The following is a 56,008-nucleotide window of genomic DNA, read 5'->3' on the forward strand; positions in this document are numbered from 1 at the left end:
CCCGGGCCGGGCCGGCCCGAGCTGCCGCTGCTGGCCCGCCAGGACGAGCGCGAGCGCCTGGTGCGGCTGCTCGCCCGCGGCCGCTCCGTGCGCCTGACCGGCCCGGCCGGCTCCGGCCGCACCACCCTCCTCGACGTCGTCGCCGAGGACTGCGCCGACCTCGCCCCCGACGGGGTCATCCGGCTCAGCGGCTTCCACCGCACCGCGAGCGACCTGCTGTACGACCTCTTCCACGCCGTCCACGACGCGCCCCTGCACCGCCCGGACCGGGACCAGCTGCTCGGCCACGTCCGGGAGATCGGCGCGGTCGTCGTCCTCGACGACGTCGAGTTCGGCGGGGCCGCGCTCGACGAACTGCTGGACGCCACGCCCGAGTGCGCCCTCTTGATCGCGGCCACCCCCGATGTGCCCGCCCCGTCCGCCGACTCCGCCGTCGAAGAGGTCTTCCTCGGCGGCCTGGAGCGCGCCGACGGCCTGAAACTCCTGGAACACGCCGTCGGCCGCGTCCTGACCGAGGAGGAGTCCAACTGGGCGGGCGACCTCTGGTTCGAGTCCGAGGGTCTGCCGCTGCGCTTCGTCCAGGCCGGGGCCCTGCTGCGGCAGCGCGACCGGCTGCGGGCCGGAGCGAGCGCCGTCGACGAGATCGGCGTGTTCGCGGACATGGTCCCGGCCGACGCGGCGGTCGACCCGGACGCGTCCGAGCACATCCCGCTGCCCTCGCTCGGCGAGGCCGCCGCGCCCGCCCCGCTGCTCGCCGCCAAGCTCAGCGACTCGGCGCGCGCCACCCTGCGGTTCGCCGTCGCGCTCGGCGGCGAGGTGCCCCACCAGGCCCACCTGCCCGCACTCGTCGGCGACACCCACGCGGACGCCGCGCTGGGCGAGCTGGCCGGCTGCGGACTGGTCTCCCCGGTCGGCTCCCGCTACCGGCTCGCCGCCGGCGTCCAGGCCCAGCTGGAGGCCGCCGGATACGGCGACGACACCCGGGCTCGCGCGCTCGACGCCGCCCGGCACTACGCCTGGTGGGCCGGGCACCCCTCGGTCACCCCCGAACGGGTGTGCGCCGAGGCGGACGCCCTGCTCGCCGCGCTCGCCGTCCTCGCGCCCGCCACCACGGTGCTCGCCGAGGACGACGAGAGCCCCGCCGTGCAGCTGGCCCGTACGGCGGCGCCCGCGTTCGCCGCGGGCGGCCACTGGAGCGCCTGGGAGCGGATGCTGCGCTCCGGCGCCGAGGCCGCCCGGCTCGCCGGGGAGGTCGCCGAACAGGCCTACTTCCACCACGAACTCGGCGTCCTCGCCCTCTGCGGCGGACAGCTCGACCGGGCCCGCGCCGAACTGGAGTCCTCCATCGGCCTGCGCGGCGCCCTCGCCGACAAGCGCGGCACCGTCGCGGGCCGTCGCGCCCTCGCCCTGGTCGCCGACCGCTCCGGCACCGTGCCCGGCCTCCCCGCCACGGCGGGGGAGGAGGTGCCCGACGCGCGGTACGAGGAGTCGCAGTCACCCCCGGGCGGCGTACCGGCCGCCTTCCCGCAGCTCCAGCCGCCCGCCGACAGCGGCACGCTGGTCACCCACCGGACGTCCTCCCCGGCGCCCCGGCCGTCGGTGTCGTCGTCCCGGTCCGCCGGGGTGTCGCCGTCGTCGCGGTCGTCCCACAAGGCGCGGGGCGGCCTGCGGGGCCTCGCCCGGCGCAACCTCGTGGCAGGGGGCGCGGGCGCGCTGCTGGTGGCCGTGCTCGGCACGGTGGTGACGCTGGGCGCCACCTCCGACAGCGACGCCGACCCCCCGTCCAGCCAGGTGGGCGTCAACCCGTCCGCCAGCCAGGGCGCGGACGACGGCAGCCTGGGCGCCGACGTGCCGAAGAACGACGACGGCTCCGGCGACACCGGCGCGGCGACCAGCCGTCCCACCGACCCGGGCCCCGACGGCACTTTCGGCACCTCCGACGACCCGACGCCGACAAATCCCGCCACGCCGTCCGACGAGCCGAGCGGGACCCAGGGTCCGAGCAGCGGTCCGTCGACCTCGCCGAAGCCGTCGACGACGAAGCCGCCGACCTCGCCGAAGCCGTCCCAGACGTCGCCGTCGAAGCCGCCGTCGACGTCCCAGACCCCCACCCCGACGCCCACGCCGACCGACACCGGGACGCCCACGCCGACGGCGGACCCGTCGACCACGCCGTCCACCTCCGACTCCGCCAGCGGCCCGGCGCCCTCGCCGGTGGAGACCAGCGCCTCCGCCGGCGCTCCCGGGACGAGCGGGACGGGTTCACCCGCCGGCAGTCCGGAGCCGGTGATCTGACGCCCGGTACCGCCCCGTACGGCGCGTGAGGGCCCGGTCCGACGAACGGACCGGGCCCTCACGCAGCGGTGGGGAAGCGACCGTCAGAACAGCCGCAGCTTGTCGTCCTCGATGCCGCGCAGGGCGTTGTAGTCGAGGACCTGGCAGCCGATGCCGCGGTCCGTGGCCAGGACGCGGGCCTGCGGCTTGATCTCCTGCGCGGCGAAGATGCCGCGCACCGGGGCGAGATGGGGATCGCGGTTCAGCAGGTCCAGGTAGCGCGTGAGCTGCTCCACGCCGTCGATCTCGCCGCGCCGCTTGATCTCCACCGCGACGGTCTGCCCGTCCGCGTCCCGGCACAGGATGTCGACCGGTCCGATGGCCGTCATGTACTCCCGGCGGATGAGGGTGTACCCCTCGCCGAGGGTCTCGATGCGGTCCGCGAGGAGCTCCTGGAGGTGTGCTTCCACGCCGTCCTTGATCAGGCCCGGGTCCACGCCCAGTTCGTGCGAGGAGTCGTGGAGGACTTCCTCCATCGTGATGATGAGCTTCTCGCCCGCCTTGTTGATGACGGTCCAGACGCCTTCCTCGGCGCCGGAACCCTCCTTCAGCGTGCAGGGCGGCGACATCCAGTTCAGGGGCTTGTAGGCCCGGTCGTCCGCGTGGATCGAGACGCTGCCGTCCGCCTTCACCAGGATCAGACGGGGAGCCGAGGGCAGGTGGGCGGTGAGCCGGCCCGCGTAGTCGACGGAGCATCGGGCAATGACGAGACGCATGGTCGGCAACGCTACTCGACGGGCGCAGGTCCACGCGATTCGCCCTCCCGCCGCCCGCCGCCGCCCCCGGCCGGGGGACTGTGGTCCGTCCCTCTTGTTCGGGTTGACCCCTGTTCGGTTGTGGCCGATTGTGTGCCCAACGCGCCCTGGCTATGTACGCGTTCTCCTGGTGCGGTCACCGCGCGGTGCTTACCGTAGTAAACGGGAGGTCGCGATTCGTGTACGCAGCGTGTCTGGTATCGCGAACTCCCTTTATCTGTCCGGCAACCCCTGTCGACCGGGGGTGCGAGAGGAGAACCCATGTCGCTCGACGTCTCACCGGCCCTACTCGAACAGGCCGAGCGAGGCGAGGTCGACGAAGCTGCCTTCGTCGACTGCGTCCGGACCTCCCTGCCCTACGCATGGGAGATGATCAGCTCCCTGGTGGCCCAGCTGAAGGTGGACGGCGGCCAGTTCGCCGACAACCAGACGCCTCCGCCGGACGAGCAGGCACGCGGTCAACTGCTGCGTGCGCTTGCGAGTGACGCGATACGCGGCGCGCTGCAACGGCACTTCGGTGTCCGGCTGGCTTTCCAGAACTGCCACCGGGTGGCCGTGTTCCCGTTGGACTCCTCCGTCGACGAGACACTGGCCCGCTTCACCTCGGCGCGCAACCAGCTCTTGAACCAGTCCCCGGAGTTCAGGGACTGCTGACGCAGTGAGCTGTCGGCTTGCCGCTCCGTACGCGGGAGGTGCATGAGTACGGAGCGGCAAGCTCTCCGCCGGACCGGGCCGTTCGGCCGGGGCGGTTCAGCCGAGCTGCGGGATGACGTCGCCACCCAGCCGTCGTACGTTCTCCTCGGTGGCCGCCAGGTCTCCCGAGCCCTCCACGAGGAGGGCGAAGCGGGTGACGCCGGTCCGTTCGCTGGTCGCCGCGAGACGGTCGGCGCACAGCCGGGGAGTACCCACCGGGTGCAGCCCGCAGAGCAGTTCGGTGTACGCCAGCGGGTCGCGCATCCGGCGCTCGCGGCCGTCCACCGTGACATGGGCGCCGAGTCCGTGCCGCAGCCAGCCCGGCATCGCCTTCGTCAGCGTCTCCACCGCGTCCTGGCGCCGGTCCGCGATCTGGCAGACGCCGGCCGAGACATGGGCCGCCCCCAGGATCTGCTCCGGCGGACGGCCGCAGGCGCGCGCGTGCCTGCGCCACAACGCGACCATCTCGGCCTTCTCCTCGTCTCCCACGTGCATCCCGAGCAGCATCGGCAGCCCGCGCTCGGCGGCCAGCCGCACACTCGCCGGGGAGGTGCACGCGACGATCACCTCCGGGCCCGGAGTGTCGGTCAGCGCCTCCGACGGCCGGGGCACGACGGGCACCTCACGGAAGGCGAAACGCCCTCCGGAGGATCCGACCGAGGGTTCGCGCAGCCAGCGAACCAGCAGATCGAGTGATTCCGGGAAGCCCGACTCGTACGCCTCCAGACCCGCGCCGAACACCTCCAGGTCGACCCACGGTCCGCCGCGCCCCACCCCCAGCGAGAACCGCCCGCCGCTCGTCAGGTGCAGCAGCGCGGCCTGTTCGCCGAGAGCGACGGGATGGACGGTGGGCAGCACGCTGACGGCCGTGCCGACCCGGATACGGCGGGTGCGGCCGAGCAGCAACGCGGCCAGGGTGACCGCCGACGGGCAGGTGCCGTACGGCACGAAGTGGTGCTCGGCCAGCCAGACCGCGTCCAGCCCGGCCTCCTCGGCCACCTCGGCCGAGCGGACCGCGCGGTGCAGCGCCTCCCCTTCGCCCTGCCCCGGGAACTGGGCCGCCAACACGAAACTACCTACGTGCATCGCATTTCCTGCTTCCTTGGCTCCGACGCGGAGCTCCCCCACCGGGCATAACCGTCTGACACGTGCCGAGGACACGGCCTGGCGGAGGGATTTGCGGATTGTCTGCAGAATGGGCCGCCCGGGAGGGGTACTTGTGGGGGTTGGTCCCCTACGCCTACCCTCGCCCGTGCCGCGTAGGCTGGACACAAGCCCTGCCTCCTGTATAGCCCCGTGAGGTGTCCTGTGTCCCCGCGTCGCAACCGACCCAAGGGATCCGGTACGTCCGGCCACCCCGCCGACGACGACCGGCCCGGCCGCTACGGCGGCTGGCACATCGCGGAGGACTGGCAGGGCGAGCAGTGGAGCGTACGGCATGTGGCCGGGGCAAGCGCTCAGGGCAAGGCGTACCGCTGCCCGGGGTGTGAGCAGTTGATTCCGGACGGCGTTCCGCACGTGGTGGCCTGGCCGCAGCACTCGGGTGTCGACGAGCGCCGCCACTGGCACAAGGCGTGCTGGAACGCGAAGGACCGCCGCACCACGCGGGTGCAGCGGTCCAGAAACGCGCCGAGGTTCTGACTTCCGGACTCCCGGACCTCCGGACTCCCGGACTCCCGGGGCGGGTTACACGTCCCGCTTCTCCAGCAGCGCGTAGGCGCCGGCGAACGCGGCGGCCGTCACACCGAGGGCGATCCACAGCGGGTCCCAGCCCGACGGGCCGGACTCGGTGAGGGAGTTGGAGTAGAAGACGCTGAGCTGGTTCGGGATGGAGTACTCGAACAGGGCCTCGCGCAGGCTCTCCAGCGACGCCGAGAACATGAACAGCGCGATGACCAGCGGAGCCAGCACGAGTCCGATCATGATGGTGATCGCGCCCGCCGAGTGCCGGATGATCGAGCCGACGACGAGCGAGAGCAGGCCGAGCAGCGCGATGTAGAGCGAGATGCCGACCGTGCCCTTGAGCCATTCCTGGCCGGTCGGTTCCCTGGCGCCGTCCAGCATGGCCACGTCCGCGAGGGCGACGACGAGGGCCGATGCCAGCGTGACCACGAACGCGACCACGAAGAACACGATCGCCTTGGCCGCGAGGACCCGGCCGCGGGACGGGCACGCGACCATCGTGGTGCGGATCATGCCGGTGCCGTACTCGGAGGCCGTGGTCAGCACGCCGAGCGTGATCACGCACATGCTGCCGAGCAGCAGCCCGAAGAAGCCGAACGACAGCGGGTTCTCGCCCTCCAGGCCCCCCGGGTCGGTGTTGGCGGCGACCAGCGCTCCGGCCCCCAGTCCGATACCGATGACGAGCAGCACGAACACGCCGATCGTCCACATCGTGGAGCGCACCGACTTGATCTTCGTCCACTCGGAGGCGATGGCGTGCCCGAGGTGCGTGCGCACCACCGGGATCGGCGAGGTGTAGCTGGGGTACGACGGTCCGGGCGCCGCCTGCCAGGCGGGCGCGGCCTGCGGCGTCGGGGGCTGCGGGGTGCTCATCGGGCGTCCTCGGGCTTGGTCAGGTCGGAGGCGGGGGCGGAGGCCGGGGAGGAGGGAGCGGCCGGCGCGGGGGCGGGCGGCGCGGCCGGCAGGCCGGGAGCGGCAGCCGGGGCCTGCGCGTACGGGTTGGCCGGGCCGGCCGCGCCGGGAGCGGCACCGGGCGCCACCGGGACCCCGTACGGGCCCGCGGCCGGCTGTCCCTGCGGCATCGGCTGTCCGGGCTGTCCCTGCGGCATCGGCTGCCCCTGCGCCCCCGCGAACGGCTGCCCGCCCTGCTGGGGCGGTGGCGGGGCGTACCAGCCCGGCTGGCCCTGCCCCGGCACCGGCATCGGTGGCTGCGCACCCGGCGGCAGCTGCTGCTGGAGCCCGGCCCGCTGGTCGGTCGTCGAGCGGTAGTCGACCGCGCCCTGGGTCATCCGCATGTACGCCTCCTCCAGCGAGGCCTGGTGCGGCGACAGCTCCCACAGACGGACGTCGGTGTCGTGCGCGATGTCGCTGATGCGCGGCAGGGGCAGCCCGGTGATCCGCAGCGCGCCGTCCTGCTCGTGCATCACGTGCCCGCCCGCCTCGGTGAGCGCGGAGAACAGCTTCTCGCGCAGCTGCGGCTCGCTGTCGGGCGTCCGCACCCGCGCGAAGTCGGCCGAGTTCGCCGAGATGAACTCCCGGATGCTCATGTCGGCGAGCAGCTGCCCGCGCCCGATGACGATCAGGTGGTCGGCGGTCACCGCCATCTCGCTCATGAGGTGCGAGGAGACGAAGACGGTACGGCCCTCCGCCGCGAGCGCCTTCATCAGGTTGCGCACCCAGAGGATGCCCTCGGGGTCGAGCCCGTTGACCGGCTCGTCGAACAGCAGCACCTGCGGGTCGCCGAGCAGCGCGGCGGCGATGCCGAGCCGCTGCCCCATGCCGAGCGAGAAGCCCTTGGAGCGCTTCCTGGCCACGTCCTGGAGACCGACCACGCCCAGCACCTCGTCGACCCGCCGGGCCGGGATGCCGGACAGCTGGGCCAGGCACAGCAGGTGGTTGCGGGCGGCCCGGCCGCCGTGCACGGCCTTGGCGTCCAGCAGCGCGCCCACCTGGCGGGGGGCGTTGGGCAGCTTGCGGTACGGATAGCCGCCGATCGTCACCTGGCCCGAGGTCGGGTTGTCCAGGCCGAGGATCATCCGCATCGTCGTCGACTTGCCCGAGCCGTTGGGCCCGAGGAAACCGGTGACGGCCCCGGGCCGCACCTGGAAGGAAAGGTTGTACACAGCGGTCTTGTCGCCGTAGCGCTTCGTCAGGCCGACTGCCTCGATCATGCTCCGCACCCATCACAAGCTTCAGGACAGCAGGGCACACGCCCCCGTAAGGGTTAGGAGCTTATCGGGACGCTGACGGTTCCGTTCAAATGAAAGCAAAGCCGAAGCCTCAGGCATCCCTCTTCCTGAGCAGCACGTACCCCCCGAGGAGCGCGGCGGCCACCCACAGCGCCATGATGCCGAGGCCGCCCCAGGGACCGTAGGGAGTGTCGTCGTCGACCGGGGTGACCACCTGCATGATCTTGCTGCCGGCCTGGTCGGGCAGGTACCGGCCGATCTCCTGCGTCGCCGAGACGTTCCCCAGGATGTTGGAGATCAGGAAGAAGAACGGCATCAGGATGCCCAGCGACAGCATCGGCGAGCGCAGCATCGCGGCGACGCCCATCGAGAACATCGCGATGAGGGTCATGTAGAGCCCGCCGCCGATGACCGCGCGCAGCACACCCGTGTCCCCGATCGACGCCTTGTGCTCGCCGAGCATCGCCTGTCCCAGGAAGAACGCGACGAAGCTGGTGGCCAGGCCCACGACGAGGGCGAGGCCGGTGGCCACCGCGATCTTGCTGACCAGGAAGGTCCCGCGCTGCGGCACGGCCGCCAGCGACGTGCGGATCATGCCGGTGCTGTACTCGTTCGACACCACCAGCACCCCGAACACGATCATCGCGAGCTGTCCGAGGCTCATGCCCGCGAAGCTGATGTACGTCGGGTCGAAGGAGAGCTGGTCGGCGCGGTTCATGGAGTCGAACTCGCTCTTCGACAGCGCCGAGATCAGCATGCCGAGCGCGATGGTGACGACCACGGCGAGGGAGAGCGTCCACACCGTGGACGCCACCGACCGGATCTTGGTCCATTCGGACCGGACGACCTGGATCGCCGCCATGCTCAGTTCCCCTTCCGGCCGTCGCCCCACTGCTGCTGTCCCAGCGGTGCTTCGCGCGGCGTTCCGTCGTGTGCGTGGTACTCGACCGACTCCGCGGTCAGCTGCATGAACGCTTCCTCCAGAGAGGCCTGCTGGGGGCTCAGCTCGTGCAGCACGATCTGGTGCTGCGCGGCCAGCTCGCCGATGCGCTCGGACTTGCCGCCGTCGACCTCCAGCGTGCCGCCGCCGGCCTCCGTGGCGGTGATCCCGGCGTCGTGCAGCACGTCGAGCAGCCCCTCGCGCTGCGGGGTGCGGATCCGGACGTACGACCGCGAGTTCTGCGCGATGAAGTCGGCCATGGAGGTGTCGGCGAGCAGCCGCCCCTGCCCGATGACGACGAGGTGGTCGGCGGTCAGCGCCATCTCGCTCATGAGGTGCGAGGAGACGAAGACCGTACGGCCCTGCGCGGCCAGCGACTTCATCAGGTTGCGGATCCAGTGGATGCCCTCGGGGTCGAGCCCGTTGACCGGCTCGTCGAACATCAGGATCCGCGGGTCGCCGAGCAGCGCGCCCGCGATGCCGAGCCGCTGCCCCATGCCGAGCGAGAACCCCTTGGCCTTCTTCTTCGCCACCGCGGTGAGCCCGACCGTGTCGAGCACCTCGTGCACCCGCTTCTTCGGGATGCCGTTGCTCTGCGCGAGGCACAGCAGGTGGTGGTAGGCGCTGCGCCCGCCGTGCATGGCCTTGGCGTCCAGCAGGGCGCCGATGTACGTCAGCGGGTCCTTGAGCTGGTCGTAGTGCGTGCCGTCGATGCGGACGTCGCCGGCGGTGGGCCGGTCGAGGCCGAGCATCATGCGCATGGTCGTCGACTTGCCGGCGCCGTTGGGGCCGAGGAAGCCCGTCACGATGCCGGGTCTGACGGTGAAGGTCAGGTTGTTGACCGCGACCTTCTCGCCGTACCGCTTGGTGAGTCCTTCCAGCTCGATCATGCGGACCACGCTAGGACCCGGTTTCGGCCGATGCCACCCCAATGGGCAAACGGAGCCCGACAAGAGCGGCGAGAAGGCGGGATCCGGCCCCGCGCGCACGCCAAGGACCCGCGCCCCCCGAAGGGAACGCGGGCCCCAGCCGAACTACGTCACACGCTTACCGGGTCTGCTGAGCCGGCACACCCCGGGAGATCGGCTCGTCGTCGGCCGGCGTGCTCGCGGCGGCCACCGCGGCGCCCGTGAGCGTGGCGAGCATCTCGCGCACGTTCGTCAGCTGGGCGTTGATCGAGTCGCGGCGGTTGGTGAGCGCCGCCAGCTCGCGCTCGGACTCCGAACGGATGCGGTCCGCCTTGGCGTTCGCGTCCGCCACGATGTCCTCGGCCTGGCGCTGCGCGGTCTCGACGGTCTGACGGGCACGACGCTCGGCGTCCGTGCGCAGCTTCTCCGCCTCCAGGCGCAGCTGCTCCGCGCGGTGCTCGATCTCCGCGAGACGCTTCTCCGCCTTCTGCTGACGCGAGGCCAGGTCGCGCTCGGACTGCTCGCGACGCTTGGCCAGGTTCGTCTCGAAGTCGGCGGCGGCCTGCGCGGCCTTGGCGCGGGTCTCCTCGAAGAGGGCGTCGGCCTCCTCACGCTTGGACTGCGCGTCCTTCTGCGCCTCGGAGCGCAGCTGCGACGCCTCGCTCTTGGCCTTCTCGACGATCCGGACGCCCTCGTCCTCGGCCTTGGCCTTGCGCTCCGCAGAGAACGATTCTGCGTCGTTGCGAACCTGCTGGGCCGCCGACTCGGCGAGCTCGCGGTGCTGCTCGGCCGCGCGCCGGGCCTCCTCGCGCAGATCCTTGGCCTCTTCCTCGGCGAGGCGGAGGATCTTCTCGACACGCGCGCCGAGACCGGCGTACGACGGCTCTGCGTCGCTGACCTGAGCCTGGGCGTTCTGCGTTTCGAGGTGGAGCTCCTCGATGCGCTTTTCCAGAGCAGTGATACGGGCCAGAGCGCTGTCACGGTCGGAGACGAGCTTCGAGATGCGTTCGTCCACCTGAGCGCGGTCGTACCCACGCCGCACAAGCTCGAAGCCGTAGGGGGAAGTGTCGCTCATGGGGTTCCTGTCGAATGAGACCGGTGAGGTGATAGAGGGAATCCTAGGGGCCGAAGCGGTGTGTCATCGAGCGGATGCGTGTTTGATCTGGAGAATGACACCCCTTTTGGGTGGCTAACCGTCGGACGACTTGCCAAAGACTTGGTCAAAGGCCGCAGAAGGCATCGGAATCCGCTCTCTGTTCTAACTCTCCGACGACTTGCCGCCCGAACGAGGGGCACCGACCGCGGCGCCCGCCTTGACGCCGCCGTCCTTGCCGCCTGCCACGGGGGCCTCGAAGGACTCCAACGCCTCCAGGACGTCCTGGACACGGCCGATCTCGGTGTTGATGTCCTCGCGCCGGCGCACCAGGATCTCCAGCTCGCGCCTGCCCTCCTCGACCGTGCGCTTCGCCTCGCGGATCGCCTCGGCCCGCAGCTCCTCGGCCTCCTTGATCAGGGTGGCCTTCTTCAGCTCGGCCTCCTTGAGCAGCCCCTCGGCCTTCTTCACGGCGGCGATCCGGACCTTGCCCGCCTCGGAGTTGGCCTCCGAGACCAGTTCCCTGGCCTTCGACTCCGCCTTGGCGAGCTGCTCCTCGGCGGCCTTGATGAGCGCGTCGCAGCGGTCGCCGGTCGACTTCATCGTCTCGGCGGCCTCGCGGCGGGCCCGCTCGTGCAGGCTCTCGATCTCGCTCGTGATGCGGTCGCGCAGTTCCTCCGCGCGTTCCCTTATGGCGGTGGCGTCCCGGCGGGCGCCGACGAGCAGCTCGTCCGCGTCCGCCCGGGCCTTCTCCACCAGCGCGTTGCCCTCGACCGTCGCCTCGGACACCAGCCGGTCCGCCTCGGTACGGGCCACTCCGACCATGGTGTCGGCCTGCGCCTCCGCGTCCGCGGTGGTCTTCTGCGCCTGCTGCTGCGCCTCGGTGAGCAGCTTGTCGGCCTCGGCCGCGGTCTCCGTGATGAGCGTGTCGACCTGCTCGGCCGCCTCGGAACGCCGCTTGTTGGCCTCCTTGCGGGCCTCGTCGAGCGTGCGCTCGGCCTTCTCGCGCGCCGAGGTGACCAGCCGCTCGGCCTCCGCCGCCGCCTCCGCCTTGATCCGCGCCGACTCGCCGCGGATCCGCTCGGCGTGCTGCTGGGCCGACCCGACCGTCTCGGCGGCCTCGGCGCGCAGCCGCTCCGCCTCCCCGCTCGCGTCCGTGACCAGCTGCTCGGCCTGGGCCAGCGCCTCCGACCGGACGCGCTCGGCCTCCGCCACCGTCTCGGAGCGCAGCCGCTCCGCCTCCGCGACCGTCTCCTGACGCAGCCGGTCGGTGTCCGTGAGGGTCTCGGTGGTGAGCCGCTCGGCCTCGCTGCGCGCCTCGGTGATGAGCGTGTCGGCCTGGGTCGCCGCGTCCGACCGGATGCGGTTGGCGTCGTCGCGGGCGTCCGCCCGGGTGCGGGCGGCGGCCTGGTCGGCCTCGGCGATGGTGTCCGACGCCTGGGTGCGTACCCGCTGGGCGTGCTCGGCCGCGTCCGACCGCAGCCGCTCGGCCTCCGCGATCGCCTCCGACACGGTGCGTTCGGCGAGCGCCTTGGCGGCGTCCGTCTCCTCGGTCGCCTCGCGCCGGACCCGGTTGGCGTCCTCGGCGGCCCGCTCGCGCTCCGCGTAGGCGTCGCCGCGGACCCGGTCCGCCTCCTCCTGGGCCTCCCGGCGGGTACGGTCCGCCACGTGCTCGGCGGCACTGCGCAGCCCGGCGATCTCCTCCTGCGCCTGCTCGTGCAGCCCGGCGACCGAGTCCCGCACCTGCTGGGCGTGGAGCTCGGCGGCCGACACCATCTCGGTGGCCCGCCGGTCCGCCTCCTCGACCAGCCGTACGGCCTCGGCCTGCGCCTCCTCCACGCGCTTGCGCGCCGAGGCCAGCAGCTCCTCGCTCTGCCCGCGGGCCCGCTCACGCTCCTGGCCGGCCTCCTCGCGGGCCGCGCCGAGGATCTCCTCGGCCTCACGGCGGCGCCGGCCGGCCTCCTCCTGCGCGGCGGCCAGCGTCTCCGTCGCCTCCGCGGCCAGCCGCTCGGCGGCGGCCTGCGCCTCCGCCCGCACCCGGTCTGCGGTGTCCTGCGCCTCCGACTTCAGCCGCTCCGCCTCGGCGGCGGCCTCCGACCGCAGGCGTACGGCGACGGCCTCGCCCTCCGCGCGGGACGCGGACGCGTCGGAGGCGGCCTCGGTGCGCAGCCGGTCCGCCTCGGCCTCGGCCTGCTGCTGGAGCGTACGGATCCGCTCGGCGGCCTCGGCGCGCAGCCGGTCGGACTCCTCTGCGGCTTCCCGGCGGATCCGCGAGGCCTCCTCGCGGGCGCCGGCCAGCGCCTGCTCGGCGGCGGCGAGGCGCTCCTCGGCCTCGGTGCGCAGCCGGGTCAGCTCGGTGGCGGCCTCCGTGCGGCGGACCTCTATCGCCTGCTCGGTCTCCTCACGCAGCTCGCGCGCGGCCCGCTCGGCGTCGGCCTTGATGCCCTCGGACTGCTCGACCGCCTCGGCGCGGTGCCGCTCGGCCTCCTTGCGGGTGCGCTCCAGGGTCTCCTCGGCCTGCCGGCGCAGGGAGGTGGCCCGCTCGATGGCCTCCGTACGGACCTTCTCGCTGTCCGTGGTGGCCTTCTGGCGCAGCTCGTCCGCGTCGGCCTTCGCCTTGGACAGCAGCTCCTCGGCGGTCCTGGCCGCCTCCTCGATCTGCTGGACGGCCTCCTTGCGGGCCTCCGCGCGGATCTTCTCGCCCTCGGCGACGGCGTCGGCGCGCAGCTGCTCGGCCTCACCGCGCAGCCGGCGGGCCTCCTCCTGGAGCTCGACCGTCTTGGCCCGGTACTCCTTGGTGTCGTCCTTCGCCGCGCCCTTGAGCTGCTCGGCGATGTCGTGCGCCTCGGCCCGCAGCCGGTCCGCCTCGGTCTCGGCCTCCCGGCGGATCCGCTCGGCCTCCTCGGAGGCCGCCTTGGTGGTCCGCCTGGCGTCCTCCTGGGCCTTGTTGAGGACGTCCTCGGCGGTCTTGGCCGCCTTGGACAGCTGGGTCGCGCTCTCCTCGGCCGTGAGCGTGCGGGCCTTCTCGGCGGCCTCGGCGAGCAGTTTCTCGGCCTCGGCGCGGGCGTCCGCGACGAGCTGCTCGGCGTCCGCCCTGGTGGACTCGGCCTCCTTGGTGGCCTCGCTGACCAGCCGGGCGACCTGTTCCTTCGCCGTACGGGTGCGCTGCTCGTTCGCCGACTCCGCGCTGGACAGCGCCTTCTCGGCGGCCGCCTTGGCCTCGGCGAGCACCTTCTCCGCCTCGGAGCGCGCCTCGCGCAGGGCCGCGTCAGCCGCCGTCATGCGCTGCTCGGCGGCCCGGCTCAGCTCCAGCGCCTCACGGCGGGCCGCGTCCGACTCGGTCGCGGTGGAGGTCCGCAGCTGCTCGGCGTGGTCGGTGGCCTCCTGGGCCTGTGTGGAGGCGGCGTTCAGCAGCCGCTCGGCGTCCGCGCGGGCGCGGCGCAGCAGCTGCTCGGCCTCGGTGCGGGCCGACTCGGCCTCGCTCTGCAGCCGCTGCCGGGCCTCGGTGGTCAGCCGCTCGGCCTCCGTGCGGGCGGCCGCCATGGCCTGCTCGGCCTCCGCGCGCGACTCCTCCAGGAGTCGGCGGGCCTGCTGCTCGGTCCGGGCGCGCAACTGCTCCGCCCAGGCCACGTTCTCGTTGACGTGTGACTCGACGGTCTGCCGGCGCTCGGCCAGCTCCTGGTCCAGCTGCTGGCGGCGGGTGACCGCCTCCTGGTGCAGCTCCGCCTGGAGCCGGGCGGCCTGCTCGGCGTGCTCCTGGAGGATGCGCTGGGTCTGCGCCCGGGCCTGGCTCAGCTCGCGCTCGGCCTCCTGGCGCAGCTGGTCGGCCTGCATCTGCGCGTTGCGCAGCAGCTGTTCGGCCTGGTAGCCGAGGTCACCGCCGTCGAAGGAGGGCCGGGACATGATGGTGCGCCGCGCCTCGTGCAACTTGGCGCGCAGCACCTCGACCTGGTAGCCGAGGTCCTCGGCGTGCTGGATCGCCTTTTCCCGCTCGGTCTTCAGCCGCTTCATCTCGGCTTCGAAACGAGTGAGGTGATCGACGTCAGCCGCCGGTTCCCGCTCCTGGCTCTCGTAGCCCCGCACTGCGCGGTCCCATCCGTCCCCTGGTCGCAAGTCTCTCCGTACGAGCTCCGTCCATCCGACGGACGGGGCTCCCGGGGAATGGTGTCAGATCAACGACGGAGCATGGGCTGCTGCCCCGACGCTCGTCCCCCGAAACCCGGACCCCGGCCGGGTCCCGCCGTCACGGCAGGACCCCGGTCGCCCTGGTGCGAGCGGCGACCGCCCCCAACCCTACCGGCCCATATGTACGAGGGTCAGTGCTCAGGTGACTCAACAGGCGCCGAAGTGACCAGTTCTGTCAGTACGCCATGGCAATCCTTGGGGTGCAGGAAGGTGATTCGTGACCCCATGGAGCCGCGTCGCGGCTCTTCGTACAGAACGCGTACGCCCTTGTCCTTGATGTCCGCGGCGTCACCGTCGACATCCGCCGTACCGAAAGCGATGTGGTGCACGCCCTCCCCGTTCTTCGCGAGCCACTTCGCGACGGTGGAGTCCTCCCGGGTCGGCTCCAGGAGCTGGAGGTACGAAGCTCCGCCGTCGGACGTATCGTTGATCTTGAGCATGGCCTCGCGTACGCCCTGCTCCTCGTTGACCTCGGAGTGGAACACCTCGAAGCCGTAGGTGGCCCGGTAGAACTCGACGGTCGCGTCGAGGTCGTGGCAGGCGATCCCGATGTGGTCGATTCGCGTCAGCATGGTGCTAGTGCAGCGCTCGGGAGGTGGTTACGCAACGTGCGCGCGATCACACCGACAGCCCGATGACGGCGTGGACTACCGCTCAGTACATTCGAAGTAAACCCTCGTTCACTCCTCGGCCTGTGCGGGCCGGTAAGGGGATCGCAGCTCATGACTGGATCGAACAGCACGACCTCGGTGATCGTCGCGGGCGCCCGGACGCCCATGGGACGGTTGCTGGGCTCGCTGAAGTCCTTCTCCGGGGCAGACCTCGGCGGCTTCGCGATCAAGGCCGCCCTCGACCGTGCGGGCATCGGCGGCGACCAGGTGCAGTACGTGATCATGGGCCAGGTGCTCCAGGCCGGGGCGGGGCAGATCCCGGCCCGCCAGGCCGCGGTCAAGGCCGGCATCCCGATGAACGTCCCGGCGCTCACCGTCAACAAGGTGTGCCTGTCCGGCCTCGACGCCATCGCGCTGGCCGACCAGCTGATCCGCGCGGGTGAGTTCGACATCGTCGTGGCGGGCGGCCAGGAGTCCATGACCAACGCCCCCCACCTGCTGCCGAAGTCCCGCGAGGGCTTCAAGTACGGCGCGATCGAGATGCTCGACGCGATGGCGTACGACGGTCTGACCGACGCCTTCGAGAACATCGCGATGGGCGAGTCGACGGAGAAGCACAACACCCGCCTCGGCATCGAGCGCCCCGAGCAGGACGAGTTCGCCGCCCTGTCCCACCAGCGCGCCGCCGCCGCGCAGAAGAACGGCCTGTTCGAGGCCGAGATCACCCCGGTGGAGATCCCGCAGCGCAAGGGCGAACCGGTCGTCGTCGGCACGGACGAGGGCATCCGCCCCGAGACCACCGCCGAGTCGCTGGGCAAGCTGCGCCCGGCGTTCGCGAAGGACGGCACGATCACGGCGGGCTCCGCCTCGCAGATCTCCGACGGCGCCGCCGCGGTGGTCGTGATGAGCAAGGCGAAGGCGCAGGAGCTGGGCCTCGCGTGGATCGCGGAGATCGGCGCCCACGGCAATGTGGCGGGCCCGGACAACTCGCTCCAGTCGCAGCCGTCCAACGCGATCCTGCACGCCCTGAAGAAGGACGGCCTGGACGTCTCCGACCTCGACCTGATCGAGATCAACGAGGCCTTCGCGGCGGTCGCCGTGCAGTCAATGAAGGACCTCGGGGTGTCCACGGAAAGGGTGAACGTCAACGGCGGTGCCATCGCGCTGGGCCACCCGATCGGCATGTCCGGCGCCCGTCTCGTCCTGCACCTGGCGCTGGAGCTGCGGCGGCGCGGCGGCGGCGTGGGCGCGGCCGCGCTGTGCGGCGGCGGCGGTCAGGGTGACGCGCTGATCGTGCGGGTACCCAAGGCCTGAGCAGGGCTTCCCGGGCCGTCCCTCTCCTCGTGCTTGTCGTGGTCCCTTCGTGAACGGAGCTGTGATGCAGGACGTCTCCACACTGGTAGCCCAGGCCAGGGAGGGCCGGCCCCGGGCCGTGGCCCGGCTGATCTCCCTGGTGGAGGGGGCGTCCCCGCAGCTCAGGGAGGTCATGGCGGCGCTGGCTCCGCTGACCGGCGGGGCGTACGTGGTCGGGCTGACCGGTTCACCGGGGGTCGGCAAGTCGACCTCGACGTCGGCCCTGGTGACGGCGTACCGCAAGCAGGGCAGGCGGGTCGGCGTGCTGGCCGTCGACCCGTCCTCGCCGTTCTCCGGCGGTGCGCTGCTGGGCGACCGGGTCCGGATGTCGGAGCACGCGTCCGACCCCGGGGTCTACATCCGCTCGATGGCGACCCGCGGCCACCTGGGCGGTCTCGCCTGGGCCGCCCCCCAGGCGATCCGCGTCCTCGACGCGGCGGGCTGCGACGTGGTCCTGGTCGAGACGGTCGGTGTCGGCCAGTCGGAGGTCGAGATCGCGTCGCAGGCGGACACCAGCGTGGTGCTGCTGGCGCCCGGCATGGGCGACGGCATCCAGGCGGCCAAGGCCGGGATCCTGGAGATCGGCGACGTGTACGTCGTCAACAAGGCCGACCGGGACGGCGCCGACGCCACGGCCCGCGAGCTGAACCACATGCTGGGCCTCGGCGAGTCCCGCGGCCCCGGCGACTGGCGCCCGCCCATCGTCAAGACGGTCGCCGCGCGCGGCGAGGGCGTCGAGGAGGTCGTCCAGGCGCTGGAGAAGCACCGCGCGTGGATGGAGGAGCGGGGCGTCCTGTCCGAACGGCGTCGCGCCCGCGCGGCCCACGAGGTGGAGACGATCGCCGTCACGGCTCTGCGCGAACGCATCGGCGACCTGCACGGGGACCGTCGGCTCAGCGCGCTGGCCGAGAAGATCGTCGCCGGTGAGCTGGACCCGTACCGCGCGGCGGACGAACTGGTGGCGGGTCTGACGGAGAGCTGAGCCGCCCATCAGCAGCCCGTCCGGCGTTCGAGGACGAGGCCCCTTGACGAGGCCCTTCAGGGCCGAAGCGGAGCTCTGGGGGCGGCGGCCCCCAGGAACGGGACGGGAAGGGGCGGCGGGGGCGAGACCCCTCGGCCTGCCCCCGCCGCTCCACACCGTCCCGCACGCACCTGACGTCAGTCGTTGTTGTTGTCGTCGTCGTTGTCGTCGTCCTGGTCGCGGCCGACGGCCTGACCGGTGTCGTCGCCCGCCGTGTCGGCCGTGTCCGACGTGTCCGCCGTGACCTTCCCGGACCTCAGGTCGACGTTCCAGTCCCGCTCGGCCGTGCCGGAGGTGCGCGTCTCCACGTCCCAGCCCTTGGACGTGCCGTCCTCGTCCAGGTCCACCGACGTCACCGTGCCCTTGTCGGCCGCGGCCTTCGCCGCGTCCGCCGCCGTCACCGACGCTCCCTTCAGCACGGCGCGCACCTGAGCGGTGTCGTCCTCGCGCTCGGTGTGCGAGCCGAGCACCTTCCCGCTGGCCGGGTCGATCCGGACGCTGTGCCAGGTGTCGCCGCCGGCCAGCACGTCGACCTCCCAGGCGACCGCTCCGTCGCCGTCGGCGCCGTCGGCGCCGTCCTGGTCGTCCAGGTCGGCGGAGACGGCCGTGCCGGGCGAGTGCTTCAGCGCCGCGGCGACGGCCTCGGCCGCCGTCACCTTCGCGGCCGCGACGCGGTCCGTGTCGTCGCTTCCGTCGTCGCTTCCGTCGTCGTCCTGGTCGTCGTCCCGCACGTCCGTGCCCGCCCGCTCGGCGTCCGCCGACTGCCGCGCCGTCCCCTCGCCGTCATCCGCCACCGCGAGGGCCGTGGCGGTTCCGCCTCCGATCAGGGCGGCGGCCGTGACGGCGGCGATCACGATGTTGCGCTTCATGGGAGTTCCTCCAGAGTCCGTGCGGTTCGTTTCGCTTTCGACGTCACCCACCGTCGCCGACCGACGCTGAGCGGAACCTGAAACCCCCTGAAGTGATCTTCAGCTTCTCTTTGCGAACCTTTACGCATGCGCCTGTTGATCGTCGAAGACGAAAAGCGGCTGGCCCTGTCGCTCGCCAAGGGTCTGACCGCCGAGGGGTACGCCGTGGATGTCGTCCACGACGGCCGGGAGGGCCTGCACCGGGCCACCGAGGGGGCGTACGACCTCGTGATCCTCGACATCATGCTGCCCGGCCTCAACGGCTACCGCGTGTGCGCCGCCCTGCGCGCCGCCGGCCACGACGTGCCGATCCTGATGCTCACGGCCAAGGACGGCGAGTACGACGAGGCGGAGGGCCTCGACACGGGCGCCGACGACTACCTCACCAAGCCGTTCTCGTACGTCGTCCTCGTCGCCCGCATCAAGGCGCTGCTGCGCCGCCGCGCGCAGGGGACCGGCGCCTCGCCCGTGCACGTCCACGGCGACCTGAAGGTCGACACCGCCGCCCGCCGGGTCTTCCTCGGCGAGGAGGAGGTCGCCCTGACCGCGAAGGAGTTCTCCGTCCTGGAGCACCTCGTGCTGCGGGCCGGCGAGGTGGTGTCCAAGGCCGACATCCTGGAGCACGTCTGGGACTTCGCGTACGACGGCGACCCGAACATCGTCGAGGTGTACGTCAGCACCCTCCGGCGCAAGCTGCGCGCCGGGCTCATCCGGACGGTCCGCGGCGCCGGCTACCGGCTGGAGACCGAGCGATGAGCCGCCTGTTCGGCTCCGTCCGGTCCCGGGCGACCCTCGCCGCCACCCTGGTCGTCGCCGTGGCGCTGGTGGCGGCCGGGGCGGCCGTGCTGCTGTCCCTGCGGTCCAACCTGATCGGCCAGGCCGGCACGGAGGCGGAGCGCTCCGCGCGGTCGGTCGCCTCCGAGCTGTCCGTGGGGAATCCGCCCGACCGGCTCGCTCTGGACGGGGACGAGGGGCCGGTCCAGATCGTCGACGAGCACGGCACGCTGGTCGCCGTCAGCGAGGACCTGGAACGGATCAGCGGCACGGGCACGCGGGAGGTACGGCCGCAGCCGCCGACGGCCCCCGAGGGCGACGACGAGGGCGACGACGACGCGCACGCGGACGACTCCCTGGAACCCGGCGAGATCGACGACTCGACCACCTTCACCAACGGCTCCGCGACCGTCGACCAGGACACCGCCGACTACCGCTTCGCCGCCGTGCAGGTGGAGACGGAGCGGCGGGGACTGTTCACCGTCTACGCCGGCGCGCCCCTGTCCGCCGAGCAGAGCGCCGTGAAGACGGCGCTGACCGTCATGCTGATCGGCTTCCCGCTGCTGCTCGCCGTCGTCGCGGCGGTGACCTGGCTGGTCACCCGGCGCGCCCTGCGCCCGGTCGAGGACATCAGCGGCGAGATGGCCGCGATCACCGCCTCCGAGGACCTCGCGCGCCGCGTACCGGTACCGGACACGCACGACGAGGTGGCCCGGCTGGCCCGCACCACCAACGAGACGCTGGCCGCGCTGGAGACCTCCGTGGAGCGGCAGCGCCGGTTCGTCGCCGACGCCTCGCACGAGCTGCGCAGCCCGATCGCGTCCTTGCGCACCCAGCTGGAGGTGGGCGCCGCGCACCCCGCGCTGCTGGACGTGGAAGGGGCCGTCGAGGACACCGTACGACTGCAGCGACTCGCCGCCGACCTGCTGCTGCTCGCCCGCCTGGACGCGGGGGAAAAACCCGCCGCCGACGCCCGGTTCGACCTGGCCGCGCTGGTGCGGGAGCAGGCCGGGGGGCGGGCCGGGCTGACCGTCCGGGCGCCGGAGGCCGTGCGGGTGGCGGGGTCACGCGGGCAGGTGGGGCGGTTGCTGACCAACCTGCTGGACAACGCGCGACGGCACGCCCGCTCCGCGGTCGAGGTGAGCGTGCGGTGCGAGGGGGAGTGGGCCGTGGCCGGGATCGCCGACGACGGGGACGGGGTGCCCGAGGCGGACCGGGAGCGGATCTTCGAGCGGTTCGTCCGGCTGGACGACGCCCGCAGCCGGGACGACGGCGGTGCCGGGCTCGGCCTCGCCATCGCCCGGGACGTCGCCGTACGGCACGGCGGCACCCTCACGGTCCGGGACGCGCCGGCAGGCGGAGCCCTGTTCGAACTCCGCCTGCCGCTCGCTTAGGACGTCCGGGTCACGGGCGTCCCCGCTGCCCGCGGAGGTGCTCCGCGATGGGCTTGAGGGCCTTGTCGAGCTCGGTCAGGGCCTCGGGGGACAGCAGATCGATGAAGTGCCTGCGCACAGACGCCACATGATGGGGCGCGACCTTCTGCATCGTCTCCATGCCGTGCTCGGTGAGCACCGCGTACAGGCCTCGGCGGTCCGACTCGCAGTTCTCGCGTCGCACGAGGTCCGCGTTCTCCATGCGCGTGATCTGGTGGGAGAGGCGGCTCTTGGACTGGAGGGTGGCGGACGCCAGGTCGCTCATCCGCATCCGTACGCCCTCCGACTCGGAGAGATTCACCAGGATCTCGTAGTCGTTCATCGTCAGGCCGAACGGCTGCAAATCCTTTTCGAGCTGGTACGTCAACAGCCTGTTGACCTCCAGGTGGGTGCGCCAGGCGCACTGCTCCGCATCGGTCAGCCAGCGCGTGGCCGTCTCGGTCTCCATAAATGAAGTCTACCTAAAATGTTGAAAGGCGAACTAGTGAGGGCGGCGTGACGGCGTGCACACGTTCGACGTCACACTCCGCAGACTACCGCTCACAGCCCGAAGCGACGCTGGAGGTCCCCCAGCTGTCCGGGAAGGCGCGGTGCGCCCGCCTGCTGTGCGGGGCCTGTGGGTGACCCGCCGCCGCCGGGTACTCCGGCCTGCTGCGGAACCGCTCCCGTGGCCTGCTCGGCCATCAGTGCCTCCGACGACTGGAGGAGGACCGTACCGGCCCCGACGAACTCGAACTGGTGCTCCTCCCCGGAGGCCCCGCCGAGGCCCGTCATCGCACGTAGACCGCCCATCAGGCCGGTCATGTAGCCGTGGTCGTAGTGGTGGCACGGCGACGGGCAGTCGGCCCAGCCGACAAGCGCTTGCGGGTCCACCCGGATCGGCGGTTCCATGAACACCACCGGACCGTTGGAGGCCGCCACGAACTTTCCGGTTCCGATGAGGGTCAGGAAACCCGGCACGATCGACTGCTTGAGGGCGAGAGTTGGCTGAAAAGCGAGCAAGTTGCCCGAGCGAATGGTCAGGTTGCCGTCTTCCAGGTCGTACGAGTTCACGTCGAAGGCCCGGTCGGCGAGGAGCATCTTGCCCGAGCCCGATGCCACGACCCAGTCGGCGGCGTGCAGTGGCGAATGGAACGACGTGCGGACCAGACCGTCCAGCCGGCCGTGTCCGATGCCGTTGAACTCCATCGAGCCGTAGTAGGCGATCATCTTCCCCTTCTGCAGGAACCACTGGCTCCCCTTGAGCTCCACGCAGAAGGTGTAGTTGTCGACGTTGTCGTCGGACGGCAGCGTCATCGGGTCGTAGACCGTCGGGCCGCCGCCCGGAGCCCCGTACATGCTCACAGCTTCTCCTCCGAGGCCTGGACGTACACCGCGCCACTGCCGCTGAGCTCCAGCTGGAACGCCTCTCCGGAGCCGCGGCCCACCATGTCCCGCCAGCCCAGCGCGGTGGACAGCTTGTTGCGCACGTCGCCGTGGTGGGCGACGTACGCCTGCGGGTCGACATGGACCGGGCGCTGCGGGGTGATCGGGACCTCGATGACCCCGCCGTGCGCCATCACCGCGACCGAGCCGTGCCCCCGGAGGGTCGTCGTGAACAGCCCCTGGCCGCTGACCTGCCCCCGGACCATGCCCATGACGCCGCCCTGGGAGCCCATGAACATCGTGCCCTGCTCCAGCGTGCCGTCGAAGGCGAGCAGCCGGTCCGCCTCCACGTAGAGGGTCTCGCCGGTCAGGTTGATCACCTGGACGTGATGGCCGCCGTGCCCGAACAGGACGGTGCCGTTGCCCTCGACGCTCATCAGGGGCGCCGCCTCGCCCGCCACCCGGCGGCCGATCATCGACGTGATCCCGCCCTGCCCGCCCTGCATGTTCGGGGTGAAGGACACCTCGCCCTTGTAGGCGAGCATCGCCCCGCGCTGACTGAACAGCCGCTGCCCGGGCACGACCAGGGCCTCGACCATCTTGGAGTTGATCTCACGCAAGGCCATGTCACACGTCCCCCGCGATCGTGTTCCGCTCGCTCGGCTGGACGTACACCAGGCCGTCCCCCTCGAAGCGGATCTGGAAGGCCTCGCCGCCGCCCTCGCCCATGAACGTGCGGAACGTCACACCGGACTGGAAGGACTGCCGCAGGCTGCCCTGGTGCGCGATGTAGGCGCCCGGGTCGACGGTGAGCGGGAACTGCGCGCTGACCCGCAGCACGACCGCCGGCCCGTCCGACATGATCGCGGCCTGTCCGTGCCCCTCGACCGTCGTCGTGAACAGCCCGTTGCCCTGCGAGGCCCCGCGCGTGCCGGTGAAGGACGTGCCGGTCCGCAGCCCCGCGTCGGCCGCGAGCAGGTTGCTCGACTCCACGTACAGCGTGTCCCCCTGGAGAGCGACGAGATTGATCTCCGAGGCCCGGTCCGCGAACCAGCACGTCCCGTGCCCCTTCACCTCCATCAGTGTCATCTGCTCGCCGGTGATCCGCCGGGTCACCATCCCCCGTATGCCCTCACCACCGCCGCTGAGCTTCTTGAAGTCCATCTGCCCGTCGTACGCGACCATCGAGCCGTTCTTCGCCTTCACGGCGTCCCCGGTCATGTCGACGGCGAGCACCTTGCTGCCTTGAAGTCGGAACATCGCCACGCTGTGAAGGTAGCCGCAGGTGGACCCCGGCCGACAGATCCCCGGGGCGGAAAAGGCCCCGACCAGCCCCCTAGGGGATCCGTTCCCCGCCCGAGGCCCCGTTCGCCCGGGGCCGTCGTGGGCGACCCCGCCCAGGACGCCGCACAGGCGTTTGCCACAATGGACGAACCTTTGTGCTCGCATTCACAAACGTCCGACGTCTCTCCCACCGAAGGTGACCCGTGGACCTCAAGACCGCCACCGCCATCCGCCGCCTCCGCCTGGTCTCGGCCCCCGAGGCGATCTCCTTCCTCCTCCTGCTCGTCTGCTCGGTGCTGAAGCGGACCACGGACTTCAACGCGGTCCCCGTGATGGGGATGGTCCACGGCGTCCTGTTCGTCCTGTACGTGATCTTCTGGGCGGACGCCTGGAACCGCACGAAGTGGTCCCTGAGGACGGCCGCCCTCTACTTCGTCCTCTCCGTGCTGCCCGCCGGCGGTTTCTTCGCCGAGCGCAGGCTCCGGCGTGAGGCCGAGGACGCGGTCATCGCCTCCCGCGTCCGCAAGGAAGGGGTCGTCGGCGCATGATCGTCGCCTTCTCCGTCACGCCGCTGGGCGTCGGCGAGGACGTGGGGGAGTACGTCGCCGACGCCGTCCGGGTCGTGCGCGAGTCCGGCCTGCCCCACCGCACCGACGCGATGTTCACGTCGATCGAGGGTGAGTGGGACGAGGTCATGGACGTCGTCCGGCGGGCCGTGGCCGCGGTGGAGGCGCGGGCGCCGCGGGTGTCGCTGGTCCTCAAGGCCGACATCCGTCCCGGGGTGACGGACGGCCTCACCTCCAAGGTGGAGACGGTGGAACGCCACCTCTCCGCGTAGCCGGCCGGCCCGCACGCTTGTGGGGGCCGCCCCAGGCCCCCGCTTCGGCCCTGAAGGTGTCTCGTCCTCAAAGGCCGGACGGGCTGGATCCGCCTGGAACGGCACCATCAGGCGCCGCACCCCCGGCGCGGCCCCGCCCCCACCTGGACGCCCCCAGTTCGACACACCCTCATATCTCCACTTCTGTAGGGATATCGGTTCCGATCACCGATCACGATCACCGATGACTCCCTGGAGGGTGCTGTGCGGCCGGAGGGCTACGACTACGACACCTACAGCCGACTGGCCGGACCGCTCACGGAACCGACCGGTTCGGCCTACCAGGTGCAGTACGCCTCGCTCCTCTCCCGAGAGCCGCGCCGAATACGCGCCATCCTCCTCATGACGCTCGCGCCGATCCTCACCGGCGCCCTCCTGGTCTACCTCGTCTGGCCCACCCACTGGGTGCAGCGCGAGGGCGCGGACACCTGGCTCGTCGGCCTCGACGTCACCATGCTCGTCGCCATCGGACTCATCGAACTCTTCATGGTCGTCAACGTCGCCTCCGTCGCCCACGCGACGATGGTGGCCCGCGACCCCGTCCCCGTCGTGCCCGCACCCGGCACCCGCGTCGCCTTCCTGACGACGTACGTCCCGGGCAAGGAGCCCCTCTCCATGGTCCGAGCCACCCTCGAAGGCGCCATGAGGATCACCGGCACCCGCGGCGTCGTCGACGTGTGGCTGCTCGACGAAGGGGACGACGAGCAGGCCAAAGCGCTCTGCGCGGAGCTCGGCGTCCGCCACTTCACCCGGCACGGGGTCCCGGAGTGGAACCGGGCCAAGGGCGTCCACAAGGCCCGCACCAAGCACGGCAACTACAACGCGTGGATCGCGATGCACGGCGACGCGTACGACTTCTTCGCCTCCGTCGACACCGACCACGTCCCGCTCCCCGAGTTCCTGGAGCGGATGCTCGGTTACTTCCGGGATCCCGATGTCGCCTTCGTCGTCGGCCCCCAGGTCTACGGCAACTACCACCACCCCGTCACCAAGGCCGCCGAGTCCCAGCAGTTCCTCTTCCACGCCCTGATCCAGCGCGCCGGCAACCGCTACCGCGCCCCCATGTTCGTCGGCACCAACAACGTCGTACGGATCTCCGCCGTCAAGCAGATCGGCGGACTGTACGACTCCATCACCGAGGACATGGCCACCGGCTTCGAGCTGCACCGCCACCGCAACCCGGCGACGAACCACCACTGGCGGTCGGTCTACACCCCCGACGTCCTCGCCGTGGGCGAGGGCCCCGCCTCCTGGACCGACTTCTTCACCCAGCAGCTGCGCTGGTCCCGGGGCACCTACGAGACGCTCTTCAAGCAGTACTGGAAGGCGCCGTTCACCATGCCCGCCGGGCGTCTCCTCTCGTACAGCCTCATGCTGGTCTACTACCCGATGACGGCCGTCAACTGGCTCCTCGGCATCCTGAGCTGCGTCCTGTTCCTCTGGTTCGGCGCCTCCGGCACCCAGGTCGCCGCCTCCGTCTGGCTGATGCTCTACAGCGACGCCGCCGCCCTCCAGATCGGCCTGTACCTGTGGAACCGCCGCCACAACGTCTCACCCCACGAACCCGAAGGCTCGGGCGGCCTGGCCGGCATGGCGATGTCCGCGCTGTCCGCGCCCATCTACCTCAAGTCCCTCGGCGAGGCGATCGTCCGCCGCCCCAGCCGCTTCGTCGTGACCCCCAAGGGCGGTGACACCAGCCCGGACCGGCTGCTCACCTTCCGCATCCACCTGTTCTGGGCAGTCCTCCTCGCCACCTCGCTCGCCGCCTCGGTCGTCCTCGGCCACACGCACGCGGCCATGCGCACCTGGGCGGTCCTCGCGATGGCGATCTCCCTGGCCCCGGTCGGGGTGTGGGCCGCCACGCTCCTCAAGGAGCGCCGGGAGCGGCTGGCGCTGCACGGGACCGCGACCGCGCGCACGGTCGAGAGCGGGGAGCCCGCCCTCGCCACCACAGGAGCGACCTCGTCCGTCTCCGGCACCACGACAGGAGGCAACTAGGCCATGGCCTATCAGCCGTCGCAGAAGACCAAGAAGACCGTCCTGGGCATCGGGGGCATCGCGGTCCTGGCCGGTCTCAACGTTCCGGCCGCGCTGGACTTCGCGGGCGAGAAGTACCACGACTACGAGATCGCCCAGCCCGCGTACAAGGCGAAGTACGGCAGCTGGACCCAGGTCGGCATCCCGCAGGAGTACCGCACCAACGCCATCCACGCGGCACTCCTGCACACCGGCAAGGTCCTGATCGTGGCCGGCTCCGGGAACGAGCAGAAGAAGTTCGACGAGGGGTCCTTCGACACCGTCCTGTGGGACCCGAAGGCGAACACCTTCAAGAAGATCCCCACCCCCGACGACTTCTTCTGCGCCGGCCACGCCCAGCTCCCCGACGGGCGTCTGCTGGTGGCCGGCGGCACCGCCCGCTACGAGCTCCTGGACGGCGAGGTGGACCGGGCCGGCGGCGGCATGCGCGTGAAGAACGAGAACCCCGACAAGGCGGTGTTCCTGAAGAAGGGCACCCGTTTCCGCTCGCCCGCCGGCGTGGAGTACGTCAGCAGGTTCGACGTCACGATCCCGAAGGCCGAGCGCTCCTTCAGGGTGTCCTACAACAGCCGCGGGGTGATGCGGCCCTGGCGGACCAGGGTCACCGCGAGCGAGGCCCGGGTCTTCGTGGAGGCCACCGAGAAGGGCCCCATGTCGGTCACCGAGAAGCAGGCGCAGTACGAGATCGTCGGCCTGGCCGGCGAGGACGCCGGCAACACGTACGGGCTGGCGGAGCGGATCACCCTCGACAAGCAGGACTTCCAGGGGATCCGTGCCGCCTACGAGTTCGATCCGGTCGCCGAGCGGTACATCCCGGTCGACCCGATGGACAAGGCCCGCTGGTACCCGACCCTCGTCGGCCTCGACGACGGCCGCGTCCTCGCCGTCTCCGGGCTCGACGACGTCGGCGTGATCGACCCCGGCGACAACGAGATCTACGACCCGCGGACCAAGAAGTGGTCACCGGGCCCCAAGCGGTACTTCCCGACGTATCCCGCCCTCTTCCTCACCAAGGGCGGCAAGCTCTTCTACCCGGCCTCCAACGCCGGGTACGGCCCCGCCGAGAAGGGCCGCGAACCGGGGCTGTGGGACCTGCGGACCAACACCTTCCAGAAGGTCCCCGGGCTGCGCGACCCCGACGAGACCGAGACCTCCGCCTCTGTCCTGCTGCCGCCCGCGCAGGACCAGAAGGTGATGATCCTGGGCGGCGGAGGTGTCGGCGAGTCCAAGAAGTCGACCCCGCGTACGGCGGTCGTCGACCTGAAGAAGGACAATCCCGTCTTCAAGGACGGCCCCAACCTCCCGCAGGGCACCCGCTACCTGAACAGCGTGATCATGCCGGACGACACCGTCTTCACGTCGAACGGCTCCGAGGACTACCGCGGCCGCAGCGCCAGCAACATCCTCAAGGCGCAGTTCTACGACCCGAAGGCGAACGTCTTCCGGGAGGCCGCCGCTCCCGAGGTCGGCCGCAACTACCACTCGGAGGCGCTGCTGCTGCCCGACGGCCGGGTCGCCACCTTCGGTTCCGACCCGCTCTTCGACGACCAGCAGAACACCAAGCTCGGCCACTTCGAGCAGCGCATGGAGATCTTCACCCCGCCCGCGCTGCACCGCAACGGTGCCCAGCGCCCCGTACTGCGGGACGGCCCCGAGGCGCTCGACCGGCAGAACCGGGTGACGTACCGGACCGACCACCCGGAGCGGGTCGTCAGGGCCCGGCTGATGCGGCCCAGCGCGGTCACGCACACCACGGACGTCGAGCAGCGCTCCATCGAGCTGCGCCTGGCCAAGGACGCGGACTCGGTGACGGTCGACGTACCGAAGGACCGGACGCTGGTGCCGCCCGGCTGGTACATGCTCTTCGTGACCGACGCGGACGGCACGCCCTCCGAGGCCAAGTGGATCCACGTCAGGTGAACGGCGGTCTTCCGCCGGGGAGCCGTGTCACGCCTTGGAGTTGCGGGCCAGTCCCAGCGCGTACTCCGGCCACCACCGGCCGGCGTTCGGCCCGCCCTCGCACGTTCCGTCCGACTCGCCGGGCCGCTTGATCCACAGGTAGGCGTCGAGCGCGGGCTCGCCGGTGTCGGTGGTCGGCCGGGTGCCCAGCGCCCGGCCGGGCGGGTTGCACCACACCCCGGGCAGCGGACCGTTCCCGTTACGGCTGCTGTCGATGACGAAGTGCTTGCCGCCGAGGTCGCCGGAGAGCTGGAGGCCGTACGTCCTGGTGGCCTCGTCCGTCTGGAAGTTGGAGACGTTGAGCGCGAACCCGTCGGCCCGTTCGATGCCGGCCCGCTTCAGCGGTTCCACCAGCTTGTGGGACTCGCGGATCCAGGCCGGGTTGCCCGCGTCGAGGTACACCTTCGTGTGCGGCTGCTGCTTCAGCCGGACGATCGCCTCCCCGAGCAGCCGCTCGCGCTCGGCCCCGTGCGCGGCGGGCGTGCAGCCGTCGATGAGGTGCGCGACGGCGTCGGGTTCGAGCACCACCAGGGCCTTCGCCGAGCCGAGGGCGGCGGCGAACTTCCCGATCCAGGTGCGGTAGGCGTCCGCGTCCGCCGCGCCGCCCGCCGAGTGCTGGCCGCAGTCCCGGTGCGGGATGTTGTACGCCACGAACACCGCTGTCCGGCCCTCCCGGGTCGCGGCCTCGGTCGCCGCCCGCACCTGCGGGGCCGGGTCGGTCTCGCCGGCCGGCCACAGCGCGGCCGGCTGGTCGGCGATGCGCCGGAGCAGTTCGGCGTCCTGGGTGCGGCCCTCCTGCCGCCACGTCCGGATCTGCTGGGCGGCGGGGCTCGCCGGGTCGACCCAGAAGGCCGAGCCGGACGTGCGGACCGGCTTCTTCGCGGCGGCGACGGACGCCTCGTCGACACCGGGCGCGAGCGAGCAGCCCGCGACGAGTCCGAGCACCGCGAGGACCGCGAGGGGGTGGATCGGCCGGACCATGCTGCTCCCTGGGGCGAGGGTGACGTTCAGTGACGATGTGTCATCAATACTGACATAGTGGTGTGTATGGCCATGGAAAGGACATGATCCAGGCGCCCCGCCGGCGCCCGGACCGAAAGACGAGACGGGGCTGACCGGCATGTGACCGGCCGGTAAGGTCAAAGGCGTGCCGAAGCCGCTCAGTCTCCCCTTCGACCCCATCGCCCGCGCCGACGAGCTCTGGAAGCAGCGCTGGGGAAACGTGCCGTCCATGGCCGCGATCACCTCGATCATGCGCGCGCAGCAGATCCTGCTGGCCGAGGTCGACGCCGTGGTCAAGCCGTACGGGCTGACGTTCGCGCGCTACGAGGCGCTGGTGCTGCTCACCTTCTCCAAAGCGGGGGAACTGCCGATGTCGAAGATCGGCGAGCGGCTCATGGTGCACCCCACCTCGGTGACCAACACCGTCGACCGCCTGGTGAAGTCGGGCCTGGTGGCCAGGCGCCCCAACCCCAACGACGGCCGCGGCACCCTCGCCACCATCACCGACAAGGGCCGCGAGGTCGTCGACGCGGCCACCCGTGACCTGATGGCGATGGACTTCGGCCTCGGGGTGTACGACGCGGAGGAGTGCGCCGAGATCTTCGCGATGCTCAGGCCGCTGCGGGTGTCGGCGCACGACTTCGACGAGGACTGACCCGGGGCACGGTCTCCCGGGCCGCGTGGTTACGCTCGGAGGCATGAAAAAGTCCGTGCTGACCCGCTACCGGGTGATGGCCTACGTCACCGGTGTGCTCCTGGTCCTGCTGACCGTGGGCGTGATCGCCAAGTACCTGCTCGACGTGGACGGGGCGGACGGCTTCACCCGCGTCGTGGGCATCGCGCACGGCTGGCTGTACGTCGTCTACCTGGTCTTCGCCTTCGACCTGGGCTCGAAGGCGAAGTGGCCGGTCGCCAAGCAGATCTGGGTGCTGCTGGCGGGGACCGTCCCGACAGCCGCCTTCTTCGTGGAGCGGAAGATCAGCCGCGAGCTGGAGCCGAAGATCGCCGAGGGTGCTCCGGTGGTCGCCAAGGCGTAACCCCGCCGCCGCACGGACACACGTGCGGCGGTCAGCCATCGACATTTACTAGGACGTCCAAGTAAATTCGAGGGTATGGACGCTGACGCCATCGAAGAGGGCCGCCGTCGCTGGCAGGCCCGGTACGACGCCTCGCGCACGCGGGAGGCCGACTTCACCACACTCTCCGGGGATGCCGTGGAGCCGGTGTACGGGCCACGGCCGGGGGACCGGTACGACGGCTTCGAGCGGATCGGGTGGCCGGGGGAGTACCCCTTCACCCGCGGCCTGTACCCGACCGGCTACCGCGGGCGCACCTGGACCATCCGGCAGTTCGCCGGGTTCGGGAACGCCGAGCAGACCAACGAGCGCTACAAGACGATCCTGGCCAACGGCGGCGGCGGGCTGTCCGTGGCCTTCGACATGCCGACGCTGATGGGGCGTGACTCCGACGATCCGCGGTCGCTGGGCGAGGTCGGGCACTGCGGTGTCGCCATCGACTCGGCCGCCGACATGGAGGTCCTGTTCCAGGACATCCCGCTGGGTGACGTCACCACCTCGATGACCATCAGCGGGCCCGCCGTGCCCGTCTTCTGCATGTACCTCGTCGCCGCCGAGCGGCAGGGCGTCGACCCGGCCGTGCTCAACGGCACGCTCCAGACAGACATCTTCAAGGAGTACATCGCCCAGAAGGAGTGGCTCTTCCAGCCCGAGCCGCACCTGCGCCTGATCGGCGACCTGATGGAGTACTGCGCGGCCGGCATCCCCGCCTACAAGCCGCTGTCCGTCTCCGGCTACCACATCCGCGAGGCCGGGTCGACGGCCGCGCAGGAGCTGGCGTACACCCTCGCGGACGGGTTCGGGTACGTGGAGCTGGGGCTCAGCCGCGGCATGGACGTGGACGTCTTCGCGCCCGGCCTGTCCTTCTTCTTCGACGCGCACCTCGACTTCTTCGAGGAGATCGCCAAGTTCCGGGCGGCGCGCAGGATCTGGGCACGCTGGATGCGGGACGTGTACGGGGCGAAGAGCGACAAGGCGCAGTGGCTGCGCTTCCACACCCAGACCGCCGGGGTCTCGCTGACGGCGCAGCAGCCGTACAACAACGTCGTACGGACGGCCGTGGAGGCGCTCGCGGCGGTGCTCGGCGGTACCAACTCGCTGCACACCAACGCCCTGGACGAGACCCTGGCGCTCCCCTCCGAGCAGGCCGCGGAGATCGCGCTGCGCACCCAGCAGGTGCTGATGGAGGAGACCGGCGTCGCCAACGTGGCCGACCCGCTGGGCGGTTCCTGGTACGTCGAGCAGCTGACCGACCGGATCGAGGCGGACGCGGAGAGGATCTTCGAGCAGATCAAGGAGCGCGGACTCAGGGCGCACCCGGACGGGCGGCACCCCATCGGGCCGGTCACCTCCGGGATCCTGCGCGGGATCGAGGACGGCTGGTTCACGGGCGAGATCGCCGAGTCCGCGTTCCGCTACCAGCAGGCGCTGGAGAAGGGCGAGAAGCGGGTCGTCGGCGTCAACGTCCACACCGGCTCGGTGACCGGTGACCTGGAGATCCTGCGGGTCAGCCACGAGGTGGAGCGGGAACAGGTGCGGGCGTTGGGCGCCCGCCGGTCCGCGCGGGACGGCTCCGCCGTACGCTCCGCCCTCGACGCGATGCTCGCGGCCGCGCGGGACGGCGGCAACATGATCGAGCCGATGCTGGACGCCGTACGGGCCGAGGCGACGCTGGGCGAGATCTGCGGGGTGCTGCGGGACGAGTGGGGGGTGTACACGGAACCGGCGGGGTTCTGACCGGTTCCGGCCGGCTAGTCCGTTCTCGTTCCGTTTCCTGCTCCCGTTTCCCCTTCCGCTCCCGCACCCGAGAGGCCCAGCAGCAGCACCTGGGTGAAGCCGCGCACCCACTCCTCGTCCGCCGGCTCCGCGCTGACCAGGGTGCGGTGGACCACCGCGCCCGCCACCACGTCGAAGATGAGGTCCACCGTGCGGGCGGCTTCCCGCGGGTCGGGCATCGGGGGCAGTTCACCGCGTTGCTGGGCCCGGGAGCGGCCCTCCAGGACCAGGCGTTTCTGCCGGTCCACGATGGAGGCGCGGATGCGTTCGCGCAGGGCGTCGTCGCGGGTCGACTCCGCGACGACCGCCATCAGGCCGCTCTTCGCCTCCGGCCGGGCCAGGATCGCCGCGAACTGGAGGACCACGCCCTCGATGTCGCCGGCGAGGGTGCCGCAGTCGGGGAGTTCCAGCTCGTCGAAGAGTTCCGCCACCGCGTCGACGACCAGCTCGTTCTTGCCCGCCCAGCGGCGGTAGAGCGTCGTCTTCGCCACCCCGGCCCGCGCCGCCACGTCCCCGAGCGTGAGCTTCGACCAGCCCAGCTCCACCAGGGCCGCCCGGGTGGCCGCGAGGATCGCGGCGTCCGCGGTGGTGCTGCGGGGGCGTCCCGCGGCCCGCGGGGCGGAAGGGCGGCTCTGCATTCCCTGACCATAAACCGACGGTTCGGGGGTGACGCCGTGAGGGAGATCACCAGGGGCGGGTGGTCCCGAGGGACTCGCTGCCATTACGCTACGGCTCGTAGCGAAACCACGGACGCAGGGTGGGGACCCGGCACCGACGAGCACACGGCACGACCGGCTTGCACCACGCTTTTCACACGCGGCCGCGAACGGGGGAGGATAGACGCATGCAGCCACGGAACATGTCCATGAGCGGAGTCGTCGACCTCGCCGCGGTGAAGGCGGCCCAGGAGGCCAAGGCGAAGGCGGAGCAGGCGCGCGCCGAAGCGGCCCGACAGGGCGGCGGGCCGGGGGCGATCTCTCCGGCCGATCTCGTCATCGACGTCGACGAGGCGGGGTTCGAGCAGGATGTCCTGCAGCGCTCCGCCGAAGTGCCCGTCGTCATCGACTTCTGGGCGGAGTGGTGTCAGCCCTGCAAGCAGCTGAGCCCCGTCCTGGAGCGGCTCGCCGTCGAGTACAACGGGCGCTTCCTTCTCGCCAAGATCGATGTCGACGCCAACCAGATGTTGATGCAGCAGTTCGGGATCCAGGGGATCCCGGCCGTCTTCGCGGTGGTCGCGGGGCAGGCCCTGCCGCTCTTCCAGGGCGCCGCCGGTGAGGCGCAGATCCGGCAGACCCTGGATCAGCTGGTGGAGGTCGCCGAGCAGCGCTTCGGCCTGACCGGCCTGGTGGTCGACCCGGACGCCGGCCCGGGCGCCGCCGCCGAGACCGCTCCCGCTCCGACGCCGGCCGGACCGTACGACGCGCTCCTCGAAGCCGCCGTGCGCGCCCTGGACGCGGGGGACTTCGGCGGTGCGGTCCAGGCCTACAGGAACGTACTGGCCGACGACCCGGGCAACACGGAGGCCACCCTGGGTCTCGCGCAGGCCGAGTTGCTCCAGCGGGTACAGGGGCTGGACCCGCAGCAGGTGCGCAAGGAGGCGGCCGAGAAGCCGGACGATCCCGGGGCGCAGATCGCCGCCGCCGACCTGGATCTGGTGGGCGGACACGTGGAGGACGCCTTCAGCCGGCTCATCGACACCGTGCGCCGCACGGCGGGCGACGACCGCAACGCCGTACGCGTGAGGCTGGTGGAGCTGTTCGACGTCGTCGGCGCCGACGACCCGCGGGTGGCGGCGGCGCGCAGGGCGCTGGCGCGCGCCCTGTTCTGACCGGGGCGGCGGCCGGGTTTCTGACCAGTCGCTAAACATTCGGCCATGTGATGCCCGAGTGAAAGGTTGGCCCACAGGGGCCGATGCGGCCGCGCTTTGCCAAATCTTGGCAATCGCGGCCGCTGTTACTTGCAGTAAGTCGGGGGCGTTGATCTGTCGGATTCTGTCCAATGATCAACAGCTTTGTCCCGGCCCTCCCTGACACCGAGCGTCGTCGGCCGAGACCAGCGGGTCGTTGTTCGGTTATCCGGCCGTTACTAGCGAGTAACGAACCCCCTTGTGTCGACGGCGAGAATGCACCACGATCGGCGACGCTCGGTCCATTCCCGTACCCCGGCAGCCGGTTGGGTCGACGGGAACCCAGGGTCCCCACCGAGCAGAGCCGGCGGCAGTGGCGCCGGCTCTTGGGCAGGGGGGTCTTCGCCGGTCGGCGAAGCCTGTCCAGCAGGGTTGTGCGTGATGCGTGTCAGGCGCGACCAGTGGTTGTCGCTCGGGGGTGATCGCCGGTGATTCGGGTGCGGTTCGCGCCACCGAGTACGGGCGCTCCCCTTCCCGAGGACGTAGCACTTCTCCCATCCCTGCCCGGCTGAGCCGTCGACCCGACAGGGAAGCCAGGGCCAGGAGATGTACGTCCGAGAAGGAGGAAATATGGAGTCCCAGGTGCGTGGCGGGACCAGATGGAAGCGGTTCGCTGTGGTCATGGTGCCCAGCGTGGCCGCCACGGCATGTATAGGTGTCGCTCTCGCGCAGGGCGCCCTCGCCGCGTCGTTCAGCGTGTCGGGGCAGTCGTTCAAGGTGACGGCCGACCGGATCGAGGGCACGGGCTTCTCGCAGTACGGAGCCATCGACTCGGGGTACACCCTCGACGGCAAGAAGACGGCTCACCCCGTCGCGGTCTCGGCCTTCAAGAAGGCCTCGATCACGAACATGTGCCAGTCCGTCGTCACCCCGGACATCCCGCTGCTCGGGTCGGTCAGCCTGACGCTGAGCGCGGGCGGCAAGGGCACGCCGGTCGTGGCCGACAACCTCTACATCGACGTCGAGGAACTCGAGGCGAACGCCACCTTCGAGAACATCGACATCGGTGTGGCCGGCAAGGACCTCAGCAAGGGTCCGGGCATCAAGAGCGGTGACACCGCCAACCCGTTCGGGTTCAGCCAGCAGGCCACCAAGGCCACGCTGACCGACGTGAAGCAGACGGCGTGGGCGACCACCGCCGGCACCTTCAAGCTCAGCGGTCTGAAGATGTCGCTGTCGAAGGGCGTCAAGGAGTGCTACTGAGCACTCGCTGACGGGCGGGGGAGCCGGTGGCCTCCCCGCCCGTCCACTCTGCGATCCGCAGAACCACTCACCACAGCAAGCCGTTCCAGGGAGCTGTTTTTCCATGAGCGCCGAGACTCCTGCCGCGCCCGGTCGCGATGAGCACTACCTCCGGGTCTTCAAGCGGAACTTCCGCGCCTGGCGGGGCACTCGGCCGTTCTGGGCCGGGCTGTTCGTCCTGCTCGCCGGACTCCCCATCGCCTACTTCCCGTACGCGAACCTGCAGATCGGTCACCTCACGCTGACCATGGCCACCACGGCGGGTGCCGGTTCCCTGATCATCGGCGTGCTGCTCGCCGTCCTGGGCGTCAGCCTCTGGTTCCAGAAGCACGTACGCACCTTCGCGGGCGTCGCGGCGATCCTGCTGGGACTGGTGTCCCTTCCGGTGTCCAACTTCGGCGGCTTCATCGTCGGCTTCCTCCTCGCCCTCGTCGGCGGGGCGATGGCCGTGGCCTGGGTGCCGGGCGAGCCGCCCACACCGCCGGCGCCGGGGGTTCCCGCGCAGCAGGGCGGTGCTCCCGAGGCCGCGGTCCCGGGGGTGTCGTTCGCGAAGGACGCCTCGCCCGCCGCGGCCACCGACCGCGGCACCACGGTGCCCGAGCCCGTGCACGACATCGGCGAGCCGAACGATCTGTCAGGAACGAGCCCGGTCTACGGGGCGAACGGGAGGCACAGTGCCGGCTGACGAGGTGACCCACGGGACTGACGTGGACACGTCCTGTGTGAGAACCGGGCCGCGCCACGCGGCACCCAAGAAGCCGCTGTTCACCAGGTTCCACATGCCTGCCGGCAAGGCGATAGCCCTGGCGGCCATGCCGACCGCGGTCCTCATGGGGATGGGGTTCACGCCCACGCTCGCGCTCGCCGACGACCAGCCGGCGTCCAAGAGCCTGACGGCCGACGAGTACAAGGACTGCCTCACGGCGCTGGAGGACGGCGCCTCGGCGTCGGCCAGTCCCTCGCCGTCCGCCTCGGCGAGCGACGGCTCCGAGGACCCGTCCGGCGACTCCACGGACTCCCCGGACACCGGCACCGCCGAGCCCGGGCCGTCCGCCTCGCCGGGCGGCGACGGCTCCTCGGGCGGCGACGGCTCGGGTTCCCCGGGTGACTCCTCTTCGCCGGATTCAGGTTCCGGCGACGAGGCCGACCCGGCCCCCGCGCCCTCCGCCTCGCCGGGCGGGGACAGCGGCTCGGCGTCCGACACCGCCACCGCGTCGCCCTCGCCCTCCGAGAGCGACGGCAACCTGCTGGAGGACATCGGCGACGCGATCACCGGCGTCTTCACCGGCGGCTCCAAGGCGACGGAGAGCGCGAGCCCGGCCCCGTCGGCGTCCCCGTCCGCCACCCAGAGCCCGGCGGCCCCCGCGGAGGACTCGGCGGACACCGGCAAGGACGCGTCCGACCCCGTCGGGGAGACCACCGAGAAGGTCACCGGCCCGGTCGACGACACCGCGCAGGACACCACGGACAGCGCGTCCGAGGCGGCCGAGGACACCGCCGAAGCCGTCGAGGAGGCCGCCGAGAGCGCCTCCCCGGATGCCACCTCCTCGCCCAGCCCGTCCGCGAGCCCCACCACGGACGCGGAGGACTGCCCGGCCGCCACGGACGCCGAGAGCGGCATCGACAACGCCGTCCCGCTGCCCGACGACCCCTGGTACCTGAACGCCAGCTCGCTGACGCTCAAGGGCGCCGACTACAAGGGCGTCGTCGAGGTGAAGACCGCCGGCGGCCAGGTCAAGAAGGTCCTGAAGTACGTCATCTCCGACGGGACCGACATCGGCGACCTGCACCAGACCGTGCAGGACAAGCAGTCCGGCAAGACCTACCACGTGCAGGCGGGCAAGGGCACCACGTCCACCATCCGCGACGGCGACACGATCATGTACACGGAGAGCATCTCCGGGAACCTGTTCGGTCTGATCCCGATCACCTTCGATCCGGAGCACCCGCCGCCGCTGAACATCCCCCTGATCTACTTCACCAACGCGAAGGTCCAGCAGGCCGGCCAGTTCGGCGGCACGCTGACCGTCCCCGGGCTGCACCAGTACACGACGTGACCGGCTGAACGTCATCGCCGACAGTCTTCTCCGGGAGCCGCAGAAAACCGTGCCCCGCCGGGTGTCCGTCCGGCGGGGCACGGTCGTGTCCAAGAGGGGACACGGGAGGGAGTGACGATTGAGAACCCAGATGAAACTGACCCGCGACGGCGACGCGTTCATCGCCCGGCTCACGCCCCGTCAGGTGTCGGCGATGTACGAGGCGCTGAGATCCGGACGGGCTTCTTCCGGGAGAACTTCGACGCCCTGGCGCATGCCGTCGTCCGTGCGGCGGCCGAGGCGTGACATCCGGCGGGAGTCACTGACCGGGTGAACGGACGAGGGCGCCCCCTGCAACAGGGAGCGCCCTCGGTGCCGTACGCGAGCCCTTTGGGGGGTGCTCAGTTGGCGCCGCCCAGGTGGTGGACGCGGAGCATGTTGGTGGTGCCGGCGACGCCGGGGGGCGAGCCGGCGGTGATGATGACGATGTCGCCCGGGTTGAAGCGCTTGGTCTTGGTGATCTCCTGGTCGACCAGGTCGACCATCTCGTCGGTGCTGTTCACGAACGGCACGACGTGCGACTCGACGCCCCAGCTCAGCGTGAGCTGGTTGCGGGTGCTCTCGTCGGTGGTGAAGGCGATGATCGGCTGGACCGCGCGGTAGCGCGACAGGCGCCGGGCGGTGTCGCCGGACTGGGTGAAGGCCACCAGGCCCCGGCCGCCGAGGAAGTCGGCGATCTCGCACGCGGCGCGCGCGACCGAACCGCCCTGCGTGCGCGGCTTCTTGCCCGGGACGAGCGGCTGCAGGCCCTTGGACATCAGCTCCTGCTCGGCCGCGGTGACGATCTTGGACATCGTCTTGACGGTCTCGATCGGGTACGCGCCCACCGAGGACTCCGCCGACAGCATGACCGCGTCGGCACCGTCCAGGATCGCGTTGGCCACGTCGGAGGCCTCGGCGCGGGTGGGACGGGAGTTGGTGATCATCGACTCCATCATCTGGGTCGCCACGATCACCGGCTTGGCGTTGCGCCGGCACAGCTCGATCAGGCGCTTCTGCACCATGGGGACCTTTTCGAGCGGGTACTCGACGGCCAGGTCGCCACGGGCGACCATCACACCGTCGAACGCCATCACGACGTCCTCCATGTTCTCCACCGCCTGCGGCTTCTCCACCTTGGCGATGACGGGGACGCGGCGGCCCTCCTCGTCCATGACCTTGTGGACGTCGGCGACGTCCTTGGCGTCCCGCACGAAGGACAGGGCGACCAGGTCGCAGCCCATGCGCAGCGCGAAGCGCAGGTCATCGATGTCCTTCTCGGACAGCGCCGGCACGTTCACGGCCGCGCCGGGCAGGTTGATGCCCTTGTGGTCGGAGACGACACCGCCCTCGATGACGATCGTCTTCACCTTCGGGCCCTCGACCTCGGTGACCTTCAGCTCGACGTTGCCGTCGTTGATGAGGATCTGGTCGCCCTTGGTCACGTCACCGGGCAGGCCCTTGTAGGTGGTCCCGCAGATCTGCTTGTCACCGGAGACGTCCTCGGTGGTGATGACGAACTCGTCACCGCGCTCCAGCTCGACCGGACCCTCGGCGAAGGTCTCCAGCCGGATCTTCGGGCCCTGGAGGTCGGCGAGGACACCGATGGCCCGGCCGGTCTCCTTGGCGGCGGCACGGACGCGGTCGTACCGCCCCTGGTGCTCGGCGTGGGAGCCGTGGCTGAAGTTGAAGCGGGCCACATTCATGCCGGCTTCGATCAGCGACACGAGTTGTTCGTGGGAGTCGACCGCGGGGCCGAGAGTACAGACGATTTTGGAACGGCGCATGGGGCGATCCTATCGGTTTGTTTCGCTACGGAATATTCCGTCTGGCGGAAGATACAAATGGGCGGCTTCGCGCTCAGGCGTGTTACTGCCGTGTATTGCTCAGCTGTTTGGCTCAGTCGTTCTTTCCGACCAGCGCGTAGGTCTGTGTGGCGATCTCCAGTTCTTCGTCGGTCGGTACCACGGCGACGGCCACCCGCGCGTCCGCGGGCGAGATCAGACGGGGCCCGTCACCGCGTACGGCGTTGAGCGCGCCGTCCACCGCGAGGCCCAGCTCCTCCAGGCCCGCCACGGCAGCTTCCCGCACCGGGCTCGCGTTCTCCCCGACTCCCGCTGTGAAGGCGACCGCGTCCACGCGTCCGAGCACGGCGTAATAGGCGCCTATGTACTTCTTCAGCCGGTGAATGTAGATGTCGAAGGCGAGCTGTGCCTGTTCGTCACCCTCGTCGATCCGGCGGCGGATCTCCCGCATGTCGTTGTCCCCGCACAGACCGATCAATCCGCTCTTCTTGTTGAGAAGAGTGTCGATCTCGTCCGTGGACATTCCGCCAACGCGCATCAAATGGAAGATGACGGCCGGGTCCATGTCTCCGGAGCGCGTACCCATCACGAGCCCCTCCAAAGGCGTCAGTCCCATGGAAGTCTCCACACACCTCCCGCCGCGCACGGCGGAGGCGGACGCCCCGTTGCCGAGGTGCAGCACGATCACGTTCACCTCCTCCGGCGCCTTGCCCAGCAGTTCCGCCGTGGCCCGGGACACGTAGGCGTGCGAGGTCCCGTGGAAGCCGTAGCGCCGGATGCGGTGCTCGTCGGCGGTGCGCACGTCGATCGCGTAGCGGGCGGCCGACTCCGGCATCGTGGTGTGGAAGGCGGTGTCGAAGACGGCGACCTGGGGCAGGTCCGGGCGCAGGGCCTGGGCGGTGCGGATGCCGGTGAGGTTGGCCGGGTTGTGCAGCGGGGCGACCGGGATCAGCCGCTCGATCTCGGCGAGCACGGTGCCGTCGATGACGGTCGGCTCGGTGAAGTGCTTCCCGCCGTGCACCACCCGGTGCCCGATCGCGGCCAGCTCCGGCGAGTCGAGCCCGAGGCCGTCCTGGGACAGCTCCTGTGCCACGGCCTTCAGGGCGGCCTCGTGGTCGGCGATCGGGCCGGTCCGCTCACGGGCCTCGCCCGTGGTCAGCGGCGTGTGCCTGAGCCGGGAGGTCTCCTCGCCGATGCGCTCGACGAGCCCCACGGCCAGCCGGCTGCTGTCCCGCATGTCGAGCAGCTGGTACTTCACCGACGACGAGCCGGAGTTGAGGACGAGGACGCGCGTGGAGCTCACTGGGCGGTGGCCTTCTCGATCGGGGACGGAGCGGGAGACTGGGCCTGGATGGCCGTGATGGCGACGGTGTTGACGATGTCCTGGACCAGGGCGCCCCGGGACAGGTCGTTGACCGGCTTGCGCAGACCCTGGAGCACCGGCCCGACGGCGATCGCGCCGGCCGACCGCTGCACGGCCTTGTAGGTGTTGTTGCCGGTGTTCAGGTCGGGGAAGATCAGCACGCTGGCCTGGCCGGCGACCTCCGACCCGGGCAGCTTGGTTGCCGCGACCGACGGCTCCACGGCCGCGTCGTACTGGATCGGCCCCTCGATCTTCAGGTCGGTCCGCCGCTGCCGCACCAGCTCGGTCGCCTCGCGCACCTTGTCGACGTCGGCGCCCGACCCGGACGTACCCGTCGAGTACGAGAGCATCGCGATCCGCGCCTCCACGCCGAACTGCTCGGCGGTGGCGGCCGACTGGATGGCGATGTCGGCGAGCTGCTCGGCGTTCGGGTCGGGGTTCACGGCGCAGTCGCCGTAGACGAGGACCTTGTCGGCGAGGCACATGAAGAAGACGGACGACACGATGTCGGCGTCCGGCTTGGTCTTGATGATCTCGAAGGCGGGCCGGATGGTCGCGGCCGTGGAGTGCACGGACCCCGACACCATGCCGTCGGCGAGGCCCTCCTGGACCATCAGCGTGCCGAAGTAGTTCACGTCCGAGACGACGTCGTACGCCAGCTCCACGGTGACGCCCTTGTGGGCGCGCAGGGCCGCGTACTTCTCGGCGAAGGCGTCCCGCAGCTCGCTGGTGGCCGGGTCGGTCAACTGGCAGTCGCCCAGGTCGATGCCGAGGTCGGCGGCCTTCTTGCGGATCTGGTCGACCGGGCCGAGCAGGGTGAGGTCGCACACCCCCCGGCGCAGCAGCACCTCCGCCGCGTGCAGGACGCGCGGCTCGGTGCCCTCGGGCAGCACGACGCGCCGCCGGTCCGAGCGGGCCCGCTCCAGGAGCGTGTGCTCGAACATCATCGGGGTGACGCGGTCGCTGCTCGGCGCGGAGACGCGCCGGTTGAGGTCGGCGGTGTCGACGTACCGCTCGAACAGGCCGAGCGCGGTCTCCGCCTTGCGCGGGGTGGCCGCGTTCAGCTTCCCCTCCAGGGAGAAGAGCTCGGCGGCGGTGGGAAAGCTGTTGCCGGCCACCGACAGCACCGGGGTGCCGGGGGCGAGGCGGGCGGCCAGGGTGAGGATGTCGTCGCCCGGGACCTCGCCGAGCGTGAGCAGCACGCCGGCTATCGGCGGGGTGCCGGCGCTGTGCGCGGCCAGCGAGCCGACCACCAGGTCGGCGCGGTCGCCGGGGGTGACGACCAGGCAGCCCGGGGTCAGGGCGCCGAGGAAGTTCGGCAGCATCGCGCCGCCGAAGACGAAGTCGAGCGCGTCCCGGGCCAGCCCCGAGTCGTCGCCGAGGACGACCTTGGCGCCGAGGGCCTGCGCGATCTGCGCGACGGTCGGCGCGGACAGGGCGGGCTCGTCCGGGACCACCGAGCAGGGCACCGGGAGACGGTTCGCGAGCCGCTCGGCTATCTCGTCGCGGTCGGCGCGGGCGACCCGGTTGGTCACCATGGCGAGGACGTCGCAGCCGAGGCCGTCGTAGGCGCGGTAGGCGTTGCGGGTCTCGGCGAGCACGGACTCCGCGGTCTGGCCCCGGCCGCCCACCACCGGGATCACGGAGGCGCCGAACTCGTTGGCCAGCCTGGCGTTCAGGGCCAGCTCGTCCGGGAACTGGGTGTCGGCGAAGTCGGTGCCGAGGACCAGGACGACGTCGTAGTCCCGGGCGACCCGGTGGAACCGGTCGACGAGCCTCGACACCAGCTCGTCCGCGCCGCGCTCGGCCTGGAGGGCGGAAGCCTCGTGGTAGTCCATGCCGTAGACCGTCGCCGGGTCCTGTGTCAGCCGGTACCGGGCGCGCAGCAGCTCGAACAGGCGATCGGGTCCGTCGTGGACGAGGGGACGGAACACGCCGACCCGGTCGACCTGCCGGGTCAGGAGTTCCATGACCCCCAGCTCGACGACCTGGCGGCCGTCGCCGCGGTCGATACCGGTCACGTACACGCTGCGGGTCACGCGTGCTCTCCGTTTCGTCTTCGGGTGCGTCGGGCGGCCATAAAAATCGCCCACCGAGGTGAGCAGAACCCTCTTGACAATACCTCTCGCGATAGATAAGGCGCCCGTCAACAGTGGATGCGGCACCGTCCTGTGGGGCATGAAACAATCGGATCTGGCTCACCGGTACCAACAGCGAGCAGGAGACACAGCACGATGCGCATCGGAGTTCTCACCGCAGGCGGCGACTGCCCCGGCCTGAACGCCGTGATCCGGTCGGTCGTGCACCGCGCGGTCGACAATTACGGCGACGAGGTCATCGGCTTCGAGGACGGGTACGCCGGCCTGCTCGACGGTCACTACCGCACGCTCGACCTCGACGCCGTCAGCGGCATCCTGGCCCGCGGCGGCACCATCCTCGGCTCCTCCCGGCTCCAGCGCGACCGCCTGCGCGAGGCCTGCGAGAACGCGTACGACATCGCGCGCGACTTCGGCATCGACGCGCTGATCCCGATCGGCGGCGAGGGCACGCTGACGGCCGCCCGGATGCTGGCCGACGCGGGCCTGCCGGTGGTCGGCGTCCCGAAGACGATCGACAACGACATCTCCTCCACGGACCGCACCTTCGGCTTCGACACGGCCGTCGGCGTCGCCACCGAGGCGATGGACCGCCTGAAGACCACCGCCGAGTCCCACCAGCGCGTGATGGTCGTCGAGGTCATGGGCCGGCACGCGGGCTGGATCGCCCTGGAGTCCGGCATGGCGGCCGGCGCCCACGGCATCTGCCTGCCCGAGCGGCCCTTCGACCCCGCCGACCTGGTCAAGATGGTCGAGGAGCGCTTCGCCCGCGGCAAGAAGTTCGCGGTCATCTGCGTCGCCGAGGGCGCCCACCCCGCCGAGGACTCCATGGACTACGGCAAGGGCGACATCGATCAGTTCGGCCACGAGCGCTTCCAGGGCATCGGTACGGCACTGGCGTATGAGCTGGAGCGCCGGCTCGGCAAGGAGGCCAAGCCGGTCATCCTCGGGCATGTGCAGCGCGGCGGCACGCCGACCGCGTTCGACCGGGTGCTCGCCACGCGCTTCGGCTGGCACGCGGTGGAGGCCGCGCACCGGGGCGACTTCGGCCGGATGACCGCGCTGCGGGGCAACGACGTCGTGATGGTGCCGCTGGCGGAGGCGGTCACCGAGCTGAAGAGGGTCCCGAAGGACCGGATGGACGAGGTGGAGTCGGTCTTCTAGGCGGCCCTCGGGGCCGTGTCCGGCGCGGGTCCGTGGACCCCTGCCCGGCACGGGCCCTTCGGGGGTGTCCTGGCCGGTGCCGGTGCCGGTGCCGGTGCAGCTGGTGCCGGTCTGGGCGGTGCCGATCTAACCGGTGTTGTCCCGGACCGTGGTCCAGAAGTGGTCGACCACCCGGTCGAGGAAGTCCTGGCCGGCGGTCCCCGCGTCGCCGCTGCCGCCGCCCCAGCTCAGGGTGGCGACCATCTGGCCGTGGTACTGCCGGTGCAGCTTCTGGAGGGTGTCCTCCAGGAGCCGCCGGCCCAGCGGCACGATCTTGGCGACCGGGCGGACGTACGCCTGCCACCGGGTGGTCACGGCGTCGCGCAGCAGCCCGGCGAGTTTCGGCTCGCGGCCGGTGACGGTGACGAAGTCGGGCAGGGAGAGTTCGAGCAGGTCGGCCAGGACGGACGACTGACGGTCGGTGCCGCGCCACTCGTCGTGCTCCTCCATGCTGAGGTAGGCCAGGAGTTCGAGCCCGACGGCACGTGCCACGTCCTCCGGCGCGAACCCGTGGGAGAGCCGGTGCTCGCGCAAGGTGCGCGGCCTGCCGATGAGGTCGCCGGGGGAGCACCACAACACACCGGCGAGCGCGGTGAGTTCGCGGCCGGCGGGCGAGGTGATCCCGCGTTCCCAGGCGATGACGAGGTCGGGGGTCACATAGGGCAGCCCGAACGAGGCACGCATACCGTAGGCGACGTGCTCGGGTCCCATTCCGAGAGCGGTACGGAGTCTGCGGGCGGCGGGGGCGTCGAACGGGGGAGGCGGCGGCGGGCTGGGCGGATTCGGCTGTGGGGGTCGGCGCACGGCCACAAAGTAGGGGCCCGGGCGTGCGGTGACTACGGTCAGTTCGGCCAGGATCACAGATTGTAGGAAGATACGGTTTCGGCCGTGGGTTCGGGGTGGCCGAAGATCGTCCGTCGGCCGCGCGGGGGCGGCCGGGCGGGAGGCGCCGGGTTGCCCGGACAGGCGCCCGGCCGGCGCGCGGCGTCCGCGCACGGGGCGAAGGGCAAGGTGGAGCGGCATATGCGCGAGCGACCGCGCCGGCCGGACCTCCGGCATCCGGCGACGGCCGGCCGCGACGGGACGCCGCGGGTCTCGCCCGGGCGGGCGGCCGTCGAAGACGCGTACGCCATGGTCAGCACGGCGACCGGCCGCGGGAAAGGGCAGAAACCGCGGCGCGATCCGGACGTTCCTCTCACCCGGACGTGAAGGGCTCGGCGCGCTCACCCCTTGACCGCGCCGCCCAGCGCGAACCCGCCGCCCAGCCGTCGGGCGATCAGCACGTACAGCAGGATCACCGGGGTCGAGTAGACGACGGAGAACGCGGCGAGCTGCCCGTACGCCACCATGCCGCGGTTGCCGAAGAACTCGTTGATGCTCACGGAGGCCGGCATCCGGTCCGGAGTGAGCAGGAGCATGAACGGGACGAAGAAGTTCCCCCACATCATGACGAAGGAGAAGACCGTCACCACGGAGACTCCCGGGCCCATGAGGGGGAGCACGATCCTGACGAGTGACTGGAGCGGCGAGGCGCCGTCGGTCCACGCCGCCTCCTCCAGTTCCCTCGGTACGCCGTCCATGAAGTTCTTCATCAGCCAGATGGCGAAGGGGAGCTGGGAGGCGGCGAAGAAGAAGATCGTGCCGTGCAGGGTGTCGATCAGGTCGACCCGCACGAACAGCGCGTACACCGGCACCATGATCGCCGTGATCGGCAGGCTGGTGGCGAAGAGGATCGTCAGCAGGAACGGCCGGTTCAGGCGGGACCTGAAGCGGGACAGCGGGTACGCCGCCAGCGCCGCGCACACCACCGTCAGCCCGGTCGCGCCGCCGCACAGGACCAGGCTGTTCAGCAGCGGGGTGAAGGTGATGTCGGAGGTCAGGATCGCGTCGAAGTTGCCCAGGGTGAGCCCGTCGGGGGCCTTCACCCTGAGGTCGGCGCGCGGGTCCAGGGAGGACAGCACCACCCACGCCAGCGGCAGCACGAAGGCGGCGGCGGCCAGGAGCAGGCCGGCGTCGGCGGCGAGGCGCCGGCCGCGGCGGCGGGCGGAGAAGGTCAGGGCCATGGCGGTCAGACCTCCGTCCGCAGCAGGCGCAGATACACCAGCGAGAAGAGCGAGCCGACCAGCAGCAGGAGCAGTGCCACGGCGGTGCCGTAGCCGATCATGCTGTTCTGGAAGGCCTGTTCGTACATGAAGAGCGGCAGCGTCTGGCTCCTGTCGCCGGGACCGCCTCTGGTCATCACCCAGATCAGTCCGAAGACGGACAGCGTCTGGAGGGTGTTGAGCATCAGGTTCGTGCCGATGGAGCGGCGGATCAGCGGGAGCGTGATGTGCCACATCCGGCGCCGGCCGCCGGCTCCGTCGACCTCTGCGGCCTCGGTGATCTCCTTCGGGATCTCGTTGAGGGCGGCCGAGTAGACCAGCATCGAGAAGGCGGTGCCGCGCCAGACGTTCGCGAAGGACACCGCGAGGATCGGGAGCGTGAACAGCCAGTTCTGGGACGGCAGACGGAGCCAGTCGAGGATCGCGTTCAGGGTGCCCTCGCGGCGGAAGAAGGCGTAGAGCAGGAAACCCGCGACCACCTCCGGCAGCACCCAGGCCGTGATCACGATCCCGCCGGTGAGCGTGCGGACCGGTTTCGAGGCGCGCTGCATGAGGGAGGCCAGCGCCAGGCCGAGGGTGTTCTGCCCGATCAGCGACGACAGGACCGTGAACACCAGCGTCAGCCATACGGCGTTGAGGAACCCCTCGTCCTGGAAGGCCGTACGGAAGTTGTCGAAGCCGACGAACGACGACTCGGCCTGGCCGGTGAGCTGGAGGTCGGTGAAGGCGATCCAGACGCAGTAGGCGATGGGGCCTGCCAGGAAGAGGAGCAGGAGGACGAGGGCGGGGGAGAGGGGGAGGACGCGGGTGAGGGTGCGGGTGAGGGTGCGGTGCCGGGGGGTCTTCGGGGCGGTGGCGGGACGGGAGGCGGCCGGGCCCGAGGGGGACGCCGCCGGGTCCGGCGCGTGCGGAGCGGCGGTGGTCACTTCTCGACCACCTGGTCGCCGGTGGCGTCCCTGAGCGCGTCGTCGTAACCGCTCGCCGCCTCGGCCACCGACAGGTCACCGGTGGTCACGCCCTCCATCGCCTCCTGGATCGCGGTGGAGACCTTCGGATACGCGGGGAAGGCGGGCCGGTAGTGCGTGTGGGCGACCAGTTCCGTGAAGAACTCGATACCGGGCTGGGCCTTGGCGTAGGCGGGGTCGTCGGCGACGTCCTCGCGGACCGCGATGCCGGAGCTGGCGATGTACCACTTCCGCGCGTTCGCCTTCGTCTGCATGGCCTTGACGAAGTCGAAGGCGAGGTCGGGGTTGGCCGCCTTGGCCGGGATCGACCAGGTCCAGCCGCCGGACATGCTCACCTTGCCGGGGGCCTGGCCGTGCTGGGTGGGCATGGCGGCGAGGCCGAGTTCCTCGGGCCACCCGGGCCACTCGTGGCCACTGCCGGGGAGCCAGTCCTGCGGGAGCCAGGAGCCGTCGAGGGCGATGCCGAGCTTGCCCTGCGGGAGCCACTCGCCGCGCACCCTGGTCATGACGTTGGGGTCGAGCGCGTCCTCGATGTCCGGGCCGAGCCCTTCCTTGTAGACGGTCTCGACGAAGGTGAGGGCGTCCCGGAAACCGTCGCTGCCGGCGACCCACTTCTTCGACGTCCGGTCGTAGAGGGGGTCCTGGCCGCCGGCGCCGCCGGTGCCGGTGCCGGTGCCGGTTCCGTAGAGCAGCATCTCGAAGGTCTGCATGGTGGCGGCCTCGCCGACGGGTTTGCCCGTGTAGACGTTCAGCGGGATGACGTCGGGGACCTTCCGCTTGATGGTGCGGGCGGCGCTCAGGACGTCGTTCCACGTCTTCGGCTGCCAGTCGGCGGGCAGGCCGGCCTGGGCGAAGACGTCCTTGCTGAACCAGAGGCCGCGGGTGTCGGTACCGTCCGGAACGCCGTACGTCCTGCCGTCCTCGGCCTTGGCGGCGGCCTTCGCGGTGTCCATGAACCGGTCCCAGTCCGGCCACTCGGCGAGGTAGGGGTCGAGCGGTTTCAAGTACCCGCTGGTGATGTCCGAGTTGATGAGGAAGGTGTCCTCGTAGACCAGGTCCGGGGCGGTCTTCGCGGACCGGAGCATCTGCTGGAGCTTGGTGTAGTACTCCGAGTCCGGGGCCTTGACCGGGACGAGTTCGACCTTCTTGCCCGGGTTGGCCTTCTCGAACTGCCGCTTGACGCCGGCGAGGTAGTCGTCCATGACGTGGATCGAGTTGTCGGTGGACTGCTTGAAGGAGACCTTGAGGGTGTCGGGATCACTGCCGGAGCCGCCTCCGCAGGCGGCGGCTGAGAGGGCGACCAGGGCGACCAGTGCGGCTGACAGGGCAGTTGGGCGGGCGGCGGTGGGGCGCACGGGCATGACCTCCTGCGGGCACGTCGTTGTGGCCGGGATGGCTGCACCGTGAACGTAGGAGGAGTGGTCTAGTCAGGTCAATGCGTGTGCGGCGGATATCGGACGGGGAGCGGCTCCGGCCGGAGGAGGTGGTCGGCCTGGCCGGACTTGATGCCGAGGATGAGGGAGCGGAGGGCTTCGCGGGTGTCGGTGAGGGGGGCGTCCTCGTGTCCGGCTATGGCGATGTAGGCGTTGCCTTGGGGGTCGGTGCCTATGCGGAAGCAGTTGGCGCCCTCTCCGCAGAAGGGGTCTTCCCAGCTGACGTCGGGCATGGCGGCTCTCCTAAAGGTCGTCGGCCAGGGCTCGGATGAAGTCGCGCGAGGCGTGAGGTGCGAGCGCGAGGGCTTGCGTGGCATCCAGTTGAGCCCGGTACTTGTCGAGTTGGGTTTCTGCGTCAATGAACTCCGGGCCGTGCGTGCTGTCGAGCTCCACGGTGTCAAGGCGGGGGACGGTCGCCTCGGCGTAGACGACGGACTGCCCGGCTCCCGGGAAGCCGCCCGCTTTGAACGGGATGACTCGTAGGGTCACGGACTGGCGCTCGGACATGCGCAGAAGGTGCTCCAGCTGGCGTCGCGCGACTGCGGGACCGCCGAACTCCATGCGGAGGGCGGCCTCGTGCAGGATCGCGTCGAGCGCCGGAGGGCTCGGCCGGTCAAGCACCTGCTGCCGGTCGATCCGGTGAGCGACGCGGACGTCCACCTCGTCCGAGGGCAGGCGTGGGATCACGGCTTCGAAGACGGCGCGGGCGTGGTCCTCGGTCTGGAGCAGCCCCGGCAGGTGCACGGTGACGGCGATACGCAGGCGTGTGGCGTGCCACTCCATCTCGGCGATGTCCAGGAAGCCGTCCCGCAGTTGCCCCCGATATGCCTCCCACCAGCCCTTGTCGCGCCCGGCAGCCATGGAGGCGAGCGCTTCGACGAGGGCCTGGTCCGCACAGCCGTAGTTGCCCGCGAGGATGCGCACACGTTCCGCGCTGATGCCGGACCGCCCCGACTCCATATTGGGCATGTTCGTACGCGGGACGCCCAGCAGCGCGGCTGCGTGCTCTGTGGTCATCCCGGCCATGACGCGCAACTTGCGCAACTCGGCGCCGAGCCGTCGCTGACGCTCCGTCGGAGCGCTTCTCGGTGGCATTCGCTCTCCCGTTCCGCCTTGTGGCAGGGACAGTCTGCCGCCGGTGTGACTGATCGGTCCAATAGGGAGTTCAGTGAAGAGTAGTACACGTACTCCGTGATGCCCTACAGTCAGTGAAGAGCCGCTTACGGACCGATGTTTCCGGAAGCGCATCGCGCGAGCCTGCCCGCATTCTCCTTCTCCGGGAGGGGTGGGCCCGCGCCGGAGAGACAGGCCACTGGCGTCGGCCGAGTCGGCGGCTCATTCCACAGCACGCCCACCCGCACCCACGAAGGAGTCGTCCATGTCCGCACCGGTCACCGTCGCGGCCTGCCCCCTCTCCATCGACGAACGGCAGACACCGCCGCCGTCCCCCGACACACTCGCCTACAGCTTCACGCTGCCCGCCGGTCCGGCCAGTCCGCGCATCGCCCGTGCGGCCACCCGGGTTGTCCTCCACACGCACGGGCTGGCCGATATGACGGACGCGGTGGTGCAGGTGGTGGGCGAACTGGCGGCCTGCGCTTGCCGGTTGACGCCCGACAGTGAGGTGTACCTGTCCTTGCGGTACCGGGACGGGGACGTGCGGGTGATCCTCTACGACGAGCATGCGAGGCACTCCCATCCCCGGCTGGCGGCGGCCTGCGACGCGCGGAGGCGGGCGGCGCTGCGGGTGCTGGGGTGCGTGGTGCGGGCGTGTCGGGGGGAGTGGGGGTTCGGGGAGGCGCGGGAGCCCGGAGGTGGGACGCGGATGTGGGCGGTGGTGCCTTGGCGGGGGGCTCGGGGCTATGCGGGGGTGGAGTGAGGGGCGGGGAGTCACTCCGGTAGTCCGGTGGCGCGGGTGTGGGCTTGGGCGGCTTCGGTGGGGGCGTGGGCGCGGGTGTAGGTGTCGATGGCCTCTTCCACCTGGTTCGCTTCGAACAGCGCGGAGCCGAGGTGATTCCACGCTTTGCCCTCCCATCCCCGCTGCGATCTGCAGAGCAAGCGGCAAGTGGCCGCAGATACCGGTCAGTTCGCGCAGGGCCTCGGGCTCGCGCCCCGGTCGCTCGTCGCGTTCGTCGGTGTGGTGCAGGGCGCGCGTCACCAGGGCGACGGAATCGTCCGGATCAAGAGTCTCCAGGTCGATGAGCCGTACCGGGAGAGCGTCGGGACGGTCCCGAGAGATGATGAGCACCCGGTGATGATCCGTACCGGGCAACAGCGGCAGGTACTGGGAACTCCTGGTCCCGTACGCCGAGCGCGTCCAGCAGGGCCAGCACCGCCTGGTCGGCCGTGACCGGATCGTCGTCGTATCCGCGCAGGTCCACGAAGAGGGTCCCGCCCGGGAACCAGCCCTTCGCGCGGGCCCGGTGCGCCGCCTCCACCGCCAGCGCCGTCTTGCCGATGCCGCCCATGCCGGTGACGGCGAAGATGAGGAGCGGGAGCGCGGCGGTGGCGTCGTCCTCGTTCGGTGCGAGGTGCGGAAGCAGACGGTCCAGCTCGGCCGAGCGGCCCGTGAAACCCAGGGGGCGGGGCGGCAGGGTGGCGCTCGCGCGGGGGACCGGGCCGTGGGCGGTGCCCCTACCGTCGCCCGTCGCTCTTGCCGGTGACGGGGCCGTGGAACGTGCCGCCCCGGAAGTCGATGTGGTCTCCGCCGTACGTCGCTCCGTCGTCCCCGCTCCGATGGGGACGCTCCTCGGAGTCGGAGGACCTCTCGCGGGGCCGGTGCTTGCGCAGTACCGCCACCGTCACCGAGGCCGCCTGCTCGGCGGCGAGCTTCTGCGAGCCCGAGGCGTCGGCCTGGTGCTTGTCCGCGTCGGCGCGGTCGCTGATGCCCCGGATCACCAAGGCGTCCGACTGCCCGCTCAGGTGGGCCGCGAGGGCTGCCCCGGAGCCCTCCATCTCGATCGCGCCGGCGTCGTTGTAGTTCCTGCGCAGGTGCTGGGCGATCTCGGAGCCGGCGTCCGCCAGGACCACGTCACCCGTGGCGATCGGCATGAAGTGCGCGCGGACGCCCGGCATGTCCCGTACGGCGGAACGGGCCGCCTGCTCCAGCGCGTGCGAGCCGGGCAGGGCCTTCGGCCGGACCAGGAAACCCTCGGGTGTCTGCTTGCCGCCGTGGATCTCGTACACCTGTGTGCCCACGACGACGTCGCCGATCCCCACGTCCGCCTTGAGACTGCCCGCGACGCCGACGAAGAACACCGCCTCGGGGCGCAGCCAGGTGATGAGCTGTGTGGTGAGGGCGGCGGCCCGCTCGGCGCCCATGCCCAGTTCGGCGATCGCGACATGCCAGGATGTGCCGGGCAGTTGACCCCGTTCGGCTCGGGTCCCGTCGCGGTGCACGCACTCCTCCCGCTCCTCGATGTGCGCGCGCACGGCGGCGTATTCGAGGGGGAGCGCGGTCAGGACGAGGGCGGTGGGCTGGGTCTGCGGCACACTCACAAGGTACGCCGCGGGAAGGGAACCGAGTGCCGGAACAGAGTGTCACCGTCGGGCAGTTGCTGCTCGCCGAGTACCAGAGCGTCAAGGACGAACAGAAGGCACGGATCGGGTTCCGGGACAACCTGCTCTACGTGACCCTGGCCGTCGTGGCCGCCGTCATCGCCGCGACCGCGCAGGCCAGGCAGCCGTCTATGCTGCTCGCGCTGCCGCCGGTGTGCGTCGTGCTCGGATGGACCTACCTCGTGAACGACGAGAAGATCTCGGCGATCGGTCGGTACGTACGGGAGGATCTCGGGCCCCGGCTCGCGGCGCTGGCCGAACCGGGCGGCGGCTTCCGGGCGTTCGGCTGGGAGACCGTTCACCGCGGGGACGCGCGGCGCAGGTCCCGCAAGACCGTCCAGACCGTGGTGGACCTGACGGCGTTCTGCGTCGTGCCGCTGGCCGCGCTGGTCGTCTTCTGGGTGGACGGCGACGGCGGCGGACTCCTCGTCGCGGTCTCGGTGCTGGAGGCGCTCACCGTGGCCGGACTCGCCTCGCAGGTGGTGTGGTACGCGAGGGCGGCGTGAACTCCCGTTCCCGAACGTGCCGTTGGCGTACGGCCGCGCGCCGGCGGGTGAGCGGCGAGGTCCGCTAACGTCCCCGCCCCGCCACCCCCCGGACCCACCGGTACACCAGCTCCGGCCGTCCCACCTGCCCGTACACCGGCGCCCGCTCGGCCCGCCCCGCCTCCACCAGGTGCTCGAGGTAGCGGCGACCCGTGATCCGTGAGATGCCCACCGCCTCCGCGATGCCCGCCGCCGTCAGGCCCTCCCGCGCCTCCCGCAGGGCGCCCGTCACCCGCTCCAGCGTCGGACCGCTCAGCCCCTTCGGCAGCGCCGCCGGGCCGGGGGCCCGCAACGTCGCCAGCGCCCGGTCGACCTCGTCCTGCCCGCTCGCCTCACCCGCCGCCGCGTGGAACTCGGCGTATCTCACCAGGCGGTCCCGCAGCGTGGCGAAGGTGAACGGCTTCAGCACGTACTGCACCACCCCCAGCGAGACCCCCTCCCGCACCACCGTGAGGTCGCGCGCCGACGTCACCGCTATCACGTCCGCGTGGTGGCCGGCCGCCCGCAGCGAACGCGCCAGCTGCAGCCCGTGCACGTCCGGCAGATGCAGGTCCAGCAGGAGCAGGTCGACCGGGGTGCGCTCCAGCGCGCGCCGCGCCTCCGCGCCCGTGTGGGCCTTGCCGACGGCCGTGAAGCCGGCGACACGGTTGACGTACATGACATGGGCGTCGGCGGCGACCGGGTCGTCCTCCACGACCAGGACACGGATGAGGGGCTGCTGCTCGCTCGTCGTCATACGTCGCCTCCAGAAACCGCGCTTCCCGAGACGGCTCCGCGAGACGCCCGGTCCTCGGCCGCGCTCGCCGGGACGGCACCCTCGAACGCCCGGTCCCCGGCCGAGCCCTCGGCGACGGCCCCCTCGGCCGCCTCCTCGGCGCCGCCCCCGTCCCCCAGCGGCAGCCGCACCTCGAAGCGTGCCCCGCCCTCGTCGGCCTCCGCCACCGTCAGGGACCCTTCGTGCCGGTTCGCCGCCTGCCGTACCAGCGCCAGCCCGAGCCCCCGCCCGCCCGGTCCCGAGGGCTTGGTGGAGAAGCCGCGCTGGAAGACCATCTCCGTGTGGGCCGGGGCCACGCCCGCGCCCGTGTCCGACACCCGCAGGACCAGCTCGCCGCGTTCCGTGTACGCCGTCACCGTCACCCGCGCCCGCACGCTGCCCTGCGCCGCGTCCACCGCGTTGTCGATCAGGTTGCCGAGGATGGTGACCAGGTCACGGGAGGACAGTGACGGCGGCAGCAGGCCGTCGTCCAGGCGGCTGTCCTGCGACACCACCAGCTCCACGCCCCGCTCGTTGGCCTGCGCGGTCTTGCCCAGCAGCAGCGCCGCCAGCACCGGTTCGCTCACCGCCGCCACCACCTGGTCGGTGAGTGCCTGGGCCAGCTCCAGTTCGGCGGTCGCGAAGTCCACCGCCTCGTCCGCGCGGCCCAGCTCGATCAGGGAGACGACGGTGTGCAGGCGGTTCGCCGCCTCGTGGGCCTGCGAGCGCAGGGCCTGGGTGAAGCCGCGCTCGGAGTCCAACTCACCCATCAGTGACTGGAGTTCGGTGACGTCGCGGAGGGTGACGACGGTGCCCCGGTGCTCGCCGCCCGACACCGGGGACGTGTTGATCACCAGCACCCGGTCCGCCGTCAGGTGCACCTCGTCCACCCGCGGCTCCGATGCCAGCAGCGCCCCGGTGAGAGGGGCGGGCAGGCCGATCTCCGCGACCGAACGCCCCACCACGTCCCGCTCGGACGCCACCCCGAGCAGCTCGCGTCCGCCGTCGTTGATCAGCGCCACCCTGTACTGCCCGTCCAGCATCAGCAGCCCTTCGCGTACGGCGTGCAGCGCGGCCTGGTGGTAGTCGTGCATCCGGCTGAGCTCGGTGGCGTTCATGCCGTGGGTGTGGCGGCGCAGCCGGGCGTTGACGACGTACGTGCCGACCGCGCCGAGCAGGAGCGCGCCGGCCGCCACCCCGAGCAGGGCCGTCAGCTGGCCCTGCACCCGCTTGGTGATCTCCTCCACCCGGATGCCGGCGCTGACCAGGCCGACGACCCGCCGGTCGCCGTCCTGCACGGGGGCGACCGCGCGGACCGACGGGCCCAGCGTGCCCGTGTAGGTCTCCGTGAAGGCCCGGCCCTCCAGCGCGGGGGTGATGTGCCCCCGGAAGCGCTGGCCGATCTCCGACGTGACCGGGTGGGTCCAGCGGATGCCCCGCGGGTCCATGATCGTGACGAAGTCGACGTCGGTGTCGGCCATCACCCGCAGCGCGTACGGCTGGAGCTCGGCCGTCGGGTCGGGGGTGGCGATCGCCTCCCGTACGGACGGGGAGTCGGCGACCGATCGCGCCACGGCCAGGGCCTGCCGGCGCGCGGCGTCCTCGGCCTGGCTGCGGTCGCTGACGTAGGTGAACAGCGCGTACCCGGCGACGACGACCGCTATCAGCACAGCCTGCATGGCGAAGAGCTGGCCGGCCAGGCTGCGGGGTCTCGGGACACGGACGTGCATGCGGCCAGTCTGCCCCTTGGCTGATTGTGAACTAAATGAACGGAAGGGTGACCGCCCTCACACGACGGGAGATAGTCACCGCATCCCCCCACGCAGAACCCGGCGGAACCGCAGTACGACCCCCGTGGATCCGCGGCGGATTTCCGTAGTGCATCCCCGCACCGCACTGCACCGCACCCCGCAGTACATCCCGCAGTACATCCCCATCCAGAACCCCCGGACGTGAGCCGCACGCCGGTGATGCCGACGACGTCGTCAAGGAGGGCAGCCGTGAGCAGCGCAGCCAATACGGCAGCTACCGCACCCAAAGCCAAACGGGACCGCACCCACTACCTCTACATCGCAGTGATCGTCGCGGTTGCCCTCGGCATCACCGTCGGTCTGGTCGCCCCCGACTTCGCGGTCGAGCTGAAGCCCATCGGTACCGGCTTCGTGAACCTGATCAAGATGATGATCTCCCCCATCATCTTCTGCACGATCGTGCTGGGCATCGGCTCGGTGCGCAAGGCCGCCAAGGTCGGTGCCGTAGGCGGTATCGCACTGGGCTACTTCACGGTCATGTCGCTGGTCGCACTGGGCATCGGCCTGGTCGTCGGCAACATCCTGGAGCCCGGCACTGGCCTCGCGGTGACCGACGCGGTCAAGGAGGTCGGCCAGGCGCAGGTGGCGCCGGAGGCCAAGGACACCGCCGAGTTCCTGCTCGGGATCATCCCGACCACGATCGTCTCCGCCTTCACCGGCGGCGAGGTGCTGCAGACCCTGCTGGTCGCCCTGCTCGCCGGCTTCGCGCTGCAGGCCATGGGTCCGGCCGGCCAGCCGATCCTGCGCGGTGTCGAGCACATCCAGCGGCTGGTCTTCCGCATCCTCGCGATGGTGATGTGGGCCGCCCCGATCGGCGCCTTCGGCGCGATCGCCGCCGTCACCGGCTCCGCGGGCGTCGACGCGCTCAAGAGCCTCGCCGTCCTGATGCTCGGC

At 71.1% G+C, this 56,008-nt stretch carries 51 protein-coding genes and 1 pseudogene (1 of these 52 cut by a window edge); 22 read left to right on the top strand and 30 right to left on the bottom strand.

Annotated features, from left to right (window positions below):
• Positions 1-2,295 (top strand): ATP-binding protein (locus ACWD0J_RS25750; RefSeq protein WP_451498200.1); only part of this gene is annotated, 2,295 nt, incomplete at its 5' end.
• A gap of 83 nt (positions 2,296-2,378) precedes the next feature.
• On the opposite strand, the gene nucS is transcribed toward ACWD0J_RS25750, so the two are convergent.
• Complete coding sequence (gene nucS, locus ACWD0J_RS25755; RefSeq protein WP_451498201.1) at positions 2,379-3,050, bottom strand: endonuclease NucS; 672 nt, start codon at positions 3,048-3,050, stop codon at positions 2,379-2,381.
• A gap of 300 nt (positions 3,051-3,350) precedes the next feature.
• Between nucS and ACWD0J_RS25760 the strand changes: the two genes are divergently transcribed.
• On the top strand, positions 3,351-3,743 hold the full coding sequence (locus ACWD0J_RS25760; protein ID WP_451498202.1) for an SCO5389 family protein: 393 nt from the start codon (positions 3,351-3,353) through the stop codon (positions 3,741-3,743).
• Between the two features lie 96 nt (positions 3,744-3,839).
• Here ACWD0J_RS25760 and ACWD0J_RS25765 read toward each other — a convergent pair whose 3' ends face one another.
• Entirely contained in the window at positions 3,840-4,868 is a 1,029-nt protein-coding gene (locus ACWD0J_RS25765; RefSeq protein ID WP_451498203.1) for an LLM class flavin-dependent oxidoreductase, read from the bottom strand.
• 222 nt (positions 4,869-5,090) lie between these two features.
• Between ACWD0J_RS25765 and ACWD0J_RS25770 the strand changes: the two genes are divergently transcribed.
• Positions 5,091-5,423 (top strand): ATP/GTP-binding protein, encoded by a 333-nt coding sequence (locus ACWD0J_RS25770; RefSeq protein ID WP_451498204.1) that lies wholly within the window; start codon positions 5,091-5,093, stop codon positions 5,421-5,423.
• 45 nt (positions 5,424-5,468) lie between these two features.
• Here the strand turns inward: ACWD0J_RS25770 and ACWD0J_RS25775 are convergent, their stop codons facing one another.
• From ACWD0J_RS25775 to mce, 7 genes are all read right to left on the bottom strand, one after another.
• Positions 5,469-6,338 (bottom strand): ABC transporter permease subunit, encoded by an 870-nt coding sequence (locus ACWD0J_RS25775; protein ID WP_451498205.1) that lies wholly within the window; start codon positions 6,336-6,338, stop codon positions 5,469-5,471.
• The gene (locus ACWD0J_RS25780) at positions 6,335-7,636 is read right to left on the bottom strand and encodes an ATP-binding cassette domain-containing protein (RefSeq protein ID WP_451498206.1); all 1,302 of its coding nucleotides are present in this window, start codon (positions 7,634-7,636) and stop codon (positions 6,335-6,337) included. Before ACWD0J_RS25780 ends, ACWD0J_RS25775 begins: the two co-directional genes overlap by 4 nt.
• A gap of 109 nt (positions 7,637-7,745) precedes the next feature.
• Complete coding sequence (locus ACWD0J_RS25785) at positions 7,746-8,516, bottom strand: ABC transporter permease (protein ID WP_451498207.1); 771 nt, start codon at positions 8,514-8,516, stop codon at positions 7,746-7,748.
• A gap of 2 nt (positions 8,517-8,518) precedes the next feature.
• Positions 8,519-9,484, bottom strand: coding sequence for an ABC transporter ATP-binding protein (locus ACWD0J_RS25790; RefSeq protein ID WP_451498208.1), 966 nt, complete (start codon positions 9,482-9,484; stop codon positions 8,519-8,521).
• Between the two features lie 157 nt (positions 9,485-9,641).
• On the bottom strand, positions 9,642-10,577 hold the full coding sequence (locus ACWD0J_RS25795) for a cellulose-binding protein (RefSeq protein ID WP_451498209.1): 936 nt from the start codon (positions 10,575-10,577) through the stop codon (positions 9,642-9,644).
• A 183-nt stretch (positions 10,578-10,760) separates the two neighbouring features.
• Positions 10,761-14,678: a polarized growth protein Scy gene (gene scy / locus ACWD0J_RS25800; RefSeq protein WP_451498210.1), complete on the bottom strand. Its 3,918-nt coding sequence runs from the start codon at positions 14,676-14,678 to the stop codon at positions 10,761-10,763.
• Positions 14,679-14,911: 233 nt separating this feature from the next.
• Positions 14,912-15,352: a methylmalonyl-CoA epimerase gene (mce, locus tag ACWD0J_RS25805; protein ID WP_451498211.1), complete on the bottom strand. Its 441-nt coding sequence runs from the start codon at positions 15,350-15,352 to the stop codon at positions 14,912-14,914.
• A gap of 150 nt (positions 15,353-15,502) precedes the next feature.
• On the opposite strand from mce, the gene ACWD0J_RS25810 reads away from it, so the two are divergent.
• Both ACWD0J_RS25810 and meaB read left to right on the top strand, forming a co-directional pair.
• Positions 15,503-16,705: an acetyl-CoA C-acetyltransferase gene (locus ACWD0J_RS25810; RefSeq protein ID WP_451498212.1), complete on the top strand. Its 1,203-nt coding sequence runs from the start codon at positions 15,503-15,505 to the stop codon at positions 16,703-16,705.
• A gap of 64 nt (positions 16,706-16,769) precedes the next feature.
• Positions 16,770-17,726 carry a methylmalonyl Co-A mutase-associated GTPase MeaB gene (gene meaB / locus ACWD0J_RS25815; protein WP_451498213.1) on the top strand — a complete coding sequence of 319 codons (957 nt, stop codon included), beginning with the start codon at positions 16,770-16,772 and terminating at the stop codon, positions 17,724-17,726.
• Between the two features lie 176 nt (positions 17,727-17,902).
• Here the strand turns inward: meaB and ACWD0J_RS25820 are convergent, their stop codons facing one another.
• A complete protein-coding gene (locus tag ACWD0J_RS25820; protein WP_451498214.1) occupies positions 17,903-18,634 on the bottom strand; it encodes a PepSY domain-containing protein in 732 nt (243 codons plus the stop codon).
• A 126-nt stretch (positions 18,635-18,760) separates the two neighbouring features.
• Here ACWD0J_RS25820 and ACWD0J_RS25825 point away from each other — a divergent pair, with 126 nt between their 5' ends.
• Together ACWD0J_RS25825 and ACWD0J_RS25830 are read left to right on the top strand one after the other, a co-directional pair.
• Positions 18,761-19,429, top strand: coding sequence for a response regulator transcription factor (locus tag ACWD0J_RS25825; RefSeq protein WP_451498215.1), 669 nt, complete (start codon positions 18,761-18,763; stop codon positions 19,427-19,429).
• Positions 19,426-20,841 (top strand): sensor histidine kinase, encoded by a 1,416-nt coding sequence (locus ACWD0J_RS25830; RefSeq protein ID WP_451498216.1) that lies wholly within the window; start codon positions 19,426-19,428, stop codon positions 20,839-20,841. The genes ACWD0J_RS25825 and ACWD0J_RS25830 overlap by 4 nt, the downstream gene beginning before the upstream one ends.
• 10 nt (positions 20,842-20,851) lie before the next feature.
• On the opposite strand, the gene ACWD0J_RS25835 is transcribed toward ACWD0J_RS25830, so the two are convergent.
• The 4 genes from ACWD0J_RS25835 to ACWD0J_RS25850 form a co-directional block, all read right to left on the bottom strand.
• Positions 20,852-21,328 (bottom strand): MarR family winged helix-turn-helix transcriptional regulator, encoded by a 477-nt coding sequence (locus tag ACWD0J_RS25835; protein WP_210572664.1) that lies wholly within the window; start codon positions 21,326-21,328, stop codon positions 20,852-20,854.
• Between the two features lie 92 nt (positions 21,329-21,420).
• A complete protein-coding gene (locus ACWD0J_RS25840; protein ID WP_451498217.1) occupies positions 21,421-22,218 on the bottom strand; it encodes an AIM24 family protein in 798 nt (265 codons plus the stop codon).
• Positions 22,219-22,220: 2 nt separating this feature from the next.
• Complete coding sequence (locus tag ACWD0J_RS25845) at positions 22,221-22,871, bottom strand: AIM24 family protein (RefSeq protein ID WP_451498218.1); 651 nt, start codon at positions 22,869-22,871, stop codon at positions 22,221-22,223.
• Position 22,872: 1 nt separating this feature from the next.
• Positions 22,873-23,505, bottom strand: coding sequence for an AIM24 family protein (locus tag ACWD0J_RS25850; RefSeq protein WP_451498219.1), 633 nt, complete (start codon positions 23,503-23,505; stop codon positions 22,873-22,875).
• 227 nt (positions 23,506-23,732) lie between these two features.
• On the opposite strand from ACWD0J_RS25850, the gene ACWD0J_RS25855 reads away from it, so the two are divergent.
• From ACWD0J_RS25855 to ACWD0J_RS25870, 4 genes are all read left to right on the top strand, one after another.
• Positions 23,733-24,077, top strand: a complete 345-nt coding sequence (locus ACWD0J_RS25855) for a DUF3817 domain-containing protein (RefSeq protein ID WP_451498220.1) — start codon at positions 23,733-23,735, stop codon at positions 24,075-24,077.
• Positions 24,074-24,367, top strand: coding sequence for an MTH1187 family thiamine-binding protein (locus tag ACWD0J_RS25860; protein WP_451498221.1), 294 nt, complete (start codon positions 24,074-24,076; stop codon positions 24,365-24,367). The genes ACWD0J_RS25855 and ACWD0J_RS25860 overlap by 4 nt, the downstream gene beginning before the upstream one ends.
• 243 nt (positions 24,368-24,610) lie before the next feature.
• Entirely contained in the window at positions 24,611-26,404 is a 1,794-nt protein-coding gene (locus tag ACWD0J_RS25865; RefSeq protein WP_451498222.1) for a glycosyltransferase family 2 protein, read from the top strand.
• A 3-nt stretch (positions 26,405-26,407) separates the two neighbouring features.
• The gene (locus tag ACWD0J_RS25870; protein WP_451498223.1) at positions 26,408-28,363 is read left to right on the top strand and encodes a galactose oxidase-like domain-containing protein; all 1,956 of its coding nucleotides are present in this window, start codon (positions 26,408-26,410) and stop codon (positions 28,361-28,363) included.
• Between the two features lie 27 nt (positions 28,364-28,390).
• On the opposite strand, the gene ACWD0J_RS25875 is transcribed toward ACWD0J_RS25870, so the two are convergent.
• Entirely contained in the window at positions 28,391-29,383 is a 993-nt protein-coding gene (locus ACWD0J_RS25875; protein WP_451498224.1) for a glycoside hydrolase family 6 protein, read from the bottom strand.
• Positions 29,384-29,549: 166 nt separating this feature from the next.
• Here ACWD0J_RS25875 and ACWD0J_RS25880 point away from each other — a divergent pair, with 166 nt between their 5' ends.
• From ACWD0J_RS25880 to ACWD0J_RS25890, 3 genes are all read left to right on the top strand, one after another.
• Positions 29,550-30,059, top strand: coding sequence for a MarR family winged helix-turn-helix transcriptional regulator (locus ACWD0J_RS25880; protein ID WP_451498225.1), 510 nt, complete (start codon positions 29,550-29,552; stop codon positions 30,057-30,059).
• 43 nt (positions 30,060-30,102) lie between these two features.
• On the top strand, positions 30,103-30,441 hold the full coding sequence (locus ACWD0J_RS25885; protein WP_451498226.1) for a DUF3817 domain-containing protein: 339 nt from the start codon (positions 30,103-30,105) through the stop codon (positions 30,439-30,441).
• 75 nt (positions 30,442-30,516) lie between these two features.
• Positions 30,517-32,217, top strand: coding sequence for an acyl-CoA mutase large subunit family protein (locus ACWD0J_RS25890; RefSeq protein ID WP_451498227.1), 1,701 nt, complete (start codon positions 30,517-30,519; stop codon positions 32,215-32,217).
• Positions 32,218-32,231: 14 nt separating this feature from the next.
• On the opposite strand, the gene ACWD0J_RS25895 is transcribed toward ACWD0J_RS25890, so the two are convergent.
• The gene (locus ACWD0J_RS25895) at positions 32,232-32,894 is read right to left on the bottom strand and encodes a TetR/AcrR family transcriptional regulator (protein ID WP_451498228.1); all 663 of its coding nucleotides are present in this window, start codon (positions 32,892-32,894) and stop codon (positions 32,232-32,234) included.
• A 206-nt stretch (positions 32,895-33,100) separates the two neighbouring features.
• On the opposite strand from ACWD0J_RS25895, the gene ACWD0J_RS25900 reads away from it, so the two are divergent.
• The 4 genes from ACWD0J_RS25900 to ACWD0J_RS25915 all read left to right on the top strand — a co-directional run bounded on the left by ACWD0J_RS25900 (position 33,101) and on the right by ACWD0J_RS25915 (position 37,461).
• Positions 33,101-34,084: a tetratricopeptide repeat protein gene (locus tag ACWD0J_RS25900; RefSeq protein WP_451498229.1), complete on the top strand. Its 984-nt coding sequence runs from the start codon at positions 33,101-33,103 to the stop codon at positions 34,082-34,084.
• Between the two features lie 648 nt (positions 34,085-34,732).
• Positions 34,733-35,365, top strand: a complete 633-nt coding sequence (locus ACWD0J_RS25905) for a DUF6230 family protein (protein WP_451498230.1) — start codon at positions 34,733-34,735, stop codon at positions 35,363-35,365.
• Between the two features lie 103 nt (positions 35,366-35,468).
• On the top strand, positions 35,469-36,089 hold the full coding sequence (locus ACWD0J_RS25910) for a DUF6114 domain-containing protein (RefSeq protein ID WP_451498231.1): 621 nt from the start codon (positions 35,469-35,471) through the stop codon (positions 36,087-36,089).
• Positions 36,079-37,461: a hypothetical protein gene (locus tag ACWD0J_RS25915; protein ID WP_451498232.1), complete on the top strand. Its 1,383-nt coding sequence runs from the start codon at positions 36,079-36,081 to the stop codon at positions 37,459-37,461. The genes ACWD0J_RS25910 and ACWD0J_RS25915 overlap by 11 nt, the downstream gene beginning before the upstream one ends.
• Before the next feature lie 380 nt (positions 37,462-37,841).
• On the opposite strand, the gene pyk is transcribed toward ACWD0J_RS25915, so the two are convergent.
• The 3 genes from pyk to pta form a co-directional block, all read right to left on the bottom strand.
• A complete protein-coding gene (gene pyk, locus ACWD0J_RS25920) occupies positions 37,842-39,266 on the bottom strand; it encodes a pyruvate kinase (protein ID WP_451498233.1) in 1,425 nt (474 codons plus the stop codon).
• A 112-nt stretch (positions 39,267-39,378) separates the two neighbouring features.
• Positions 39,379-40,587, bottom strand: a complete 1,209-nt coding sequence (locus ACWD0J_RS25925; protein ID WP_451498234.1) for an acetate kinase — start codon at positions 40,585-40,587, stop codon at positions 39,379-39,381.
• Positions 40,584-42,686, bottom strand: coding sequence for a phosphate acetyltransferase (gene pta / locus ACWD0J_RS25930; protein WP_451498235.1), 2,103 nt, complete (start codon positions 42,684-42,686; stop codon positions 40,584-40,586). Before pta ends, ACWD0J_RS25925 begins: the two co-directional genes overlap by 4 nt.
• A 195-nt stretch (positions 42,687-42,881) precedes the next feature.
• On the opposite strand from pta, the gene ACWD0J_RS25935 reads away from it, so the two are divergent.
• A complete protein-coding gene (locus tag ACWD0J_RS25935) occupies positions 42,882-43,907 on the top strand; it encodes an ATP-dependent 6-phosphofructokinase (RefSeq protein ID WP_451498236.1) in 1,026 nt (341 codons plus the stop codon).
• A gap of 126 nt (positions 43,908-44,033) precedes the next feature.
• On the opposite strand, the gene ACWD0J_RS25940 is transcribed toward ACWD0J_RS25935, so the two are convergent.
• The 6 genes from ACWD0J_RS25940 to ACWD0J_RS25965 form a co-directional block, all read right to left on the bottom strand.
• Complete coding sequence (locus ACWD0J_RS25940; RefSeq protein WP_451498237.1) at positions 44,034-44,750, bottom strand: helix-turn-helix domain-containing protein; 717 nt, start codon at positions 44,748-44,750, stop codon at positions 44,034-44,036.
• Between the two features lie 419 nt (positions 44,751-45,169).
• Positions 45,170-46,009 carry a carbohydrate ABC transporter permease gene (locus ACWD0J_RS25945; RefSeq protein ID WP_451498238.1) on the bottom strand — a complete coding sequence of 280 codons (840 nt, stop codon included), beginning with the start codon at positions 46,007-46,009 and terminating at the stop codon, positions 45,170-45,172.
• Between the two features lie 5 nt (positions 46,010-46,014).
• Positions 46,015-46,974, bottom strand: coding sequence for a carbohydrate ABC transporter permease (locus ACWD0J_RS25950; protein ID WP_451498239.1), 960 nt, complete (start codon positions 46,972-46,974; stop codon positions 46,015-46,017).
• Positions 46,971-48,374, bottom strand: coding sequence for an extracellular solute-binding protein (locus ACWD0J_RS25955; RefSeq protein ID WP_451498240.1), 1,404 nt, complete (start codon positions 48,372-48,374; stop codon positions 46,971-46,973). The genes ACWD0J_RS25950 and ACWD0J_RS25955 overlap by 4 nt, the downstream gene beginning before the upstream one ends.
• A gap of 71 nt (positions 48,375-48,445) precedes the next feature.
• Complete coding sequence (locus ACWD0J_RS25960) at positions 48,446-48,679, bottom strand: hypothetical protein (RefSeq protein ID WP_451498241.1); 234 nt, start codon at positions 48,677-48,679, stop codon at positions 48,446-48,448.
• Positions 48,680-48,689: 10 nt separating this feature from the next.
• A complete protein-coding gene (locus ACWD0J_RS25965; RefSeq protein ID WP_451498242.1) occupies positions 48,690-49,463 on the bottom strand; it encodes a DUF5753 domain-containing protein in 774 nt (257 codons plus the stop codon).
• Between the two features lie 361 nt (positions 49,464-49,824).
• Here ACWD0J_RS25965 and ACWD0J_RS25970 point away from each other — a divergent pair, with 361 nt between their 5' ends.
• Complete coding sequence (locus ACWD0J_RS25970) at positions 49,825-50,325, top strand: ATP-binding protein (protein ID WP_451498243.1); 501 nt, start codon at positions 49,825-49,827, stop codon at positions 50,323-50,325.
• Between the two features lie 11 nt (positions 50,326-50,336).
• Here ACWD0J_RS25970 and ACWD0J_RS25975 read toward each other — a convergent pair whose 3' ends face one another.
• The 3 genes and pseudogenes from ACWD0J_RS25975 to ACWD0J_RS25985 form a co-directional block, all read right to left on the bottom strand.
• Positions 50,337-50,504, bottom strand: a complete 168-nt coding sequence (locus tag ACWD0J_RS25975; RefSeq protein WP_451498259.1) for a tetratricopeptide repeat protein — start codon at positions 50,502-50,504, stop codon at positions 50,337-50,339.
• Positions 50,479-50,914 (bottom strand): annotated as a pseudogene (locus tag ACWD0J_RS25980) (regulator); the annotation flags it as partial. The gene ACWD0J_RS25975 and the pseudogene ACWD0J_RS25980, both read right to left, overlap by 26 nt.
• A gap of 166 nt (positions 50,915-51,080) precedes the next feature.
• A complete protein-coding gene (locus tag ACWD0J_RS25985) occupies positions 51,081-51,944 on the bottom strand; it encodes a 5'-methylthioadenosine/S-adenosylhomocysteine nucleosidase family protein (RefSeq protein ID WP_451498244.1) in 864 nt (287 codons plus the stop codon).
• Positions 51,945-51,970: 26 nt separating this feature from the next.
• Here ACWD0J_RS25985 and ACWD0J_RS25990 point away from each other — a divergent pair, with 26 nt between their 5' ends.
• The gene (locus ACWD0J_RS25990; RefSeq protein ID WP_451498245.1) at positions 51,971-52,510 is read left to right on the top strand and encodes a hypothetical protein; all 540 of its coding nucleotides are present in this window, start codon (positions 51,971-51,973) and stop codon (positions 52,508-52,510) included.
• A gap of 64 nt (positions 52,511-52,574) precedes the next feature.
• On the opposite strand, the gene ACWD0J_RS25995 is transcribed toward ACWD0J_RS25990, so the two are convergent.
• Together ACWD0J_RS25995 and ACWD0J_RS26000 are read right to left on the bottom strand one after the other, a co-directional pair.
• On the bottom strand, positions 52,575-53,285 hold the full coding sequence (locus tag ACWD0J_RS25995; RefSeq protein ID WP_451498246.1) for a response regulator: 711 nt from the start codon (positions 53,283-53,285) through the stop codon (positions 52,575-52,577).
• On the bottom strand, positions 53,282-55,033 hold the full coding sequence (locus ACWD0J_RS26000) for an ATP-binding protein (protein ID WP_451498247.1): 1,752 nt from the start codon (positions 55,031-55,033) through the stop codon (positions 53,282-53,284). Before ACWD0J_RS26000 ends, ACWD0J_RS25995 begins: the two co-directional genes overlap by 4 nt.
• Positions 55,034-55,303: 270 nt before the next feature.
• On the opposite strand from ACWD0J_RS26000, the gene ACWD0J_RS26005 reads away from it, so the two are divergent.
• Positions 55,304-56,008, top strand: the 5' portion of a protein-coding gene (locus tag ACWD0J_RS26005) for a cation:dicarboxylate symporter family transporter (RefSeq protein WP_451498248.1). It continues 693 nt past the right edge of the window; 705 of the gene's 1,398 nt are visible here — the first part of the coding sequence; its start codon is at positions 55,304-55,306; its stop codon lies beyond the right edge, outside the window.

The organism is Streptomyces sp. NPDC003011 (assembly GCF_053591515.1).

What these genes read in the sequence shown, in the direction of transcription:
- ACWD0J_RS25765 (WP_451498203.1), bottom strand. Translation starts at nt 4,868, where the DNA reads ATGCACGTAGGTAGTTTCGTGTTGGCGGCCCAGTTCCCGGGGCAGGGC.
- ACWD0J_RS25905 (WP_451498230.1), top strand. Translation starts at nt 34,733, where the DNA reads ATGGAGTCCCAGGTGCGTGGCGGGACCAGATGGAAGCGGTTCGCTGTG.
- ACWD0J_RS25900 (WP_451498229.1), top strand. Translation starts at nt 33,101, where the DNA reads ATGCAGCCACGGAACATGTCCATGAGCGGAGTCGTCGACCTCGCCGCG.
- ACWD0J_RS25840 (WP_451498217.1), bottom strand. Translation starts at nt 22,218, where the DNA reads ATGTACGGGGCTCCGGGCGGCGGCCCGACGGTCTACGACCCGATGACG.
- ACWD0J_RS25830 (WP_451498216.1), top strand. Translation starts at nt 19,426, where the DNA reads ATGAGCCGCCTGTTCGGCTCCGTCCGGTCCCGGGCGACCCTCGCCGCC.
- pyk (WP_451498233.1), bottom strand. Translation starts at nt 39,266, where the DNA reads ATGCGCCGTTCCAAAATCGTCTGTACTCTCGGCCCCGCGGTCGACTCC.
- mce (WP_451498211.1), bottom strand. Translation starts at nt 15,352, where the DNA reads ATGCTGACGCGAATCGACCACATCGGGATCGCCTGCCACGACCTCGAC.
- ACWD0J_RS25935 (WP_451498236.1), top strand. Translation starts at nt 42,882, where the DNA reads ATGCGCATCGGAGTTCTCACCGCAGGCGGCGACTGCCCCGGCCTGAAC.
- meaB (WP_451498213.1), top strand. Translation starts at nt 16,770, where the DNA reads ATGCAGGACGTCTCCACACTGGTAGCCCAGGCCAGGGAGGGCCGGCCC.
- ACWD0J_RS25780 (WP_451498206.1), bottom strand. Translation starts at nt 7,636, where the DNA reads ATGATCGAGGCAGTCGGCCTGACGAAGCGCTACGGCGACAAGACCGCT.
- ACWD0J_RS25875 (WP_451498224.1), bottom strand. Translation starts at nt 29,383, where the DNA reads ATGGTCCGGCCGATCCACCCCCTCGCGGTCCTCGCGGTGCTCGGACTC.
- ACWD0J_RS25960 (WP_451498241.1), bottom strand. Translation starts at nt 48,679, where the DNA reads ATGCCCGACGTCAGCTGGGAAGACCCCTTCTGCGGAGAGGGCGCCAAC.
- ACWD0J_RS25845 (WP_451498218.1), bottom strand. Translation starts at nt 22,871, where the DNA reads ATGGCCTTGCGTGAGATCAACTCCAAGATGGTCGAGGCCCTGGTCGTG.
- ACWD0J_RS25810 (WP_451498212.1), top strand. Translation starts at nt 15,503, where the DNA reads ATGACTGGATCGAACAGCACGACCTCGGTGATCGTCGCGGGCGCCCGG.
- ACWD0J_RS25890 (WP_451498227.1), top strand. Translation starts at nt 30,517, where the DNA reads ATGGACGCTGACGCCATCGAAGAGGGCCGCCGTCGCTGGCAGGCCCGG.
- nucS (WP_451498201.1), bottom strand. Translation starts at nt 3,050, where the DNA reads ATGCGTCTCGTCATTGCCCGATGCTCCGTCGACTACGCGGGCCGGCTC.
- ACWD0J_RS25895 (WP_451498228.1), bottom strand. Translation starts at nt 32,894, where the DNA reads ATGCAGAGCCGCCCTTCCGCCCCGCGGGCCGCGGGACGCCCCCGCAGC.
- ACWD0J_RS25965 (WP_451498242.1), bottom strand. Translation starts at nt 49,463, where the DNA reads ATGACCACAGAGCACGCAGCCGCGCTGCTGGGCGTCCCGCGTACGAAC.
- ACWD0J_RS25945 (WP_451498238.1), bottom strand. Translation starts at nt 46,009, where the DNA reads ATGGCCCTGACCTTCTCCGCCCGCCGCCGCGGCCGGCGCCTCGCCGCC.
- ACWD0J_RS25860 (WP_451498221.1), top strand. Translation starts at nt 24,074, where the DNA reads ATGATCGTCGCCTTCTCCGTCACGCCGCTGGGCGTCGGCGAGGACGTG.
- ACWD0J_RS25790 (WP_451498208.1), bottom strand. Translation starts at nt 9,484, where the DNA reads ATGATCGAGCTGGAAGGACTCACCAAGCGGTACGGCGAGAAGGTCGCG.
- ACWD0J_RS25825 (WP_451498215.1), top strand. Translation starts at nt 18,761, where the DNA reads ATGCGCCTGTTGATCGTCGAAGACGAAAAGCGGCTGGCCCTGTCGCTC.
- ACWD0J_RS25760 (WP_451498202.1), top strand. Translation starts at nt 3,351, where the DNA reads ATGTCGCTCGACGTCTCACCGGCCCTACTCGAACAGGCCGAGCGAGGC.
- ACWD0J_RS25785 (WP_451498207.1), bottom strand. Translation starts at nt 8,516, where the DNA reads ATGGCGGCGATCCAGGTCGTCCGGTCCGAATGGACCAAGATCCGGTCG.
- ACWD0J_RS25970 (WP_451498243.1), top strand. Translation starts at nt 49,825, where the DNA reads ATGTCCGCACCGGTCACCGTCGCGGCCTGCCCCCTCTCCATCGACGAA.
- ACWD0J_RS25775 (WP_451498205.1), bottom strand. Translation starts at nt 6,338, where the DNA reads ATGAGCACCCCGCAGCCCCCGACGCCGCAGGCCGCGCCCGCCTGGCAG.
- ACWD0J_RS25835 (WP_210572664.1), bottom strand. Translation starts at nt 21,328, where the DNA reads ATGGAGACCGAGACGGCCACGCGCTGGCTGACCGATGCGGAGCAGTGC.
- ACWD0J_RS25910 (WP_451498231.1), top strand. Translation starts at nt 35,469, where the DNA reads ATGAGCGCCGAGACTCCTGCCGCGCCCGGTCGCGATGAGCACTACCTC.
- ACWD0J_RS26000 (WP_451498247.1), bottom strand. Translation starts at nt 55,033, where the DNA reads ATGCACGTCCGTGTCCCGAGACCCCGCAGCCTGGCCGGCCAGCTCTTC.
- ACWD0J_RS25795 (WP_451498209.1), bottom strand. Translation starts at nt 10,577, where the DNA reads ATGAGCGACACTTCCCCCTACGGCTTCGAGCTTGTGCGGCGTGGGTAC.
- ACWD0J_RS25995 (WP_451498246.1), bottom strand. Translation starts at nt 53,285, where the DNA reads ATGACGACGAGCGAGCAGCAGCCCCTCATCCGTGTCCTGGTCGTGGAG.
- ACWD0J_RS25870 (WP_451498223.1), top strand. Translation starts at nt 26,408, where the DNA reads ATGGCCTATCAGCCGTCGCAGAAGACCAAGAAGACCGTCCTGGGCATC.
- ACWD0J_RS25885 (WP_451498226.1), top strand. Translation starts at nt 30,103, where the DNA reads ATGAAAAAGTCCGTGCTGACCCGCTACCGGGTGATGGCCTACGTCACC.
- ACWD0J_RS25850 (WP_451498219.1), bottom strand. Translation starts at nt 23,505, where the DNA reads ATGTTCCGACTTCAAGGCAGCAAGGTGCTCGCCGTCGACATGACCGGG.
- ACWD0J_RS25955 (WP_451498240.1), bottom strand. Translation starts at nt 48,374, where the DNA reads ATGCCCGTGCGCCCCACCGCCGCCCGCCCAACTGCCCTGTCAGCCGCA.
- ACWD0J_RS25820 (WP_451498214.1), bottom strand. Translation starts at nt 18,634, where the DNA reads ATGAAGCGCAACATCGTGATCGCCGCCGTCACGGCCGCCGCCCTGATC.